Source organism: Sphingomonas arabinosi (assembly GCF_036663715.1).
Lineage (GTDB): Bacteria > Pseudomonadota > Alphaproteobacteria > Sphingomonadales > Sphingomonadaceae > Sphingomonas.
This window is the reverse complement of sequence record NZ_JAXOJN010000010.1, coordinates 1-56596: the sequence shown is the minus strand read 5'-3', so window position 1 is coordinate 56596 and position 56596 is coordinate 1. Positions and strand designations below refer to the sequence as shown.

Below are 56596 nucleotides of genomic sequence, written 5' to 3'. Positions count from 1 at the left end.
GGATCGAGCGTCGGCGGCCATGAAGGCCAGCAGGACGTGACCCGAGCAGTTCGTCGCCAACGCTATGCTGGTGCCGAGACGGACGGCAAAACCGGTCGGACCTGGGCTTTCCTGTCTGAGGATGATCAGCCCGGACGTGCCGTTGACGACGACGAGATGACAGGACTGCACCGCGATCGCGGATAGCGCCTGCATCAGGGGCGCAGCGACGTGGGCGAGTTCCTGTGCCGGCGTCGCGCGGTGGGCGGTTTCCAGCAGCTTGTAGGTCACGCGGTAGCGATCGCTGTCGGGATCCTTGTGCAGCCACCCCCGCCGGTCGAGCACAACGATCACGCGGAAGAGTTCGCTGATCGACCGGGAGAGACGGTTGGCGATTTCGCTGACCGTCAGGCCGTTCGGCTCGCGCGCGAGAAGTTCGACGATGTCGATCGCCTTTTCCAACGCGGGCGCGGAATAGACGCGTGGACCCGTACCGATCGTTTTGGGATCGGGATGGTCGGGTGTTGGCGCGGGGGGGGGCGCGGAGGGGGGTGGGGGTTCGGACGCAGATTGGGGCATGGCTGGCGCAGTCGTCATTGCAAGGCGTGTCCTTATGCCGCATCGGATCACGATCGCCATCAGTTTCATATCTGAAAGTGGCTGGCCTCCACGCAATAGGGCAGACGTTGCATGACGATCGCATCGACACTGGATTTTCGCGAGGCTGCGCGCAAACGGCTGCCGCGGTTCCTGTTCGACTATGCCGATGGCGGCTCCTATGCGGAGGCGACGCTCGCCCGCAACGTGAGCGACCTGTCGGGAATCGCGCTGCGCCAGCGAGTGTTGCGCGACGTGTCCGATCTCGATCTGTCGACGACGTTGTTCGGCCAGCATCAGGCTTTGCCGGTCGGGCTCGGGCCGGTCGGGATCGCGGGGATGTACCATCGTCGCGGCGAGACTCAGGCAGCGCGTGCGGCGCATGCCGCGGGCGTACCGTTCTGCCTGTCGACCGTGTCGCTGTGTTCGCTGGGCGAGGTGGTGAAAGCGGCGCCGACCGGGCCGACCTGGTTCCAGCTCTATGTCATCCGCGACCGCGCGTTCATGCGTGACCTGCTGGCGACGGCCAAGGCGGAAGGCGCGAAGGCGTTGGTGTTCACCGTCGACATGCCGGTGCCGGGCGCGCGCTACCGCGATCAGCATTCGGGAATGTCGGGGCCGCGCGCGCCGCTGCGGCGGATGTTGCAGGCGATGGGCCGTCCCGGCTGGGCGTGGGACGTGGGCTTGCACGGCCGACCGCACCAGCTCGGCAATCTGGAGCCGGTGCTCGGCAAGGCGAGCGGGCTGAACGATTATATGGGCTGGCTCGGCAGCAACTTCGATCCGTCGATCGCGTGGAAGGATTTGGAGTGGATCCGCGAAGGCTGGGACGGTCCGTTGATCATCAAGGGCATCCTCGACCCCGACGATGCGCGCGAGGCGGCGGCAATCGGTGCGGACGGGATCGTGGTGTCGAACCATGGCGGACGACAGCTCGACGGCGTGTTGTCGAGCGCGGCGGCGCTGCCGGCGATCGCGGAGGCGGTGAAGGGGCAGCTTACGGTGCTTGCGGACTCGGGAGTTCGGTCAGGGTTGGACGTGGTGCGGATGCTGGCTCTGGGGGCGGACGGCGTGTTGCTGGGCCGGGCATGGCTGTATGCGCTGGCGGCGCGGGGCGAGGCGGGGGTGACGCAATTGCTGACGCTAATCGAGCGCGAGATGCGCGTGGCGATGGCGCTGACGGGGGTCAGGTCGATTGCGGAGATCGACCGGGGTATTCTGGTTTGAGGCTTGGTCGTTCTAAAGCTCGCTTGAAGCTCATGCATGCCAACGAAGGCAACCACCCCGGCGTAGGCCGGGGCCCAATTGGGGGACGAAGGTAACGGGGGGCCGCGCGACGTTACGACGACCTTTCCAGTTAGGCCCCGGCCTTCGCCGGGGTGGTGGTTAGTGGCGAGGTCCTGCCAACTGTCTTTGGCCTGTGATGCTCCGTTGCTCAGTGGATCGTCGGCTGAAGGGTTTCGCCCGACAGCGTCCGCCCCGCCTTCATCGCAAACGCAAGCACCACCAGGAAACACACCGCCGGCACCAGCATCGCGGTATCGATCCCGGCGAGGTCGGAGATGTGCCCCATCAACCCGGTCAGCACGGCGCCGCCGATGATCGCCATGATGATCAGCGATGCGCCCGCGCGACGGAGCGGCCCAAGCCCGTCCATGCCGAGCGCGAAGATCGTCGGGAACTGGATCGACATGAACAGGCTCGCGAGGACAAGCGCGTACAGCCCGACCTGTCCGCCGACGAGCCCGGCCACGCCCGCCAGCACGGCACTCACCACGGCAAAGATCGCGAGCAGGCGAGGGGGCGCGATCCGGCCCATCAGCGCGGTGCCCACGAACCGCCCGATCCCGAACAGCACGACGCTGGCGAACAGGTAATCGGCGGCATCGTGCTCGGCCATGCCGGCGACGTTCGCCTGCGCATAGCGGATCGTGTAGCTCCACATCCCCACCTGCGCGCCGACGTAGAAGAACTGCGTGATCGTCGCGAAGATCAGCCGCGGGTGGCGGAACACGTCGACGAACCGCGACGGCGCGCCGACGGTTTCTTCCGCGCGGTGCTCGGGAAAGCGGATCACGGCGGCCGCGACCGCGAACAGCAGCACGACCAGCCCGATCACCAGGTACGGCGTCTGCACCGCGACGACTTCGCTGCGATAGAACGCCTCGCGCGCCGCCGGGGTCATCGCCGCTACCGTCACATCGTCGTGGACGATCTCCGACAGGATAAAATACTTGCCGATCAGCACGCCGACGACGGTGCCGACCGGGTTTGCCGCCTGCGCCCAGTTCAGCCGCTTGGCCGCAGTCTTCGGGTCGCCCAGCTCGGTCATCAACGGGTTCGCCGACGTCTCGAGGAACGCCAGCCCGCACGCGATCACGAACAGCGCCGCGAGGAAATACAGATATTCGCCGTAATGCGCGGCCGGATAGAACAGCAGCGCCCCCGCCGCATACAGCACCAGCCCGGTGACGATCGCGGTCTTGTAGCCCTTCGCCCGCGTCACCAGCGCGGCCGGCACCGCGAGCAGGAAATAGCCCATGTAGAAGGCCTGCTGGACGAAGCTCGTCTGGAAGTCCGAAAGCGTGAACGCCTTCTTGAATTGCGCGATCAGGATGTCGTTGAGGTTGTTCGCCATTCCCCAGAGGAAGAACAGCGCGACCGTCAGCACGATCGCCGGCACATATTTCCTGTCGGCGGTCGTTCCGCGCATTGATCCACTCCTGGTTATGTTTTTGTTCGTCAGTCTATCGCGCGGTCGAGATGGGTGTAGCCGCCATCGACGTAGAGCCATTGTCCGGTCGTGTGGCTCGCCCGGTCGGAGAGCAGGAAGACCACCGTGTCGGCGATCTCGCGATCCTCGGTCATGCGGTGGCCGAGCGGGATGCGCGCGACGATGCCGTCGAGTTTATCCGCCGGGTTGTCGAAGCTGTCGATCCAGCGCTGGTAGAGCGGCGTCATCACCTCGGCGGGGATCACCGCATTGACGCGGATCCCGTCGCCGCGCAGCGCCACCGCCCATTCGCGGGTCAGCGCGAGTTGCGCACCCTTGGCGGCGGCATAGGCGCTGGTATCGCCTTGCCCGGTCACCGCGGTCTTCGACGAGATGTTGACGATCGCGCCGCGGTTTTTCCGCAGATGCGGCACCGCGTGATGCGCCATCGCGAAATAATGGACGAGGTTCTGGTCGAGCGACGCGCGGAACCGGGCGGGCGTCTTGTCGAGGCCGATATTGTCGTTGGCGCCGGCATTGTTCACCAGCCCGTCGATCCGGCCATAGCGCGCGACCGCCGCCTCGACCGCCGCCGCGCACGCATCGTCGTCGGACAATTCGGTCGCGACGAACAGGTGCTCGGCCGTGAAATCCTCGGGCGCGCTCCGCGACACGATCACCGGAATTGCGCCTTCTTCGGCCAGCCCGCGGGCGATGGCGAGGCCGATGCCGGCCCCGCCACCCGTGACGATGACGACCTTGCCGTCGAGCCCGAGCTTCATCCGGCGAACCGATAGTCGATCAGCGACTGCGGCTTCATCTCAATCGAATACCCCGGCAGCGTCGGCGGCATATAGGCTGCATCGCGGATCACGCAGGGGTCGACGAAATGCTCGTGGAGATGGTCGACATATTCGATCACGCGCCCCTCCTTGGTCCCGGAGAAGCACAGATAGTCGATCATCGACAGATGCTGGACATATTCGCACAGCCCGACGCCGCCTGCATGCGGGCACACCGGCAGGTCGTACCTGGCCGCGAGCAGCAGCACCGCGAGCACCTCGTTGACGCCGCCCAGACGGCAGCTGTCGATCTGCACGACGTCGATCGCACCCGCCGCCATGAACTGTTTGAACATGATGCGGTTCTGGCACATCTCGCCGGTCGCGACCTTCACCTCGCCGATCGCATCGCGGATCGCCTGGTGGCCGAGGATATCGTCGGGGCTGGTCGGCTCCTCGATGAACCAGGGTTTGGCGAAGGCGAGCGCGTTGACCCATTCGATCGCCTGCGGAACGTCCCACACCTGGTTCGCGTCGATCATCAGTTTCCGGTCGGGGCCGAGCACATCGCGCGCGATCGTGAGGCGACGAATATCGTCCTCCAGATCGCGCCCGACCTTCAGCTTGATATAGTCGAACCCGGCATCGACCGCTTCCTGGGCCAGCCGCCGCAGCTTCTCGTCGGGATAGCCGAGCCAGCCCGCCGACGTGGTGTAGCAGGGGAAGCCGGTCGCCTCGAGATCGGCGATCCGCTCGGCCTTGCCCGCAGCGCGGTTCGTCAGCAGCGTGAGAGCATCTTCGGGGGTGATCGCGTCGGTCAGGTACCGGAAGTCGATCGTACGGACCAACTCCTCCGGCGTCATGTCGGCGACGAGGCGCCAGACCGGCTTGCCGACCGCCTTAGCCCACAAGTCCCAGATCGCGTTGACCACCGCGCCGGTCGCAAGATGGATCGCACCCTTGTCAGGTCCGATCCAGCGCAACTGGCTGTCCCCGGTCAGATGTCGCCACATCCGTCCCGGATTCTCGATGATCCAGTCGAGGTCGAGCCCGATCACGAGATGCCGCATCGCCTCGATCGCCGCGACGCAGATGTCGTTGCCGCGACCGATCGTGAAGGTCAGGCCGTGGCCTTCGAGCCCGTCCGTATCAGTGTCGAGCACCACATAGGCGGCCGAGTAATCCGGATCGGGGTTCATCGCGTCGGAGCCGTCGAGCCCCGCGCTGGTCGGAAAGCGAAGGTCGATCGTCCGGAGGCCGGTGATTTGCGTCATGCGGCGGCGATCATCGTCTGGGTCTGCTCGCCCAGGCCCTCGATACCGAGCCGTACGGTCTGGCCTGCGCGCAGGTACACCGGCGGCTTCTGGCCGAGACCGACGCCGGCTGGCGTGCCGGTCGAGATGATGTCGCCCGCCTCCAGCGTGCAGAAGTCGCTGAGATAGGAGACGATCGTCGCGACGTCGAAGATCATGTTGGCGGTGGTGCCGTCCTGATAGCGATGGCCGTCGACTTCGAGCCAGAGGTTGAGGTTTTGCGGATCGACCTTGTCGGCGGTGACGAGCCAGGGGCCGATCGGCCCGAACGTGTCGCAGCCCTTGCCCTTGTCCCACGTACCGCCGCGCTCGAGCTGGAACGCGCGCTCGGACACGTCGTGGACGACGCAATAGCCAGCGACGTGCGACAGCGCGTCGGCCTTGGCGATGTTGCGGCCGGGTGTGCCGATGACGACGCCGAGCTCGACTTCCCAGTCGGTCTTTTCCGAGCCGCGCGGGATTTCGACATCGTCGTTCGGGCCCTGGATCGCGCTGGTCCACTTGCCGAATACGACCGGCTCGGCGGGGAGCGCCATGTTGCTCTCGGCGGCGTGGTCCGAATAGTTCAGGCCGATGCAGATGAACTTGCCGGTGCGCGCGACGCACGGCCCGATCCGGGGGGCGCCCTCGACCTTGGGCAGCGTCGCCACGTCGAGCGCGGCGATCTTCGCAAGGCCTTCGGGCGACAGCACCTCGCCGGCGATGTCGCCGAGTTCCGCGGGCAGCGCGCGGATGACGCCGTCCTGGTCGAGGATGCCGGGCTTTTCCTGGCCGCGTGGGCCGTAACGCAACAGTTTCATCTGATGATCCTTAGTTGACCCAGCCGCCGTCGATCACATGGACCGCGCCGGTGGTGAAGCTCGATTCGTCGCTGGCAAGATACAGGAACAGCGCGGCGATTTCCTCGGCGCGACCGAGGCGGCCCATAGGCTGGCGCGCGACGAATGCGGCGTCGGCCTCGCTGACCGAAATGCCCTGCGACCCTGCTTGAGTGACGATGCGTTCGCGCAGAGAAGGGGTCTCGATCGTGCCGGGGCATACGCAGTTGCAGCGGATGCCGCGCCCGACGAAATCGGCGGCGATCGCCTTGGTCAGGCCGACCACCGCTGCCTTCGATGCGCCGTAAGCGTAGCGGTTGGGGATGCCCTTCACACTCGATGCGATGCTGCTCATGTTGACGATCGCACCGCCGCCGCGCGCCAGCATGCCGGGCAGGAACGCGCGGGTCATGCGGTGCATCGCGTGGACGTTGAGGTCGAACGACAGCATCCAGTCGTCGTCGCTGCCCTGAAGAATATCGCCCGCCGCGACGAAGCCGGCGACGTTGGCGAGAATGTCGATGTCGCCGATCGCGGCGGGCAGTGCGGCGATCGCGCTGGCGTCGAGCAGGTCGACGAGGAGACGTTCGACGCCTTCGATCGCCTGCAACGCATGGCCGTCGCGGTCGAGTGCGAACACGCGTGCGCCCTCGTCGCGGAAGCGTTCTGCGGTGGCGCGGCCGATGCCTTGTGCCGCCGCGGTCACTACCGCGGTCTTGCCGGACAGTCTCATTCCATCTCCTGCGCGTCGTTATGCGTTTCGTTGGTTTTATTAGTCAAAGTGACTTTTGGAAAGGGGCGGCGGCGCTATTGTCGTATGAATACGCCGTATCGAAGGAATTTCCGTGACGTATCGCATCGTGAGTGCACTCGACCTCGTCGACGACGCAGACCTGATCGCCGCCTACCGCGAACGCCACGCGCCGGGCGCGGTGCGGCCCGAGGTCGTGCGCGACATCGTCCAGCGGGGGTATCGTGAGATGGAGATCTGGCAGGTCGCCGACCGCCTCGTGATGATCGCCGAGGTCGAAGACGATTTTCCGCGCGCGGCCGACCCGGCTTTGCAGCCTGTCGTCGCGTCGTGGGAGACGGCGATGGACGTGTATCAAAAGCCGATCGACGCGACCGGACCGAAATGGGCGGTGATGGAGCGGATCTTCTCGCTCGCGGATCAGACCGCCGGCTAGTCCTTCTTCGGTCCGATGCGGTTACGGTGTGAGCGTCACGAAGCTGTCCATGACGCGCTTGCGGCCCGACTGTTCGAAATCAATCTCCAGCTTGTTGCCTTCGATCTCTGCGATCAGGCCGTAGCCGAACTTCTGGTGGAAGACGCGCATGCCTAGCGACAGGTCGTCGCGGCCCTTGTTGCCGAGGCTGATCGCGCTCGACCGGCTCTCGACGACGCGAGCGGGCTTGGCCGAGAAGGTGCTGCCCGTGCCTGCCGCGCGCTGCCAGCCTGGGCCTCGACCGGTGCCGCGTGCAACATCCGCGAAGGGGTCGGCGCGGTCGGACCAGTTGGCTTGCCAGAGGCTCGCGCCTCCGGACATCGTGGTTTCCGTATCGATATGCTCGGCAGGGAGTTCGGCGACGAAGCGTGACGGGATCGACGAGTTCCACTGGCCGTAGATGCGGCGGTTGGCGGCGTGGATGATGACCGCGAGCCGGCGTGCGCGCGTGATCGCGACATAGGCGAGGCGGCGTTCCTCTTCGAGGCTCTTCACGCCGCCTTCGTCGAGCGAGCGCTGTGACGGGAACAGGCCCTCTTCCCAGCCGACCAGGAACACGGTGTCGTATTCGAGGCCCTTCGCCGCGTGGATCGTCATGATCGTGACCTGCGGATCCTGCGCACCGCCCTCGTTGTCCATCACCAGCGACACGTGTTCGAGGAACGCGCCGAGCGAGTCGTATTCCTCCATCGCGCGGACGAGTTCGCTAAGGTTCTCAAGACGGCCGGTGGCTTCGACCGACTTTTCGGCCTGGTACATCGCGGTGTAGCCGCTCTCGTCGAGCAACTGTCGCGCAAGTTCGGCGTGCGGCAGGCTGGTCGCCATGTCGCGCCAGCGGGCGATGTCGCCGACCAATCGGCCCAGCGACTTCTTCGCCGCACCGGTCAGTTCGTCAGTGTCGAGGATGCGCGCGGCGGCGGTGGTCAGCGGCGTGCCGGTGGCGCGCGCGAGCTGGTGGATGCGCGCGACCGCCTTGTCGCCGAGGCCGCGCTTGGGGACGTTGACGATTCGTTCGAAGGCAAGGTCGTCCGCGGGTTGGTTGACGACGCGGAGGTAGGCCAGCGCATCGCGGATCTCGGCGCGTTCGTAGAAGCGGAAGCCGCCGACGATCTTGTACGGCATGCCGATCGCGATGAAGCGGTCCTCGAACTCGCGCGTCTGGTGCTGCGCGCGGACCAGAATCGCGACCTCGTCTAGGCTCTTTCCGGAGCGGCGGACGATGTCGATTTCCTCGCCGACGCGCCGCGCTTCCTCGGGACCGTCCCAGACGCCGATGACCTTCACCTTCTCGCCCACGTCGCGCTCGGTCCACAGCTGTTTCCCCAGCCGTCCGCCGTTGTTCGCGATCACGCCCGAGGCGGCGCCGAGAATGTGCGGCGTGCTGCGGTAATTCTGTTCGAGGCGGATGACCTTGGCGCCCGGAAAGTCGCGCTCGAACTTCAGGATGTTCTCGACCTGCGCGCCGCGCCACGAATAGATCGACTGGTCGTCGTCGCCGACGCAGGCGATGTTCTTGCGCTCCTGCGCGAGCAGCCGCAGCCAGAGATATTGCGACGAGTTGGTGTCCTGATACTCGTCGACCATGATGTATTTGAAGCGCTGCTGGTACAGGCTCAGCACGTCGCGGTGCGTCTTCAGGATGACGAGCATGTGGAGCAGCAGGTCGCCGAAATCGCACGCGTTCAGCGCGATCAGGCGGGCTTGGTATTGCTGGTACAGCTCACCGCCGCGGCCGTTGGCGTAGCGTTCGCTCTCGCCCGCATCGATATCGGCCGGGACGAGGCCCTTGTTCTTCCACTGGTCTATCAGCCCGGCAAGGCTGCGTGTCGGGAAGCGCTTCTCGTCGATGTCGGCGGCGAGGATGAGTTGCTTCAACAGCCGCAACTGGTCGTCGGTATCGAGGATCGTGAAGTTCGATTGCAGCCCGACGAGTTCGGCGTGGCGGCGCAGCATCTTCGCGGCGATCGCGTGGAACGTGCCGAGCCACGGCATCCCCTCGACCGCGTCGCCGACGAGGCGGCCGACGCGCTCGCGCATCTCGCGTGCGGCCTTGTTGGTGAAGGTGACGCTCAGGATCTCCGACGGCCACGCCTTCCTGGTGAAGATCAGGTGCGCGAGGCGGGCGGTCAGCGCCGCGGTCTTGCCGGTACCGGCGCCGGCTATGATGAGGACGGGACCGTCGGTGGTCAGCACCGCCTCGCGCTGCGGCGGATTGAGGCCGCGGAGATAGGGGGGCTCGGCTTGCGGCGCGGACGTTTGGGCGATCTGGTTCACCGGTGAACAGGTAGGGAACGGGGGGCGATGGGGCAAGCGAGTAACGCTTGCGCGGGGCGACGATGCGTGGAACAAGTGAGGAACATTGCAGGGGGACGGACATGCTGGCGGGACGATGTCATTGCGGAGCGATCAGCTATGTCGCGACGGGGGAACCCGAGCATCATGCGCTGTGCCATTGCAGCGATTGCCGACGGAGCGCGGGGGCGCCGATGGTGGGCTGGATCGCGTTCAAGACCGAGCAGCTGACGATCTCCGGTGATCCGGTGACGTATGAATCGTCGACGAACGGCCGGCGGCAGTTCTGCGGACGGTGTGGAACGGGGCTTTTCTACACCAACGCCGAGCATCTGCCGGGGATCATCGACGTGCAATCCTGCACGCTGGACGATCCCGAGGCGGTGGCGCCGGGCGCGCATATCCAGGTGGCCGATCGCTTGGCGTGGATGGCTGACGTGACCGCGCTGCCGGCGTTCGAGCGGTATCCCGGTATGTGATCATACGTCCGAGATAGATTTTCGACGCGTCGTCGGACCGTCGCCGAACCGTCGCGCGGGCGTCATGAAGTGCGCCTAGGGGATGCGCAGCGACGAGGTTCGTCGTCGGAGATGCCACATCCAGAAAGGCGTCCCGACGCGCTGGCGCCGTCGCCCGCAGGCCGAGCCCTGCGGACCGCAGGACCATTTGAGGAACATCATCATGAAGCTTTTCATCAGCGTCGCTTCGGCGGCGATCGTCGGCGCGTGCCTGTTTTCCACGGCTGCGTCGGCGAGTTCCGGGCGCGAGCCGGTGTCGGTACGCGTGTCGCGCGCCGGGCTCGACCTGACCAGCGACGCCGGGCGGACCGCGTTCCAGCGCCGGCTGAGATCGGCGATCGCCAGCGCCTGCCAGCCACGTAGCGGTGGGCTCGACGCGCTCGCCGATGCGCAGCGGTGCCGCAGGGAAATGACCGCGGATGCTGGCGTGAAGATGGCGGTGTTGTTTGGGCGTAGTGGGACGCAGATCGCGAGCATCGGTACGGCTCGGTGAACCAGCGCGCGGCGAACTGATCTTTCGGCGGAGTCGCTGCGACGATCCTCCCCGCAAGGGGGAGGATCGTTAGGGGTGGCGTCCCAAATCAGGGCGAACCATCGCCTGATCTATATCTGTCATAAGATTGTCATCGTAAGGGCCGACTGCACATTCCCATGGCAACCTCCACATTTGCACCCGACGCGATGACGGCTGATTCGGCCGCTACGGCGCCAGCGCTGCACACCGGTCCCAAGCTCGATCATTCGCTGCATCCGTCGGGGCGGTGGATCTTCCTTGCCGTCCTGATCGGCGGGCTGGCCTATGCCGGGTTCAGCATCGCGTTCGACACCGCACAGGTCGGCGAGAGCCTGGCTGGCGGAGCGTTCGCGTTCCTCGCGCTGGCGTTGCTGATCGCGCTCGGGTTCGAGTTCGTGAACGGGTTCCACGATACCGCCAACGCGGTCGCCACCGTCATCTATACGCACTCGATGCCCGCGCCGTTCGCGGTCGTCTGGTCGGGGTTCTTCAACTTCCTCGGCGTGATGCTGTCTTCGGGCGCGGTGGCGTATTCGATCGTCACGCTGTTGCCGGTCGACCTGATCCTGAACGTCGGCAGCGTCGGCGGGTTCGCGATGATCTTCGCGCTGCTGCTCGCGGCGATCCTGTGGAACCTGGCGACCTGGGCGGTCGGGCTGCCCAATTCGTCGAGCCATGCGCTGATCGGCTCGATCCTGGGCGTCGGGCTAGCCAACCAACTGATCAATGGCGGCGGGGCCGATGGGACGTCGGGCGTCGACATGGTCCAGGTCTGGAAAGTGCTCTCCGCGCTCGCGTTCAGCCCGATCGTCGGGTTCGTCGGCGCGCTGCTGATGCTGCTCGTGATGAAGCGGTTCCTGCGCGACAAGAAACTGTACGAGGCGCCCGAGGGCCAGACGCCGCCGCCGCGCGGCATCCGGGCGCTGCTGATCGGCACCTGCACGGCGGTCAGCTTCGCGCATGGCAGCAACGACGGACAGAAGGGCATGGGGCTGATCATGCTCATCCTGATCGGTTGCGCGCCGACTGCCTATGCGCTGAACCGGACGATGCCCGAGAGCGCGATGCCGGCGTTCGTGCAGACCGCGCAATCGGCGTCGGCGGCGTACCGCGCGCATGCCGACGGTGCGCCGGCGGATGTCGGTACGGCGCGTGCGCAGGTCACGCAGGCGCTGAAGACCAAGCACGTCGCCGACCCGGTCATCTATGGCGCGTTGGCGGCGTTGTCGGACGACGTGTCGAGCCGGATCGAGGGCTATGGGTCGCTCGGCAAGGTGCCCGCCGCGGCGACGCCGAACCTTCGTAACGACATGTACCTCGTGCTCGATACGACCAAGCTGATCGCCGAAGACAAGTCCGCGCAGAGCCGCTTTACCGCGCAGGAGATCACGACGCTCAAGAGCTACAATAGCGGGCTCGAACAGGGCACGCGGTACATCCCGACCTGGGTGAAGGTCACCGTCGCGCTGGCGCTGGGGCTGGGGACGATGGTCGGGTGGAAGCGGATCGTCGTCACCGTGGGCGAGCGGATCGGCAAGACGCACCTGACCTACGGGATGGGCGCATCGGCGGAACTGGTCGCGGCGGCGACGATCCTGTTGGCGGTCAAATACGGCATGCCGGTGTCGACCACGCACATCCTGTCTTCTGGTGTGGCGGGCGCGAGTGTTGCCAACGGGGCCGGGTTGCAGCGGCGCACGGTAATGAACATGGCGCTTGCTTGGGTGATGACGTTGCCGGTGGCGATGTTGCTGTCGGGTGGGTTGTATTGGTTGCTGCTGACGGCGGCGCATTCGCTGGGGTATTGAAACTGCTCGCGTCATCCTGACGAAAGTCAGGATCCAGAGCCACGGAAGACATCGCCTGTTACTCTGGATCCTGACTTTCGTCAGGATGACGGGGGGTAGGTTGTACAGGCCGGGTGCGCGGTGCCCGATGCCGGCACGGGGCATGGGAACCGGTTCCCCGCGTTGCGGGTTGCCGGGACCATGCGATTGCGATGCTCGATATGCGGAAACTGGGACTGGATCGCGCGCGACGACTGGTTCGAGTGTAGCCACTGCCGCCTGCTCGTTCGCGACGTGAGCGAGGTCGGTGCGGCGGCGGAGGACATCATCGCGCGGCTCGAACGCGGCATCGTCGATCTGGAGCGCGAGCCGGCCGAGCGCTGGACGCTCGACCCCGCGGGTTTGCGCAACGCGGCATGGCGGTTCGGGTTCGAGGTCGAACCGATCGAAACGACGCACGATGACGTCCGCTTTCCCCCGCATTACCGGCCCGCGCGCGCCCGCCCGATCGCGGCGACGCCGGTACCGCATGCGATCGGCCTCGGAGTCATGGCGCGGCCTGCCGACCTGAACGACATCCTGCAGATCGCAACCGATTACTGCCATGCGTTCGCCCGGATCGTGGTGCTGCTCGACGATACTGAAGACCACGCGCGCGAACTCGCCAGGCGAGTGCCGTGGATCGAGGTCCGGAGCCACCCGCTCGACGGAGATTTTGCGAGCCAGCGCAACCGGTTGCAGGACATTATGCAGACCCAATGGGTGCTGCAGATCGATACCGACGAGCGGCCGGACGCGGCACTGCTGGGTGCGCTGGGCTGGCTGGTCGCGGCGGCGGATCGCGACGGGCTGCGTTCGCTCGGGTTGCCGCGGCGCAATCTCGTCGATGGCGTGCAGTCGGCGTCCTATCCGGACATCCAGTACCGCCTCAATCGCAGCGACATCCGATTTGCTGGACGCGTGCACGAACGGCCGGTCGTGCCGTTCGTCGAGAGTTCGCTCGCGCTAGCAGGGGCGCTCGAACACCGGCTCGACGGCGAGCGGGTGCGCGAACGGACGCGGATCTACGAAGCGATGTCGACGGGCGCGGGCAGGCCGGAGGACGAGGCGTTGCTGCTGGCCCCCTTCGATTCCGTCGCGGTGCGATAGACCGCGATCGTCTGCGCCGCGAGCGTGTCGCGGGTAAACATGCCCGATGCCTTGCGGCTGGCTGCGGCATAGTGCGCGCGTAGCGCTGAGTCCTCGATCAGGCGTTGGATCTGGGTCGCGAGATCGTCCCCGGTGCAATGCTTGGCGAGCAGCCCTGCGCCACTTTCCCCGATGAACAGCCGCGCGCTCGGGTCCTCGGCGCAGGCGACGACCGGGCGGCCGAACATCATCGCCTCCTGATAGACGAGCCCGAAGCTTTCATAGCGCGACGGTGCGACGATTACGTGCGCGGCCTCCATCAGATCGTGAAGCAGCGGTTCGTCGACGCGGTGGTGGCAGCGCAGTCGCGCGCGGGCGGTCGTGGGCAATGCCTTGAGATCGTCCGCGTGTACTCCGACGATCGTCAGGCGGAAATCGCGCATCCCGGCATCGCCACGACGCGCGAGGATCCGCAGCGCCATGATCAACGCGTCGAAGCCCTTGCGATGCTCGTCGCGCCCGACGAACAGAAGCTCGATCGGTCGCCCCTCGATGCCTTCGTCCGGGTAGGTCGCCGCAGTCCCGCGCGCGACGATCTCGGGGGGCAGGCTGAGCCCGATAACCGCGTGCCGGCCGTCCGGGTTCGGCGCCATGACGCCGTATAGCGCGGCGATCTTCTCGCCGTGGAGTTGGGTGTTCGAAATGAGCGCCTTGCTGAACCGCGCGGACAGTTGCTCGGCGAGCATCGCGGCACGTCGATCGAACCGATCGCGAAGGCTTGTGACATCGGCTGCGGAGGTTGCCGCCGGGGTCGAGTTGCGCGTTACGAGCGGGGCTGGGCCGGCAAGCGCGATGGCGAGACCGGGCGCGTACCAATTGGTCGCCTCGATCACGTCGAACGGCTCGCGACGATGCTCGCGCCGCACCGCGCGACGGAATGCGAGCGGAGCGACGGCATGGCCGACAGCCGCGAGCTTGCGGACCCGTGCCGACAGCGATCCTTCGCGCAGACCACAACCGATGACCGTCACGCGCCCATCCCGGTTGGCATCCCCGCTGGCGTCTCGGCGATCCATCGTGAAGACGGTTACGTCGTGGCCGGCACCGGCCAGCGACTGCGCGATCTCACGTGCGGCACGGGTAAGACCGCTCTTCTCGGGAGGATAGGCCCATGTGAGCAGAGCGATCCTCACGCGGCGTCGATCTGCGCCGGACGCATCATGCTGATCTGCATCAATGGCGGGCTTTTAAGTATCATCTGCCCGGAACCCGGCAACCCCGCCGACGGTTCCTCGGATGAATCACAGATGAATGGGGGAAGGGTGTTCGTTCTACATATCGCGTTGCAGGGATGTTTACGCGCAACCGACGTGGAGTACGGAATTACCGCCGATACCGGGGGGCATATCCGGTATTTGCTCGATCTGGTTGCCGCCGGTGGGCGGAACCCGGCAATCGACCGGATGGAAATCGTCACCCGGGCCTTCCATCACGCAGCCTATGCCGAATGCTATGCCGAGCCGATCGAGACGATCGACGGCACTACGCGCATCGTACGCCTGCTGACGGCGTCCGACGCGTACCTGGCCAAGGAAGACCTGTGGACGGAGCATGACAGCTTGGTCGAGGCACTCGTCGCGCACATCGCCACGCTCGACCGCGCGCCCGACGTCATGCACGCGCATTATGCCGATGCAGGACTGATCGCGGCGAGGGTCTCGGCACGTACCGGCATCCCCTATGTTTTCACCGCCCACTCGCTGGGTCGGGTGAAGCGCGCGGCGTTCGATCGCGACTGTGCGGAGACCGCCGGGCTCGATCGTCGCATCGCGATCGAGGAAGAGGCGATTGCCGGCGCGGCGGCGATCATCGCCTCGTCGCGCGATGAGGCCGAAGTCCAATATGCCGATTACGATTCCTATGATCCCGGTCGGATCCGCGTGTTCGCCCCCGGTAGCGACCTAAAGCAGTTCGCGAACTGTCGCAGCGATCCGCGGGTCGATGCGCTCATCAACCGGTTCCTCGACGATCCTGCCAAGCCGGTAATCCTGGCCATCGCACGGCCGGTAACGAAGAAGAACCTTGCGGCGCTCGTCCACGCATATGGTCGATCGCCGTCCTTGCAGGCCGCGGCCAATCTCGTGATCCTCGCAGGGACGCGCGACGACAGTGCGACCCTGGAGCCCGAGATCCGGGACAATATCGCCGAGTTGCTCCAGTTGATCGACCGCTACGACCTGTACGGCAAGGTGGCCTATCCGAAGCAGCACCGGCCGGACGACATCGCCGCGGTCTACGCGCATGCCCGCGTCCGGGGGGGCGTGTTCGTCAACCCGGCATTGAACGAACCGTTCGGACTGACGTTGCTCGAAGCCGCCGCAAGCGGCCTGCCGGTGGTCGCAACCGATAGTGGCGGTCCGAACGACATCGTCGAGACTTGCGGCAACGGTATCCTCGTCGATCCGCGCTCGCCGACCGCGATCACAGATGCGATCGTCAAGATCCTCGACGATCCGGCGCTCTGGTCGCGCTATTCCGCGGCGGGGTCGGTCGCGATACGCGCCTACGACTGGGATCGTCACGTGCAACTCTATGCCGGGTTGCTCGAAGAGGTCGTCGGTGCATCGGTACCGTCGATCGCCGATCGCGATCCCGCGCTGCTTCTCGTGTCGGATATCGACGGGACCTTGATCGGTTGTGCACAAGGCGTCGGCGACTTCGCCGCGTGGCACGAGGCACAGACCGACGTCGCATTCGCTATCGCGACCGGGCGCAGTTTCCACAGCGCGATGGCGGTGCTCGGGCAGCACGATGCGCCGCGTCCCGAGATCCTGATTACCTCGGTCGGTTCGGAAATCTATTACCGGACGGTGCGCGGGGCGGTGTACGACCGCGACACCGAATGGGACGGGATCATCGCCGCGGGCTGGGACCGCGAGGCGGTTGCGGCGCTGATCGGGCAATATGCCGGACTGACGCCGCAAAGCCCGCTCGAGCAACGTCGGTTCAAGCTCAGCTATTTTGCGGACGGCGACATGGCGGCAGCGGAACGCGTTCGCGCGCTGCTCGCCGAACATGGCCATAGCTGCTCGATCATCCAGAGCCATGGCCGCTATCTCGACGTCCTGCCGCATGCCGCGTCGAAGGGCACCGCGGTCGAGCATGTCCGTCGGCGGCTTGGGCTCGAACCGCGCCAGGTGATCGTCGCGGGCGACAGCGGCAACGATATCGAGATGCTGCGATCGTCGCGGCACGCGATCATCGTCGGCAATTATTCCGATGGCCTGGCCTCGCGCGCGGACCTTGCGCATGGCTATGTCGCGGTCGGTCATCACGCGCGCGGTGTGATCGAGGGCGTGGCGTATTTCCGCGCAGCCACCGGGCATGGCGAACGGATCAAGCTGGCATCGTGAGCATCAGCGTCCTGACGCTGGTACGGGGTCGGCGCGCGCACCTCGTCAACCTCATCGCCGGGCTGAACGCATCGACGCGCAAGCCTGACGAACTGGTCGTGGCCTATATGCAGGAGGCGCCGCACGCCGACCTGCCGGCGACCGAATTCCCGGTGCGCGCAGTGTTCGTCGCGGGCGACGAGATGCCGCTGGCCGCGGCGCGTAACCGTGCGGCAGCGGCGGCCGTCGGCGAGCAGTTGATCTTTCTCGACGTCGATTGCGTACCGTCGCCGACACTGGTCGATCGGTATGCCGAAACTGCCGGATCGCCGGGTGGGATCAGGCTCGGCGAAGTGCTGTATCTCCCGGCCGAGGCATTGGAGGGCGGGATCGATTTCGCCATGCTGGACCGGATCGGCGTGCGTCACCCCGCCAAGCCACCGATCGCGACCGACGAAATCCGGCCGACACCAAGCCACGGCGAGCTTTGGGGCCTGTCGTTCGCGATCTCGGCGGCGGACTGGATGCGGGCAGGGGGGATGGACGAACGCTATGTCGGTTACGGCGGCGAGGAGACCGACTTTGCCGCACGGCTGGAGAAGGCTGGCGTGCCGATGTGGTGGGTCGGCGGTGCGCGGGCGTATCACCAGCATCATGTCGTCCATACGCCCGCGTATCAACATTTCGACGCGATCGTCCGCAACGCGCGATTGTTCCATGCGACATGGGGGCGGTGGTGCATGGATTACTGGCTCGGGCATTTCGCCGAGCGCGGTCTGATCGCGTGGGATGCGGACACGATTTCCGTGCTGCGGGGGCCGACCGCGGAAGAGGTTGCTGCGTCGAAGATGCCGCCGGAGATCTTGTTCAGCTGAGATGTGGCTTAACGCCAGGGCGGGGTTTCTACCCCGCGGCCCAGAGTGAAACCGCCAGCCCTTCCAGATAGTCCGCGGCGACCTTGGCTGCATCGGCGTCGTACAGGTCGGCGAGAGCGGCGGGGTCGAGTGCCTTCGCAGCGTCGAGAATACCGCGCCATGGCGCCAGTGCGCCGGGCCATGACGGGAGTGCGATCGCGGCGCCCAGTTCCGCCAGCCGCTCCGCCTTGCGGGTCTGCTCGCCGAAATACCGCCACTCGGGGGCGCAGACGTAAGGCCTGCCTACGCGCGCGATCTCGTGCACGGTGTTGTCGCCTGCCGATGCGATGACGACGTCGGCGGCGGCGATGTGGTCGGTGACGCCGGGGACCCAGCCGAGTTCGACGAGATTGCCGAAGTCGGTCTCATGGCCCTCGCGGTGGACCGGCCCGAGCACCAGCCACAGGGCGTCCGGCACTGCGCGCGCCGCCATCGTCAGCGGTGCGTAAGGAGTCCCTGCGCCGCCACCGCCGGTAAGCACGACGATGATTTCCTTGGTTGGATCGAGGCCGAGTTTCGCGCGTGTCTCGGCCTTGGTCGGAACGGGATCTACGGTAGTGCAAAGGCCGCCTGCGTAGCAGGTGTTGGCACGTACCCAGTCGGGGGTGTCGGCCTGTTCGAGCGCTTCGCCGAATGGGGCGAGCAGGCCGACGCTTGCCTGGTATGCGCCCAAATGACCTGGATCGAGGCGGTCGCCGTGCATGCGAATGCTGATCGCGGGTACGCTCGCGATCCGGGCGAGCAATGCGATCTCGGCCGAGACGTCGACCACGAACAGCGCCGGATCGACGTCGTCGAGGTGATCGACGATCGTCCGCATCGTCGCCCGGGTCTTCGCGACGCCGAGCGGAACGCAGTGCATCACATCGGGCGTGGCCTGCGCGAACAGGCCCGGAGTCGGCACCGGCGCGCCGATCATGTCAGGCAGCGCGGCGATCGTGATCGGTCGCTCGAACCCGTCGAACAGCGACGGCTTGGCGGTCAGGATCGTCACCGCGCGATCGGCCGGCAGTTCGCGGATGATCGCCATCGCGCGATTGGCATGCCCGCGGCCCTGATGATGGATGAAGAACGTGATCGGCTGGCTCATGCCGAACGCTCTACCGGAGCGACGCTCGAAGGCGAATGATATCGACCGGCATAGTCGGCGCTGAGCCCGAACGCCGCCTCGACCTCGGGATCGAGCCACGCGGTGATATGCTCGGCATCGGCCGGTGCGAGTTCGGGGTACGACGTGGGTACGTACGGCGCGTAACCTTGCCCCTTGTAGCTGGTGATGGGGACGAAGGTGTCGCGGTAGGCGATGCCGGTCACCGTGCCGAGCGCGGTAAGGAACGCGGCGGGATCGCGCGTGAAGGCATCGTAGCCCAGCAACGCCACGTTGTGCGCGCGATCGGTCAGGGACGACCAATGCCGCAGCTTCGCGGTACGCTTGGCGATGCAATTGGCGAAACGTTCGCCGGTCTCGGGATCGCGCTCGTGCAGCATCTCGTCGCCCTGCATCGGATGCCCCGGCTCGATATGGCCGAAATGGTCGTCCCAATAGCTGTGCCAGCGGCTGCGAATGAAGGCGTCGAACGGTTGCGCCTTGAGGTCGGGATGTGCGTGCCAGGGCTGGCGGTGCAGGCTGCGGGCCCAGTCATACGCATCGCGCGCCACGACCAGCACCAGCGTATCCTTCACGAACAGCGTCTGCGGCGGCACGAACCAGTGCTTGAACCCGAACGCCTCGGTGATCTCGGCACCCGGCATGTTCGCCTCGATCGTTCGCGTGACGATGTTGGTGCCGCTGCACCGCTGTCCATAGATCTGGATGCGCGTGATCGGCACGTCACCGCGCTTTATAATCCGGAGGCCGGGTAAAGGCCGATGCCAGTTCAACGGCTTGACGGGCGGTTTGGAAGCGATCGACATAGCGGATTGCCGCTAGCGCCGACTGGGGCTTCGTACAACCATCTCACCGTCGTACGGCCTTGGTCCTGCCGATGGAGCGACCGTCCGCATGCGGAAACATGCGGGACAAACGTCGGGTCCACGCGACCGGCATGATCGCGAACCATCACGGCTTGCCCGGCCCTGCTTCGTACGTTCCCCATGAGAACGCCTTTGCCACCACCGAGGCAGAGCGCCCGGACGGCGCGCGGATCGTCGTCGTCGACGATGATCCTGGCCTGCGCGCCTTGCTCACCGCGTTTCTCGTCGATCACGGACTTCTGGCGGAGGCGGTGGACAGCGGGGCCGCACTGCGCACGCTACTGCGACGGTCGTCCTGCGACCTGGTCGTCCTCGACATGATGATGCCGGGCGAGGACGGGCTGTCGGTGCTCCGGACGCTCGTGCGGGATGCCACCGCGCCCGCCGTCATCATGTTCTCCGCGCTGGGCAGTGAAGTGGACCGCGTCGTCGCACTCGAACTGGGCGCCGACGATTACGTGACGAAACCGTCCAGTCCGCGCGAGATCCTGGCGCGGATACGCTCGGTATTGCGACGGCGGGGCACGCGTCCAGCGACCGTGGAGGCCAGTCACGTCGCGGACGGCGCGCATTCGGGCTCGTGCGACGTTTTCGCGTTCGCGGGATGGACGCTCGATTGCCGGATGCGCGTGCTTCATGCGCCGGACGGGGCGGTCGTCCGGTTGACCGACGGCGAGTATCTTCTGCTCCACGCCTTCGTCTCCGAGCCGCAGACGGTCCATTCGCGCGACGACATGATCGCGCGGTCGGGGCGTACCGAGAGCATGGCGCGCGGACGGACCATCGACGTCAACATCAGCCGATTGCGCCGCAAGCTGCTGGCGTTCGACCCGACCGAGATCATCCGGACGGTTCGCGGCAACGGCTATGTCTTCATGCCGACGGTCGTACCGAGGTAGCCCGCGGACCGCGACGCGATTGCTGCACCGGCACGCACGCGGTAGATTCTGCGGATGCAGACATTCCCGCCCCTCGATAGACGTACCGCACCATGACCCGCGCCGTGACCCGCATCGACGCGCACCAGCATTTCTGGTCCTATGCGCCCGCGGCGTTCGATTGGATCGATCCCGGCAGCGTGCTTGCGCGGGATTTCGTCCCGGACGATCTGATGCCGTTGCTCGACGCTGCGGCGATCGACGGTTGCATCGCCGTGCAGGCATGCCAGTCCGATGCGGAGACAGACTGGCTGCTCGATCTGGCGGCGGCAAACCCGCGCATCGTCGGCGTGGTCGGCTGGATCGATCTGCGCGCCGACGACGTGGTGCAGCGGCTTCAGGCTCGCGCCGCCTCGTCCAAGCTGGTCGGTTTTCGGCACGTCGTCCAGGACGAGCCGGACGATGCATTCCTGCTGACTCCTGCCTTCGTTCGTGGGGTCCGTGCAGCCCTGGAGCAGGGCTTCAGCTACGACATTCTCGTCAAGCCGCGGCAGGCGATCCATGTCCGTCGATTTTGCGATGCCGTTGCGGCAAGCCTTTCGGAGGCTCCACGACTGATCCTGGATCACGGTGCCAAGCCGGATATCGCGCAGGGTGGCTGGCAGCCATGGGCCGACGCAGTTGCCGACATGGCGCAGGTGCCGTCGCTCTATTGCAAGATATCCGGCCTCGTGACGGAAGCGGACCACGCGACATGGACGGGGGATCAGATCGCGCGGTACCTCGATCATCTGCTCGCTTGCTTCGGTCCTGATCGCCTGATCTTCGGGTCCGATTGGCCGGTGTGCAGGCTTGCCGCCGAGTATCGCCGGGTCGTCGACCTGATCGAGGACTTCGTCACGCGCGCCTGCCCAGGTGCGCGTGACGGGATCTTCGGTGGCAATGCGGCGACAGCCTATCGTCTCTAGCGCTCCACGTCGGACCATTCGCCGCGGCCGATCCGCTCCGCGGCGTCGGCGATGGCGGAGCGGGCGGCAACGTCGTCGCGGAGTTCGGCTGGGAAACCTAGTCCGGCATCGACGAGGCGGGCAACGACATCGGCCGGCGTGCCTTCCCGTGCGGCGGCCGAGAGACGATCGCCGGCCGGGTCTACGATCGCCATATCCTCCCGTGCGCGTCGGATCAGGAAGGCGACCCATGCGCCGAGCACGGTCACGATCCCGGTCGGCATCCGCCCCGCCCGGCGGTTGGCGATCAGCGTATCGCCGAGCCGGTATGGCAGCTTTTGCGAGCCGTCCTGCGCGATCTGGTCGAGCCGGTGGATGATGACGGGATTGCGGAACCGCTGGAGCACGGCGGCGCGGTAGGCATCCAGATCGAAACCGGGAGTGCGCGGCAGCATCGGGATGACGTCGTCGCGGATCATCGCATCCACGAAGCGGGCAAGCGCTGGGTCGGCCATCGCGTCGGCTACGCTCGCGGCACCGCGCAACAGTCCGATATAAGCGAGCGTCGAATGCGCGCCGTTCAGGATCCGCAGCTTCGCCTTCTCATAACTGGCGACGTCGCTGGTGATCGTCGCACCCACCGCGGCAAGATCGGGGCCGAGCGGGGCGCCGATGTCCTCGATGACCCACTGCGCGAAGGACTCTCGCTGAACGGCGGCGAGATCTTCGAGGCCGATCGCTTCGGCGACGCTGTCGTACAGCGCGCCATCGGAGGCTGGTGTGATCGAATCGACCATCGTCGACGGGACCCGCACTTCGCCGTCGATCCAGTCGGCCAGTCCCGCATCGCGCGCCTTTGCGAACGCGACGAGTGCGGCATGAAGTTTGGCACCGTTGTTGGCGAGATTGTCGCACGGCATCGGCACGAACGGCGCTATCCCGGCGTCTCGGCGAGCGGCGAGGCCAGCGACCAGCCACCCGACGAGGCTGCGCGGTGTCCCGCCACCGGCGAGGTCCTGCGCGATGTCGGGATGCGAGAGGTCGAGCGTGCCGTCGGCTGCGAGGCAATAGCCCTTCTCCGTGACGGTCGACGTCGCCAACCGGATCGCGGGATCGCCGAGCAACGCCAGCGTCTCTGCGGCATCGTCAGGGCCCAGGAACCGGCGATGCGCGCCGATCACGCGGTTCGAGGACTCAGCGTCGCGGATCGCGAGCGTGTAGAGGCCGTCCTGCTCGGCAAGCGCTGCGACGGTCCCTTTGCTGCGCATCGACACCGCAGCGATCCCCCAGCGCGGATCATGCCCCAATACCGCGTCGATATACGCCGCCTGATGCGCGCGGTGGAACGCTCCCGGCCCGAAATGCACGATACCGACCGTCGGCAAGGGTCGGCTTCGCGGGCTTTCGATCGTCGATGGCAGCTGGTCCAGCGTCGCGTGATTAAGTCGTGTCAAAGCGTTACCCCGAAATTCCGAATTGCGATTTGCGTCCGTCGCTGCGTCCCGCACCGCGTCTGCCGACTTTGGCCTTTAGGGAACGGCCGTGTCTACGGCGTTCGCACTGACGTTCCCAGTCGCGTGGCAGGCGGGACCGATTATCTGCCCTTATGCCTGGGTCAGCGTCGGCCGGATGCGACTACTCAAGGGCAGCAAAGCCAGCGCCGTATTCCAGCGTGGTCGCGAATGCGATCGTCGACAGGCCGAGCTTGGCATGGCCGTCCGTGCGGAAAATATCCGGCGTGAGCGGGTCATCCGCGCTTACGATATGGGGACATGTTCACGCTTCGCGCGAGCCGGCACAACAACTTAGACCCGGCCATTTCTACAATGGCGGGGTGGCTCCCTGAGTAGGATTCGAACCTACGGCCACTCGATTAACAGTCGAGAGCTCTACCGCTGAGCTATCAGGGATCGTTGCCGGAGGCGGCTCTATAAACGGCCAGTCGGGCGATGCAAGCAGGTTTGTTTGAAAAAGTGAAAGTCCGGGACGAACCGCGGGTCAGGCGACGAACTGTTCCATCGTGATGCGGTCGTCGAGCGCGTGCTCGGGATCGAACAGCAATGTGAGTTCGCGGGCGCGGTCCATGCAGATGTCGACCTGGGCTACGTCGCGGATTTCGCGCTGGTCGGCGACTGCGGAGACGGGGCGCTTGCCGGGGTCGAGCACGCGGATGCGGATCCGCGCCTTGTCGGGCAGGATCGCGCCGCGCCAGCGCCGTGGGCGGAACGGGCTGATCGGCGTCAGCGCGACCATGCCCGAGCCGAGCGGCAGGATCGGGCCGTGTGCGGAGAGGTTGTACGCGGTCGAGCCGGCGGGCGTTGCGACCAGGATGCCGTCGCAGGCGAGTTCGGCAAGGACGATGCGATCGTTTACCGTCACTTCTAGGTTGGCGGTTTGGCGTGTCTCTCGCAGGAACGAGACTTCGTTGATCGCGGGCAGCGTGTGCGTGCGACCGTCGACGCCGATTGCCGTCATGCTGAGCGGGATGACCTTGAAGGGTTTTGCACGCTCCAACCGGTCCGTGAGGCCGTGGTGGCGCCATTCGTTCATCAGGAAGCCCACCGTACCCAGGTTCATCCCGAACACGGGGACGGGCGGCTTGCGGCGTTCCAGCATCGTGTGGAGCGTCTGGAGCATGAAGCCGTCGCCGCCGAGCGCGATGACGACGTCCGCGTCCTCGACGGGCACCCACTCACCCATGTCGGCGAGTTCGGCCTGGGCGGCACGAGCGGGCGGGGTGTTGGACGCGACCAGCGCCCGCCGCTCGTACAGGCTCATCCGCCGGTGACGCTCATGTGCCGCGCGACGGCGGGACCTTCGCCCTGGCCGATGCGGAAGTCGTGCGCCTTGGGCTTGGCGAACAGGCCGGCGTCGATCGCTTCGTCTAGACCGGCGGTGCCGCCCTCGCGCAACGCCGCCTTGAGATCGACCTGATCGTCATGGCCGAGGCACATGTAGAGCTTGCCCTCGGTGGTGAGACGGACACGGTTGCAGCCGTCGCAGAAATTGGCGGTCAGCGGCGAAATGAGGCCGAGCCGGGTCGTCGTGCCGTCGACGTTCCAGTAGCGTGCGGGGCCACCGGTCTTGTGCGCGTCGCGGGCCAGCGTGAATTGCTGGCCGAGGTCTTCAAACACCTTGGTCAACGGCAGGAAACGATCGGTGCGGTCCTCGTCGATCGCGCCCAAGGGCATCGTTTCGATCAGCGACAGGTCGAAGCCCTCGTCGCGGCACCAGGCGAGCATCGGTGCAATCTCGTCCTCGTTGAAGCCCTTCAACGCGACCATGTTGATCTTGATCGCTAGCCCCGCGTCCCGTGCGGCGTAAATCCCGCCAATAACCTGCGAAACGTCGCCATGGCGTGTGATGTAGCGGAAGCGTTCGGGATCGCGGCTGTCCATACTGACATTGACGCGGCGGATCCCGGCATCGACCATCGCTTCGGCATGCTGCGCAAGGCGCGTGCCGTTGGTGGTCATCGTCAGCTCTTCCAAGCCCGAACCGATGTTGTGGCCGAGGCGCTGGACCAGTTCCGCCACATCGCGACGAACCAGAGGCTCACCGCCTGACAGGCGGATCTTGGTGACGCCGCGCGCGATGAAACGCTCGGCGATGATCGCGATCTCTTCGAGGCTCAACAGCTTGCTGCGCGGCAGGAAGGTCATCTTTTCAGACATGCAGTAGCGGCAGCGCAGGTCGCAGCGGTCGGTCACCGAAATGCGCAGATACTTGATCGTGCGACCATGCGTATCGCGCAAAGGCTTTTGCTCGAGGGTTGGTGCCATCGTCATCCCCTCCGAGCTAAGACGTGACTGTCCCACTAACAAGGCCGGATCGGCTGGTATTGGATTGGCGCGCGGCGATGCGGCGGCTAGGCTCGCACCGATGGAGCGGGGTGCGACGGATATGGAAGACATGCAGATGGCAACGACGCTGTTCGCGGTATCGTTCCGTCAACATGATGAGATCGCGGAGATTTTGGCGAGCGCAGGAGCCGGTGCGGGATGGCGGGCGGCGGTTGCGAACGATGCCGACGAGTTGGAGCGACGATTCCTCGCCAGCAGTGCGGCGGTGGCGCTGATCGATGCGCGCGGTGCGCTCGACGACGGACTGTCGGCGACACGCAGGCTGGGTGGGATCGTCGCCACCAACGGTGCCGCGTTGCTGGTGCTGGTGTCACGCAGCGACGTCGAGGCGATCGGCGAATTCTTTGATGCCGGCGCGACGCAGTTCCTCGCCAGCCCCGCCAGCGATGGCGAACTCGTCCAGGCGCTGCGGTTCGCGGGGCGTTACGCCGCTCGTGCATCCAGCGGCGCGATCGATCGGCGCGCGATACCGGGCGCTTCGCCGTTCGACAGGGAGACCGGCGAAGCGCGGCGCTGGATCGTAGGGCGGATCGCCGAAGAACGTCCGGTGACGGTGGTGCTCGTCGCGCTGTCGCGGCTCGATATCGTCAACGCGGCGCATGGCCGGCCTGCGGTGGATGAACTGATCGAGGCTGCGGTGCTGCGGGCGGAGACGGTCGCGCGTGGGGCGATCGGCGTCGATGCGATGGTCGCGCGGCTCGGCGGGTCGGAGTTCGTGCTGGTGATCGAGGCGGCGGGGGCGGCGGTGACGGCCGCGATCACCGCACTCGATGCGGCGCTCGCGCGGCCGTTCGCGGTGGCGAATACGCGTGCCGTCCTTGGCTGCCGCTTCGGTGTGGCGCAGCGCCAGCCGGGCGACGATGCGGCGGCGTTGCTGCGTCGTGCGAGCGAGGCGCTGGCCGAGGCGAAGGCGAGCGACGGATCGGTGCTGCACGTCGCCCTGCCCGACGGGGTCGCGCCGATCGACGCGCTGGCGATCGACCTGCACCATGCGATCGAGCGCGACGAGATCGACCTGCGTTGGCAGCCACAGGTCGAGATCGCGAGTGGCAAAATCACCGGGGTCGAGGCCTTGGCGCGCTGGAATCACCGGACACTTGGGCCGCTAGGTGCGGATACGCTGTTCGATGCCGCCGACCGGGCCGATCTGGGCATCGCGTTGTCAGACCATATCCAGCGGCTGGTGCTGGCGCGGGCGGTTGCATGGCCGGAGGCGCTGGGAACGTTGCGCGTGTCGCTGAACCTGACGGCGGCGGATATCACGCGGCCGGGGTTCGGCGCGCTGTTCCTGGCGCGGATCGACGAGAGCGGGTTTCCGCGGGGACGGTTGACCGTCGAGATTACCGAGACCGGGCTGATCGAGGACCTTGCGGCGGCGGCGGCGTTGCTCGCGGAACTGCGCGGGGCAGGGTGCCGGGTGGCGATCGACGACTTCGGCACGGGCTATTCGAGCCTCGCCTATCTGAAGTCGCTGCCGCTGGATTACGTGAAGATCGACAAGGCGCTGGTGCGGGACATCGATGGCAGTGCGCGCGACCGCGTGGTGGTGGCCGGGGCGATCACGATGGCGCGTTCGCTGGGACTGGCGGTGATCGCCGAGGGCGTCGAGCGGCCCGCGCAGCTCGAATTGCTCGCCGCGGGCGGGTGCAGCCTGTACCAGGGCTTCCTGCTGTCCGAACCGGTGGGTGAGGCGGCGTTGCTGGAATTGATGGCGCGGGAGTGACGAACTGATGCGACGCACGATGCTACCCCTCGCGATCATGGCGATCGCCGCGCCTGCGATCGCGCAGACGCCGGCCGAGATCGCGATCCGCAAGGCGATGGAGACTAGCGCGGCGGGCTGGAACGCTGGCGACCTCGCGCGGTTCATGGACGTCTATGCCGAGGATGCCGTGTTCGTGACGCCGAAGGGGTTGCTGCGCGGCAAGGAGGCGATCTCCGCCAAATACCGGCCGAGCTTTGGCGGGACGGGCAATGCGCGCGGCAAGCTGTCGTTCGCGTTCCTGGAAATGCGGGGGCTGGATCCGGCGCATGTGATACTGTTCGCCCGCTGGACATTGACCGGACCGTCGACGAGCGAATCCGGCATGACGACGCTCGTGATCGAGCGGCGGGGCGCGGTGTGGAAGATCATTTCGGATCACAGCAGTTGACCGGATGTCCGACGAACGATTTGGGATGACGCGATGACACATGCGCTCGACCGCGCGACCGCGGCGCGATTTGCCGGGCTGACGCTGGGGCATCTGACCCGCGAATGGCCGTACAAGCTCGACCAGGTACTGGACGGGCCGAGTGACCTGGCGCTGCCCAAGACGTTGCATCCGGTGTTTCACGGCAGTTTCGACTGGCATAGCTGCGTCCATGGCTGGTGGCAGGTGATGCGGCTCGCCCGGCTGTACCCGGACATGCCGGAAGCCGCGGCGGTCGAGGCGCTGGCGGATCGGATGCTGGTGCCTGCGTTGGTCGCGGGCGAGGTGGCCTATCTCGATCGGCCGGGGACGGGCGGGTTCGAGCGGCCTTATGGCTGGGGTTGGCTGCTTGCCCTGCATGACGAACTGGCGCGGCGGCCCGACCGGCCCTGGGCGGTGGCGGTCGAACCGTTGGCGCGGGCATTTGCGGCTCGGTTTGCGGCGTATTTGCCGAAGCTCGTCTATCCGGTGCGGAGCGGGAAGCATGATTGTACCGCGTTCGCGCTCGTCCATGCGCTGCGCTGGGCGCGGACGCATGACGCGTCGTTGGCCGTGCTGATCGAGACGCGTGCGCGGGACTGGTACGGCGACGATCGGGATTGCCGGCCGTTCGAGCCAAGCGGGGAGGATTTCCTGTCGGCGACGTTGTGCGAGGCAGCGTTGATGAAGGACGTGCTGGGTGGCGATTTCGCGCCGTGGCTGGCGGCGTTCCTGCCCGACCCGTTCGGTCCGGCGACGGCTTGCCTCCGCGCGCCGGCAATCGTCAGCGACCGTTCGGACGGCCGCCTCGCGCATCTCGATGGCGTGAACCTGTCTCGCGCGTGGTGCTGGCGGACGATCGCCGACGCTTTGCCCGAACCTGAAGCTGCCCGCGCGGTCGCCAACGCGCATCTGGCCGAGGCACTGCCGCACCTCGCGGACGATTACATGGGCGAGCATTGGCTGGCGACGTTCGCACTTCTCGCGCTGGAGGCCGAGTGATCGCGGTTGGCGGGAGAGAAGGGGTTAGCAGAGCGGGCCGGGCTGCCTAAGGTCGCATCATCGAACGAAAAGAGAGTGATGATGCAAAGACGCCTGCCGTTCCTGGCCTTGCTGGCCCTTTCGACGACGACGCTGGCGCAGACGCCGGCCCCCGCTACCGATCCGAACCTGTACCTTGAGGATATCCACGGCGCGCGTGCGCTCGATACGGTGAAGCGGTGGAACACGCGGTCGCTCGCCGCGCTGGAGGCGAAGCCTGGTTATGCGCGCTATCGCCAGCGCGCGCTCGACCTGTTGCAAGCGGATCGCCAGATCGCGACGCCGGACCAGATCGTCGGCGATCAGGTGCTGAACCTGTGGCAGGACAAGACGAACGTGCGCGGCCTGTGGAGGGTCGCGTCGCTGGCGTCGTTCAGCAGCGGCAAGCCGGCGTGGCGGACGCTGATCGACGTCGACGCGCTGGGCAAGGCGGAGGGCAAGAGTTGGGTGTGGAAGGGCGCGACGTGCCGGTCGCCGTCTTACGATCGCTGCATGGTCGCGCTGTCGAACGGCGGTGGCGATGCGGTCGAGGAGCGCGAATTCGATATTCCCTCGGGCAAGTTCGTCGCGGACGGCTTCGTCGTGCCGAGCTTCAAGACCCGGCTGAACTGGGCGGGTCCTGACGCGATGTATGTCGCGACCGATTTCGGTTCCGGCAGTCTTACCAAGTCCGGCTATCCACGAACGGTGAAGCGCTGGCAGCGTGGAACGCCGCTTGCGTCCGCGACGATCGTCACGAGCGCGATGCAGGACGATGTCGGGATCGACACCGATGTCTACACCGAAGCTGACCGGCGTTACGCGGTCGTCTCGCGCAACGTCGATTTCTTCCATTCGAAGCGGAGTCACGTCGCCGACGACGGACGGCTGGTGCCGTCCCCCTTGCCCGACGATGCGGTCTTGAACACCGTGCTCGACGGTTGCCTGATCGCTACGCTAGCCTCCGACTGGCGCGGAATCCCGAGCGGCTCGGTGGTGGCGTACGGCATCGCCGACGTGCTGGCGGGGCGTGCACCGACGATCGAGCGCGTGTTGGTGCCGACCAAGACGCAGGCGGTAGAGCAGGTCGATTCGAGCAGGTCGGTGCTGTGGGTCAAGATGCTCGACGATGTCTCGGGGCGGCTGGTGTCGCTGACGCGCGGCGCGGACGGCGTCTGGACGCAGCGGGTCGCGGCTCTGCCTTCATCGTCGACGATCCACCTCGATGCGACTGCGGCGAAGGACGACGTTGCGTTTGCGATGGTCGAGAGTTTCCTCAGCCCGCCCGCGCTGTATGCCGTCCGCCCCGATGCAAAGCCGGTCGCGGTCGACACTTTGCCCGCGCGGTTCGATGCGTCGACGATGCAAGTCGAACAGCGGTTCGCGACCTCGAAGGACGGCACGAAGATCCCGTATTTCCTGGTGCGCAAGAAGGGCACGACCGGGCCGGTGCCTGCTCTCGTCCACGCCTATGGCGGCTTCCGCAACGCGCAGACGCCGACCTACCTCGTCGATCAGCCCTATCGGTCGGGTCCGGCGGGACTGTTCTGGGTGGAGGAGGGCAACGCGTTCGTGCTCGCCAACATTCGCGGCGGCGGCGAGTACGGGCCAAGCTGGCACCAGATGCCACTGCGCGAGAACCGGCAGAAGGCGTATGACGATCTGCATGCGGTCGGTGACGACTTGGTGCGGACCGGCGTCAGCGCCAAGCGGAAGATCGCGGTGTCGGGACGGTCGAACGGCGGCCTGCTGGTCGGCGTGGCGATGGAGCAGCGCCCGGACCTTTACGGTGCGATCGTGATGGGATCACCGCTGCTCGACATGCAGCGTTACTCGCATCTGTCGGCGGGGGCGTCGTGGATCGGGGAATATGGCGACCCGGACAAGCCCGCGGACTGGGCGTTCATTGCGCGATACTCGCCATATCAGAATTTGAAGCGCGGCGTGGGATACCCGACGCCGTTCATTTATACCTCGACCGAGGACGATCGCGTCCATCCCGGTCATGCGAGAAAATTCGCGGCGCGGTTGGAGGCTTATGGCGACCCGTTCTTCTATTACGAGAACCCCGAAGGCGGCCATGCGGCGGGTGCCGACAAGATCGAGGATGCAAAGCGCGCCGCGCTCGTCACGGTGTATTTGAACACGCAGCTCGGCACCGGTGCCATCCGCTGAATGTCGCGTACCGAAATGCGGTACGAATGGGCCGGTGCGTTAGCACCGGCCCGAACGATCAGTTGCTGTCCGAATCGTCGTCGTCGCCGTCGATCGCGAGATACAGCGCGCCGCCTACGGCGACTGCTGCGAGTGCGACTACGATGAGGCCACCGTCAGCAAAGTTGTTCTTCTTGACGGTCGCCGTGCCTGCGCGAGCCGACTTCGCAACCGACAGGCTGCTGACCGAGCTGGTCTGTGCGGCGGTAGCGGCGACAGGTGCGGCGACGAGCGCCAGGCCGGCCGAAGCCATGGCCAAAGATTTGATAAACATTAAGCATCTCCCGTAGCTACGACGAGGATCGTCGCAATCCACGTAAATGCCTGTACCTGACACTTTGTTCAGAAACATCGAAAATCTACCGACTATCGATCATTTAGCGCAATTCGCTGTCTAAAGCACGTCAAGTCGCTGTCACGCGAGTTCGTTTACAGAATCTTAACTACACATCCGTTCGCGGATGGATGTTAAGTGTCATTAAACATTGAGGAATTCAGCCGTGCGCACTTCGGTGCAACCGATCTCGTTCTCGCAGTATCGGGGAAGGGTTGGTGGGCCCGGCAGGAATCGAACCCGCAACCTAGCCGTTATGAGCGGCCAGCTCTAACCGTTGAGCTACAGGCCCCACCGGCGCCTGCGTTAGCGCAAGCGGACATCCCGCAAAAGAGCGCACAAGCAAAAGGGCAAAGAAAAAGGGCGCTCCCGAAGGAACGCCCTTTCCGACACTAAATCCTATCGAGCGTAGAAACGCCCGACAGATTTTAGTTCATGTTGTCGGTCTTCTCGTCGGCAGCGTCACGGACGTTATCGGCAGCTGCGTTCATGTTGTCAGCAGCGTTCTCGAGCACGTCGGTAGCGACTGCGTTCGAGGTGTTGTCCGCCATGGCGTCCATGTTGTCAGCCTGCATTTCCATGTTGTCAGCCAGCATGTCCGCGTTGTTCTCAACTGCGGCGGCTTCTGGCGACTTGCTGCAGGCTGCGACGGACATCAGGCCGGCGGCAGCAGCGATCAGAACGATCTTCTTCATTCGAATGCTCCCAAGCATAGTTTCACTCGCGGCCGACCCGATTGCCGTCGCGAAGTCCCGTCAAATAGCGGACCCCGGCGGGCGGTCAATCCGCTAAATCATCCGCCCGCAAGGTTTGCGGCAGAACGATGACAGATCGGTTGCCGCAACTCGTCACTTATGAGGCACAATCGAGCCGATTTCTTCGGGTGCATTGGCTACTGTAGCGATCATCGCGGTCCAAGCTGCGACGTTCTGGCGAAGCTGTTCGGGGTCGATCAGATCCAGCGTATCCTCCGGCGTGTGGTGGTAATCGAAGTAGCGCAGGCCCGATTGGTTGAGGTCGATCCCGGCTACCCCCGTGGCGATAATTGGGCCGACATCGGTGCCGCCGTGCGGAACATCGGCACCGCGGATGATCCCGAGTGGCGCGAGCGCGACGGCGAGACGGTCCTCGATAGGCTTGGCCGCGGCGGGCAGGCTGCTTTCGAACCGCCAGACGCGATCGGCGCCGAAGTCCGATTCGGCGGCGGTCGCGTGACGCTCGCCGGCATGCGCCTTGGCGTAGGCGGTTCCGCCGAACCCGCCGCTCTCCTCGTCACCGAACCAGACGACGCGGATCGTCCGGCGTGGGCGCTGGCCGCTGTCCATGACGAGCTTGGCGGCGGCCGCGGTGATCGCGATGCCCGCGCCGTCGTCGATCGCGCCGGTGCCGAGATCCCAGCTGTCGAGATGGCCACCGACCAGCACGATGCCCGCCTTGGGGTCGGTGCCCGGAACCTCGGCGACGACGTTGCCCGATTCCTGCATCCCGGCCTGCTTGTCTTCGAGCACCAGCTTCAGCGTCACCGGCTTGCCGAGCTTAACCAGCCGCTCGACATGTTCAGCGTCCGCGACCGACAGCGCCGCGGCGGGGATCGGCGTCACGCCCGCCTCGAAATTGGTGTTGCCCGCGTGCGGCCCGCGGCCGTGATCGGTGCCGATCGACCGGATCACGATCGCCGCCGCGCCCTTCTTGGCGGCGACGTTCGGTCCGACGAAGCGCGCGGTGCCCTGCGATCCATAGCTCGATCCGTCCTGGGTCGGCTGCATCGCGTTCGACACGAAAGCGATCTTGCCCTTCAGGCTGCCGTCGGCGGCGAGCGCCAGGTCGTTGTATGTCGGGAAATACACGATCGGCAGGGTCAGCCCTCCCGGCGGCGTCGCGCCGGAATTGCCGAGGCCGACCAGATGCAGCTTCTGCGCATAGGGCGCGACCAGTTCCCCGCTCTCGGTGCCGCGTGACCAGACCGGCAGCTGGTATGTTTCGATCCGCACGTTCTTGAACCCCAGCGCCTTTAGCTTCGCCACCGACCAGGCGCGCGCCCGCGGTGCCGCCTCGGTGCCGGTCATGCGTGGGCCGACCTCGGTCGTGATCCCCTCGACGATCTTGTACGCGGTGTCGTCGGTCAGCGCCTTGTCACGGAGTGCAGCGACCTTTGCATCCGCCGCAGTCGGCGGGGCGGCGGTGCGCTGCGCCGACAGAGGGGAGGTGAGGGCGGAGGCGGCCAGCGCCGCGAGCAGGGTGCGTTTCATCATGAGCGCAGCGTATGTCGGCGCTCCCCGTTTGCCAACGGCTCGCCGCATCGCTATCTGCGCACGTCAAATCCCGCCCTTATTCAGAACGGAGCTCGGCACCCACATGGCCGTCCAGTATACCTACGTCATGAAGGGTCTGTCGAAGACCTTCCCCGGTGCCAACAAGCCCGTTCTCAACAACATACACCTGCAGTTCATTCCCTCGGCGAAGATCGCGATCATCGGTCCGAACGGCTCGGGCAAGTCGACGCTGATGAAGATCATGGCCGGCATGGATCCCGATTTCACCGGCGAGGCCTGGGCGGCGGAAGGCGTAAACGTCGGCTATCTGGCGCAGGAGCCTCAGCTCGATCCCACCAAGGACGTGATGGGCAACGTCAAGGACGGCGTGCGGCCCGTCGCGGACCTGGTCGACCGGTTCAACGCAATCTCGGCCGAGATGGGCGACCCGAAGGACGACACCGACTTCGACGCGCTGATGGAAGAGATGGGCGAGCTTCAGGCCAAGATCGACGCGGTCGACGGCTGGGCGCTCGACAGCCAGCTCGAACAGGCGATGGAGGCCTTGCGCTGCCCGCCGGGCGATGCGTCGGTCGTGAACCTCTCGGGCGGCGAGAAGCGCCGCGTCGCGCTCTGCAAGCTGCTGCTGGAAAAGCCGCAGATCCTGCTGCTCGATGAGCCGACCAACCATCTCGATGCCGAAAGCGTGTCGTGGCTGGAGAACTACCTCAAGGAATATACCGGCAACGTCATCCTCGTGACGCATGACCGCTACTTCCTCGACAACGTCGTCAACTGGGTGCTCGAGCTCGACCGCGGGCGCTACTACACCTACGAGAGCAACTATTCGGGCTATCTGGAGAAGAAGGCACAGCGCCTCAGCCAGGAAGAGCGCGAAGAGGCCGGCAAGCAGAAGGCGATCGCCGACGAGCTGGCCTGGATGCGCCAGACCCCCAAGGCCCGCCAGACCAAGTCGAAGGCACGTATCCGCGCGTTCGACGAGCTGATGGAGAAGCAGGAGAACCGCGTCGCCGGCAAGGCCGCGATCCTGATCCAGCTGCCGGCACGTCTCGGCGGCAAGGTGATCGAGGCGAAGGGCCTGACCAAGTCGTATGGCGACAAGCTGCTGTTCGACGGTCTCGACTTCACGCTGCCGCCGGGCGGCATCGTCGGCGTGATCGGCCCCAACGGCGCTGGCAAGTCGACGCTGTTCAAGCTCATCACCGGCCAGGAAACGCCGGACGAGGGCACGATCGAGGTCGGCTCGACCGTCAAGCTCGGTTACGTCGACCAGAGCCGCGACGATCTCGATCCGAACAAGAACGTCTGGCAGGAAATCTCCGACGAGCTCGAGATCTTCCGCTTCGGCAAGCAGGAGATGGGCACGCGGGCGTATGTCGGCGCGTTCAACTTCCGTGGGCCGGACCAGCAGAAGAAGGTCGGCCAGCTGTCGGGCGGTGAGCGCAACCGCGTGCACATGGCCAAGATGCTCAAGGAGGGTGGCAACGTCCTCCTGCTCGATGAGCCGACCAACGATCTCGACGTCGAGACGCTCCGTGCGCTCGAAGAGGCGCTGGAGACGTTCGCGGGTTGCGCGGTGGTCATCAGCCATGACCGCTTCTTCCTCGATCGCCTCGCGACGCACATTCTGGCGTTCGAGGGCGACAGCCATGTCGAGTGGTTCGAGGGCAACTACGCATCGTACGAGGAGGACAAGCGTCGCCGCATGGGCGATGCCGCAGATCGGCCCACGCGTCTGGCGTACAAGAAGCTGACGCGCTGATCGACAAGATCCCGCCGCGAGCCCGGATTGCCGGGCTGCGGCGGACTTGGGGCGGACAGGCATTCACGAGCTTCAACCGTCATCCTGACGAAAGTCAGGACCTAGGGTTACGGAGAACAGCGTCAAGCAACTCTGGATCCTGACTTTCGTCAGGATGACGGATAGGGTGATCAGAATTACGGATGCGGGGCGGTGCGGGATGGCACCGTGCGCGAAGATATCGCGCAATCGCACGAGTACCCGCAGGCCGCCCTGCAACCGCCATGTTGATCCTCTAGCTAGGGCCGGCAGGACAGACCCGTAATTCCGACGAACGGAGCAGGCGTGACAGTTATCGAGCAATCTCCGGGTGGAGATGCCCCTCCGGGCGCCGGCGAGCTTCAGTATCGTCTTCGCCAGCAGTCTATCCTGGCCGATTTCGGGATCGAGGCTCTGCGCGCGCGGGATCTGGATCCCATGCTCCAGCGCGCTACCGAATTATGCGCCGAAGGCATGCGGTCGAAATATTGCAAGTTCCTGGAATATCGTCCCGAGCAGGACAGTTTGCTCGTTCGTGCGGGGACGGGTTGGGCGCCCGGCGTGGTTGGATCGACCGAGATGCGTACCGATCTCGCGTCGCCGGCGGGCTTTGCGCTGGAGACCGGCGAGGCGGTGATCTCGAACCATCTGGAGAACGAGGACCGGTTTCGGACGCCCGCGTTCATGGCCGAGCACAACATCCGCCGGGCGATCAACGTGTTGGTCGAAACGTCGGGCAAACGCTTCGGCGTACTCGAGGTCGACAGCCCCGACGAAGGCAAGTTCGAACCGGCCGACCTGTCGTTCATGCAGGGCTTCGCCAATCTGATCGGCGTTGCCATCGAGCGGCAGCATGCCGAGCAGCGACTGAGCGATGCGATGGAGCATCAGGAACTGCTCACGCGGGAAGCGAGCCACCGCGTGAAGAACAGCCTCGCGCTGGTATCGGCGATGCTCAACCTGCAGATGCAGGAGGACGACGATCCGCGGATCACGCGGCTGCTCGGCGACGCACAGGCGCGGATCACGGCGATCGCGCAGACCCACGACCAGTTGTGGCGCGGCGAGCAGGTCGGGATCGTGGCGCTGAACGACCTGGTGTGCGGGATCGCCACAGGGCTGGCCGAGCAGGCGCCGAACCACCGGATCGAGTGCGACATCGACGCGATCCTGATTAGCGCGGACACCGCTATCCCGGTCGGGTTGCTGGTCACCGAGCTCGTCACCAACGCGATCAAATATGCATATGACGACGCGGGCGGCGCGATTGCCGTGACGATCCGCAGTGCGGAGGGGCGGATCGTGCTGACCGTCTCGGATACGGGCGCGGGGTTGCCGGCGGACTTCGATCTGAAGACGGCGTCGCGCAAGAGCCTGGGGATGCGGATGATCGGGAGCCTCGCGCGGCAGTTGCGCGGGACGGTGACGATCGAGAATGCTGAAGTCGGGACATGTGCGACGCTCGACGTGCCCGATCCGCGGGTCGACGCTCAGCCCGAGTGACTGTTCTCCTGCGAACGCAGGAGTCCAGGGTCAGGCGCGTTTCGTTCGGTATCCTGGACTCCTGCTTTCGCAGGAGAACGATGGCTTAAGCTGCTACCGCATCCGCCTTGGTCGCCATCCAGGCTTCGGCCTTGGCGAGTGCGGGGGCGTCGTCGACGTCTATCCAGTCTATGTCGCTGCAATCCACGATGCGGGCCAGGCCTTGCGCGGCGAGTAGGCGGACGCCTTCGGTAAGCGAAGGGCTGGCCAGCGTCGCCAGTGCGTCCGCGAGCGCAGGGCCGATCGCGAAAACGCCGGTGTCGTAGCAGTCGTGCGGTTCGAGGCCCTTGCCGATAGCGATGATGCGGTCGCCTTCGGTGGCGACGCAGGTGACGTCCTCAGGGTCGACCCAGTCATGGCCGAGCCTTCGATCGATGCCGAGACGGAGACCGCCGCCAGCGCCGGCCTTGGCCATGCGGGCGTAGAGGTCTGGGCTGACGAGGTGATCGCACATTGCGAGGATCGCTTCGCTACCGGCCAGCGCATCGCGCGCCGCCAGCACCGACACGCCGTTAGGTTCGCGGTGATCGGCTAGCACCGTCTCGACCTTCAGCGGCCAGCGACGGCTCCCGAGATACGCTTCGATCGCCTCGCGCCCGTAGCTCACCGTCACGATCGCGCGTGCGAAACCAGCTTCCGCCAGTCCTTCGAGCGCATGTGCGATCAACGGCCGCCCCGCGACCGCGCAGAGCGGCTTGTACGGGGCGGAGGTGCGAAGGCGGCTGCCTTCCCCGGCGGCGAGGATGACAGCCGTCTCGATCATGTCAGGCAGCCTTGATGAACCGCTCGACTTCGATCTGTGCGAGATCGTCGGTCATCTGCGTGCGCGGGTGCTTGCAGAAATAGGCCGAGGCAGGATCGATCACGCCGGCGATGCCGCGATCCTTGGCGATCTTGGCGCAACGGATCATGTCGATCGCGACGCCGGCCGAGTTGGGGCTGTCCTCGACCGAAAGACGCAGCTCGATGTTCATCGGCACGCCGCCGAACAGCTGGCCTTCCATGCGCAGGAAGCAGACCTTGTTGTCGTTCTGCCAGGGGACATAGTCCGACGGACCGATATGGACGTTATCGTCGTCCATCCGCTCGGCCGCGACCGACTGGACCGCCTCGGTCTTCGAGATCTTCTTCGACTCGAGACGGCGATGGTTCGACATGTTGAGGAAGTCGGTGTTGCCGCCGGTGTTGAGCTGGTAGGTACGATCCAGCTTCACGCCGCGCTTCGCGAACAGGTCGGTCAGTACGCGGTGGACGATCGTCGCGCCGAGCTGCGCCTTGATATCGTCGCCGATGATCGCGACGCCCGCGTCTTCGAACTTCTTCGCCCAGACCGGGTTCGAGGCGATGAAGACGGGGATGTTGTTGACGAACGCCACGCCCGCTTCGATCGCGCACTCGGCGTAGAATTCGGTAGCTTCCTGCGAACCGACCGGCAGGTAGTTCATCAGCACGTCGGCGCCCGAGGCCTTGAGGTCGGCGATGACCTCTTCACGCGTCGGCTCGGCGGCGTCGGAGACCAGGAAGGTACGGTCGTCCTTGAAGTCGGCCATGTGGTCGGCGACGCCGTCCAGCTTCTTGCCCATCTTCACGATCGTACCGGTGTTGCCGACGTTCGGTGCGAACACCGCGGTGCAGTTCGGCTTGGCGAAGATCGCCTCGGCGACGTCCTTGCCGACCTTGCGACGATCGACGTCCCAGGCCGCGACGACCTTGATGTCGCTCGGCTTGTAGCCACCCATGTCGAAATGCATCAGGCCAACCTGGTCGTTTGCCCCCTCGCGATAATGCTCGAGGCCCTGGACGAGCGAGCTCGCGCAGTTGCCGATGCCGACCACGGCGATCCGAATGCTATTCATTACTGACCCTGTTCCTTACGAAAGATGCATGCGCGACGCGGTCTTCGGTCGCGTTGCGGAAGTGCGGACGAAAGCCCGTTCGACACGACGGTGCCAGACGAGCCCGACGATGGCGACGAGCGTCAAAGCGACGATCTCGAACCACCAGAAGATGCGTGGGTTGCCCGCGAAGCAGGCGACGAAGATCGCCCATACTCGCACATTCGCGGTAAGCAAGGCCATGAAGCGCAATGGCGCGACGGCCCGGGCCCCATAGAGCGCGCCGAGCGCGACCGGGTCGCTCGACTGGCCGAGCGTGCGCTCGAACGGCATGGCGATGCGGTCGATGCTGCTCGCGACGCCGTCGTAGAAGCGGACGAGCGCGTTGCCGGTGGGCACGGGCGGCGCTTCGAGTGCCACGCCCTTGATGCGACGATGGAAGCGCGCGCGCTCGCCTTCGTACATGTTCGACTGCACCGCGTGCGCGCCACCGGCCGCAAAGGCGAGGATCCAACCCTCGGGCGTGTCGATCGTGATCGCCAGCGAGGTGTAGATCAGCGCGAACACGCCGTGATCGCACAACCCATCGAGCATCCGCCCAAGCGGGCTCGCGGTCTTGGTGGCGCGGGCCACCATGCCGTCGAGTCCGTCGGCGATCAGCCAGCCGATCGACAGTACCAGTCCGACCAGCGCGAGCGCCCCGTTTCCCCACTGGGTATAAGCGAGCGCGGCTCCTCCACCGAGGCAAAGCCCGGCGATCGACACCGAATTCGCTGAAATCCCACGCGCCAATGCAAGCGGCAAAAGCGCACGGCCTGCCGGGTGAATCAGCCAAAGATTGGAAGGGATCTCGATCCGGCGATCGCGCGATCCATCCGGTGGAGCCACTGTCATAGGATTTTCATAATGCGCCCGGCACGCGGTTTATGCAAGATGGCGCGGCGAACCCTATGGAACGCTTGACCGCAATTCTTCGATCCAGATCGTTGCAATTCCGTCCGAAGGTGCGCGCCAATCCCCGCGAGGCGACAGCGCACCGCCCGCCGATACCTTCGGCCCATTGGGCATTGCCGATCGCTTGAACTGGCTGGTCGTAAAGAACCGGAACAGGAATTTTTCAAGCCAATGCCGGATCGTTGGCAGGTCGTAGGCGACGCGCGCGTCCGCTGGCAGATCCTCCGGCCATGCGCCGACGCTCGAATCGCGCCACGCGTGCCAGGCGAGGAACGCGATTTTAGACGGAGCCAGGCCGTGGCGGATCACGTAGTGCGCGAAGAAGTCGTTGAGCGCATACGGCCCGATCATCGACTCGGTGCTCTGCAACGCGCCGTCCGCATCCGCCGGGACGAGTTCGGGCGAAATCTCCTGCGCGAGGATCGTCGAGAGGATCGCGTCGGTCGCCGCGTCATACTGGTCGGTGCGGATGCACCAGCGGATCAGGAACTGGATCAGCGTCTTCGGCACGCCGGTGTTCACCGCGTAATGGCTCATCTGGTCGCCGACGCCGTAGGTGCACCAGCCGAGCGCCATCTCGCTGAGGTCCCCCGTGCCGAGCACGATACCGCGCCGCTGGTTGGCAAGGCGGAACAGGTAATCGGTGCGCAGCCCCGCCTGCACGTTCTCGAAGGTGATGTCGTAGACGGGTTCGCCTTCGCTGAAGGGGTGGCCGATGTCTTCGAGCATGCGTGTCGCAGCGGGGCGAATGTCGATCTCTTCGGCGGTGATGCCGAGTGCGCGCATCAGCGCCCAGGCGTTGGCCTTGGTGCCTTCGCCGGTTGCGAAACCGGGCATGGTGAAGCCTAGTATGTTCGTCCTGGGACGTCCGAGCCGGTCCATCGCCTTGGCCGCGACGATCAGCGCGTGGGTCGAGTCGAGGCCACCCGATACGCCGATCACGATCGTTTCGGCTTTTGCGGAGACGAGCCGTTTCGACAGCGCCTCCACCTGGATGTTGAAAGCTTCGTAGCAATCGTCGTCACGCCGCGTCGGGTCGTTCGGGACGAACGGGAAGCGGCGGATGGCGCGCTCCAGTCCGCTGTCCGCGAGCACGGGTTCGTGATCGAACGCGATCCGTCGGAAACGCGTCTCGGGATTGCCGCCGAACACTACCGCATCGTTGAACGTGCCGTTGCGCAGGCGGTCCTGCGTGATGCGCTCGCAGTCGACGTCGGCGATCACCAGTTCCGGCTCGGTCGAGAACCGTTCCGACTCCGCGATCTGCTCGCCGAGTTCGTGGATCAGCCCCTGGCCGTCCCACGCGACCTCGGTCGTGCTCTCGCCGGGGCCTGCGGCGGAATAGACATAGGCGCACATCGCGCGCGAGGACTGCGACGCCGCCAGCATCGCCCGCTCGCGTGCCTTGCCGATGACGATGTTCGAGGCGGACAGGTTGCAGCAGATCAGCGCACCCGCGAGCGCGCCCGCGGTCGAGGGCGGGGTGGGCGCCCAGTAATCCTCGCAGATCTCGGCGTGGAAGACGAAGCCGGGCAGGTCGCGCGCGGCGAAGATCAGGTCGGTCCCAAACGGCACGTCCTTGCCGCCAAGCTCGATCGTCAGTCCGGTCATTCCCATGCCGCTGGCGAACCAGCGCTTCTCGTAGAACTCGCGGTAGTTGGGCAGGAACGTCTTCGGTACCACGCCGAGAACTTCGCCCCGAGCGATCGCCAGCGCACAATTATACAGCCGCCCGTTCCGCACCAGCGCCGCCCCCACCAGCAACACCGGCCGCAAGGTCGCGCTCGCCTCGACGACCGTCGCGATCGCGGCCAGCGTCGCACGTTGCTGCGCGGTCTGGAGATGCAGATCGTCGATCGCATAGGACGTAAGGTTCAGCTCCGGGAACACGACGAGGTCGACGCCCTTTGCATCCGCCTCCCGCACGAGGGCGATCGTCGCCTCAGCGTTTGCGGCGGTATCCCCTACCGAAGCGCGCGGCGTAGCGGCGGCAACCCGGATTAGCCCGTGACTATGGATCGCGTAGAATGGATGCGTCATTCCCCAACGATAAACGCCTGTGCAGTGACACGCTACCGGCTTGATCCAGGTGGGCGGTGGCACGGTGCGCTGTCCTGTGAGAGGATAGGCGCATGACCACCCGATGGATCCAGCCCCTCACGCTCCTGCTCGTCAGCCTGCTGTATTGGCAGTTCGTCAGCCAATTTTCAGGCGCGAAGGAGCCCTGGGATGCGGATGGCTATTGGCGGATCTGGTATCCCGGGTCGCTGGTGTTATCGGCGCTATCGGGTTTCATGTTGCAGCGGCGGGGCTGGCTGGGCGGCATGATCGTGACGTTTGCCCAGCTGCCCGTCATGTGGGTCAACGCGGGCACAGGCGGGCTGTTGATGGCCGGTGCGACGATCCTGTGCATGCTGGCCGTGCCCGCCGTCGCCGTTTCCATGATCGGTGGCCGGCTCGCACGGTCTCGCACTGGTGGTGGGAAGACGGACGGCGCGGTATGACGCCGGTCGGTTCGAACCGCTGGCGAGCTTTGCGCCACGCGGTGACAGGGAGGCGATTTTGACGATCACGATGTTCGGCATCAAGAATTGCGACACGATGAAGAAGGCGCGCGCGTGGCTGGACGAACACGGCGTTGTGTATGCGTTCCACGACTACAAGACCGCCGGGATCGATACGGCACACCTGAACGACTGGATCAGTCGGGTCGGTTGGGAGGTGCTTCTCAACCGCGCCGGCACAACGTTCCGGAAACTGCCCGAGGCGGATCGGGCTGATCTCGATGCGGAGAAGGCCACCGCGCTGATGCTGGCGCAGCCTTCGATGATCAAGCGCCCGGTCCTCGATACCGGCGAGACGCTGCTGGTCGGGTTCAAGCCCGAGGCGTATGAAGCGACGGGGCTGGGGCGCGCCTGAAGGAGACTGACATGCCTGTCGCTACATGGAATGGCCACGAGATCGCACGATCGGACGATACCGTCGTCGTCGAGGGCAATCACTATTTCCCCGCGGACAGCGTCGACCCGGCTCTGCTGGAGGATAGCGCGACGCACTCTAACTGCCCGTGGAAGGGCGTGGCGAGCTACAAGACGCTCGTCGTCGACGGGAAGCGCAACATCGATGCGGTCTGGTATTATCCGGACCCGAAGTTGGCGGCGTCCGAGATCGAGGGCCGGTATGCCTTCTGGAAGGGCGTGACGGTCGGGTAAGGACTGTTCAACCCTCCCCCGCTAGGGGGAGGTGTCGCCGAAGGGGACGGAGGGGGAGGACACGGAACAGGCGTGACCCTTTCCTCCTCCTCCGTCTGGCAAGTGCCAGCCACCTTCCCCTGGCGGGGGAGGATTGAGAGCTTACCTCAGATCGCGCCCGAGAACGTGTCGCACTGCTGCGGATCGCCGCTGTCGAGCCCGCGCTTCAACCACGCCTGACGCTGCGCCGATGTCCCATGCGTGAAGCTGTCCGGCACCACACGCCCCTGCGATTCCTTCTGCAACGTGTCGTCGCCGATCGCCTGCGCGGCCGTCATGCCCTCCTGGATATCGCCAGCCTCGAGCCGCGACCGGTTCGCAGCAGCCCACACGCCCGCATAGCAATCCGCCTGCAATTCGAGCCGTACCGACAGCGCATTGCCTTCGGTCTCGCTCGCCTGGCGCTGCGCCTGCTGAACCTGCGCGTTGGTGCCGAGCAGCTTCTGGATATGATGACCGAACTCGTGCGCGATCACGTAATCCTGCGCGAAATCGCCGTCAGCCTTGAAGCGGGTCGACAGCTCGTTGAAGAAGCTCGTGTCGAGATAGATGCCCTGATCGGTCGGGCAATAGAACGGCCCCATCGCCGACTGCGCCGCGCCGCAACCCGAGCGGCCATTGCCATCGAAGAACACCAGCTTGGGCGCCTCGAAGCGCTGGCCGGCCTTCTGGAAAATGGCCTCCCAGGTATTGTCCGCAGAGCTGAACGCGTTGCAGGCGGCCTTGCTTTCGGGCGTTAAATTGCAACTCGATGCGGTATCGGTGCCTGAGCGTGGCGCTCCGCTTTGCGTGGTCGGCGCCGACGTTTGCCCGCCACCGAGCAGCCCGCCGAGCCCGCCCATGCCGCCGAACACTGCCATCAGGATCAGCACCACGACGATCCCGCCGCACCCAAAGCGGCTGCCGATCATCGGCAACAGCCCCATCAGCAGGCCGCCACCACCGCCGCCGAAACCGCCTCCACCGCCGCCCGAGCCGCGCTGGTCCTCGACGTTGATGTTCGGATCGTAATCGTCGAGCCGCATGAATATGCCCCTTTTCGTTTCTTCTCGGGAACGAAATGCGCAAGGTGGCGCTAGAGTTGCACGGCGGTCGAATCCGCTGGGTAAAGGGATTGGGGGAGTGCGCATGTTCCTGAAGGGCAAGACCGCGGTCATCACCGGATCCACCTCGGGGATCGGCCTCGCCTACGCCAAGGCGTTCGCGGCGGAGGGCGCCGCGGTGGTACTCAACGGCTTCGGCGACGCGAACGCGATCGAGCGGGAACGCGCCGCCCTGGCGCAGGCCAGCGGAGCCGCCGCGCTCTACGATCCCGCCGACATGACGAAGCCCGACGAGATCGCCGCGATGGTCGAGCGGGCCGGCGCCGAGACCGGCAGCGTCGATATCGTCGTCAACAACGCGGGTATCCAGCACGTCGCGGGGATCGCCGACTTTCCGATCGACAAGTTCGACGCGATCATCGCGATCAACCTCTCCTCGGCGTGGCATATGATGCGCGCCGCAGTGCCGCACATGCGCGCGAAGGGCTGGGGCCGGATCATCTCGACCGCGTCGGCGCACTCGCTGGTCGCGAGCCCCAACAAGTCCGCTTACGTCATGGCCAAGCACGCGATCGCCGGGCTTACCAAGACGATCGCGCTGGAGACCGCGACCGACGGCATCACCGTCAACTGCATCTCGCCGGGCTATGTCTGGACCCCGCTGGTCGAGAACCAGATCCCGGACACGATGGCGGCGCGGGGGATGACACGCGATCAGGTGATGCACGACGTGCTGCTCGCCGCGCAACCGACCAAGGAATTCGTCACGCCCGAACAGGTCGCGGCCTTCGCGCTATTCTTGTGTCGCGACGAGGCCAAGGCGATCACCGGCGCGAACCTGTCGATGGACGGCGGCTGGACCGCGGCGTGACCGACATGGTCGTCAGTGTCGCCGAAATATGATTGTCATACAGCATGTTAGAAGGTTATCTTCGGTGATGGGCATGCGATCGACGACGAAGCGGACATCGCTGGCGACGGCCTGCATCGTCCTGGCGGGCTGCGGCTCGAGTTCGGTGCACGCGGCTACCGCAGGCATCGCGGCACCGTCCCCGATAGACCCCGACCGGGATGGCGACTGGCGACGAGTGGCGACACCGGCGGACCGTGCGCGGTTGCGTGGCTGGCGTGGGGCTTGGATGGACGCGCTGGCGCAGGTCGATCGACGGGAAATCGCGCGCGAACCGGCTCTGTTCGATCCGGACCATGCGCTTGCCGACGCTCTGCCCCCCGCCGGCGCGTATCGATGCCGGACATTCAAGCTCGGCGCGCGTGGCGGGATCGGGCCGACCTACTCGGCCTCTGCGTGGTTCGCCTGCCGGATCGACTCGAACGGCGGCACCGACGTCGTCAGCCTGGTCAAGATCGACGGGTCGCAGCGTCCGGTCGGTACCGTATTCGCCGACACGGATTCGCGCGCGATATTCCTGGGCACAATGGAACTGGGCGATGAGAAGCGCCCGATGCGCTATGGTCGCGACGTCAATCGCGACATGGCCGGTCTGATCGAACGCATCGGCCCGCAGCGGTGGCGCGTAGTCCTGCCGTATCCGCGGTTCGAATCCGTTCTGGACGTCGTCGAGTTGGTGCCCGCGTCTTAACGCGCGGGGGCGGGCGTAACGGTCGGCATCGTTACGCTCGCCGTGGCACCGACCGAAATCGTGCCGGTGGACCGAATGGGCGTAATGGGCGCGAGGGTGGCGAGATAGGCCTTCCCGCGCAGACCGACGGACGTCACGCGGCCGGTATTCTCCGCCAGTACGGCTTTCAGATACGACCGCGGTTTCTTCATAAGCTTCGGTTGGTCGATACCCGTGAGCCCGACGATCCGCGCCGCTTCCTTCACGAAGGTCACGCAATTGTGATCCGACAGGCGATAGACGCTGTCCGGCTTGCCCTCGCTCCAGGCGTCGACCAACCGCAGCACCGCCTCATACTGCGCGTCGCTCATGACGACCGAGAATTGCGCGTCGCTGCCGGCGACATACCCGGGCTTGGCGATATCGAGCTTGCCCGCAACCGGGCCCATCAACAGCGCCGGCGAGACCGATTTGGCGGTAAATCCGACATTCGTGTCCACCGGCGGACCGCCCGCATCGGGAATGCCGCGCAACGTAAAGAACGCATGCGGGAAACTGTTGCCGAGCTCGTGGCTCCAGAACGTGATCGTCACCGCGGCCTGTGCGGGGAGCACCGAACCGACATAAAAGACGAGCAGGGCGATCAGCCGGAGCAACGGTTTCATACTCGGATGCTATCGTGCAAACTCAAGCGCTACCAGTGGCTTGCATATAATTCAGATCATGCGTGGTTTCGATTGGGAGCGCCGTTCTCGTCGTGACGAGGCTCGATGACCAGCACCGCGTTTTCGCGCTTCTCCGGGCGGATATATATCGACGACAGCGTCGGCACCGCGGCGCGCAGCTCGGTCTCCATTGCTTCGATCATCGTTTCGCCTTCGCCCATCGTGACGGCGTCGTCGAAGTCCGCGCTAATTGCAGCGAAGATGCTGTCGGGCGCGGCGTGGACCGTGCGGACGTGATTGACCGAGACGATCGCGGGATGCGCCGCAACGATCCGTTGGATCGTGGCGATCACGGCCGGGTCGGCGCGCTCGCCGATCAGCAAGCCCTTCGATTCGCGCGCCAACAACACGGCGACCAAGGCGAGGATCAGCCCGATCGCGATCGATGCGGCGCCGTCGATGCGCGGATCGTCGAAAGCATGGCTCGCCCAGATGCCGATGCCGGCGATGACGAGACCCGCCAGCGCCGCGGAATCCTCGAACAACACGATGAAGCCGGCGGGATCCTTCGACCGGTGGATCGCCGACCACCAGCCCATGTCGCCCTTGGTCTTCGAAAATTCGCGCACCGCGATCGTCCAGCTACTCCCCTCCAGTGCGAACGATATGGCGAGCACGATGTAGTTGATCGTCGGGCTGGTCAGCGGCTCGGGTGCCTGGATGTGGCGCCACCCCTCGTAGATCGAGATGCCTGCGCCGATCGCGAAGATCAGGATCGCGACGACGAACGCCCAGAAATACAGTTCTCGGCCATAGCCGAACGGGTGCGCCTCATCGGCCGGGCGCTTTGCCTTGCGCTGGCCGTAGAGCAACAGCACCTGATTGCCGCTGTCGACGACCGAGTGGAACCCTTCGGTCAGCATCGACGACGATCCGGTCATGCCGGCGGCGACGAACTTCGCCACGCCGATCCCGAGATTGGCGGCGAGGGCGCCGTACAGGACGATATCGTCCTTGATGCGAGCGATCAGTGAGGTAGCCATTCCGCCGTCCTACACGAGGGGATGCGGTTGAGAAGGGGCGGAATTTCGACGCGAGTTTCCCTTCCCCCCTCCCTGGAAGGGAGGGGCCGGGGGTGGGTAGGTCACCGCGTTAATCGAACCGGCATGACACGAGCGGGCCAACCCACCCCCAACCCCTCCCTTTCAGGGAGGGGGGAAGTCAGAAGAAACAGGAATATCCGCCGATGGACGAACCACCGGCGGATACCCTTCCTCCCCAGGAAACTCTTGAACGGGTTTAGCCGAGGCGACCGAGCCGGTGGTAAAGCGCGCTCATCCGCATCAGCCGAGCGTCGTCGATGGACGTCTTGCTGATCATCTCGCCAAGCACTTCCTTCATCAGCGCGAAATCGTTGGTCGAGAAGACGGCGCGGGCGCGGGGTTGTTCGGTGGTCGTCTGCATGGCTTGCCTCCTTCATGAACTGTCTCTCCCTTTACAGCTTTCATCTGCGTGGAGAGGCGATGCCCAGCTGATACCGGCGCACATGCCTCCGGGAGAATGGCGAACAGCGCCAACTCGGCGTCGGACTGTCGGCGATCCTTGATAATCGGTTGTCCGTCTGTAAAGATCATGACAGGAGATTGGGCGATGGCAGACCGTAAATTGCTCGCAGGACACGCCATCAGGCGCTTGCGCAGGAGCGCCGGGCTCACGCAGGCGGCGATGTCCGAGATCCTGTCCATCAGTCCCAGCTATCTCAATCTGGTCGAGCGCAATCAGCGACCGATCTCCGCGACGTTGTTGATCAAGCTGGCCGAGAGCTTCGACTTCGATCCGCGAGCGCTTGCGGCGGGCGAACCGGGCGGCGGTGCGGATGCGATCCGCAGACGGCTGGCGGATCCGATGTTCGCCGATCTCGAGATCGATCGCACGGAGGTCGAGGAATGGCTCGCCAGCGCGCCCGGTGGAGCCGCGGCGTTCGCGCGCGTGTTCGATCGGATCGGTGGGGGCACGGCAGTCGAAAGCGGTGACGATCCGGTAACGCTCGTCCGGCGCGAAATCGAACGCTGGCGCAACCATTTCGCCGATCTCGATGCGGCGGCCGAGGCGCTGGCGGACGAGCTGCGGCTGGGTGCGGTCGACCTGTACGGCGCGATCGCTGAGCGATTGCGCGCGAAACACGGCCTGACGATCCGCGTACTGCCGGCGGACGTGCTGCCGGACATGCTGCGCCGGCTCGACCTTCACGCGCGCCAGTTGCAGCTGAGCGAGATGCTCGACCCTGCCTCGCGGACGTTCGCGGTCGCCTTTCAACTCGGCCAGATCGAGGCGAAGGCGGAGATCGATGCGCTCGCGAAGGGCGCAGGCTTCACCGATCGCGCCGCCGAGCGGCTCTACCGCCGCCACCTCCTCGGCTATTTCGCCGCCGCGCTGATGATGCCGTACGCCCGGTTCCTGCGCGGGTGCGAGACGACCGGCTACGATATCGAGCTGCTGCAACGCCGGTTCGGTGCAGGCTTCGAACAGGTCGCGCACCGACTGACGACGTTGCAGCGGGTCGGCGCGCGCGGCCTCCCGTTCTTCATGATCCGGATCGACCGCGCGGGGCAGGCTTCGAAGCGCTATCCCGGCGCCAGCGGTGCGGCGCTGGTCGAGGCGGATGGGCGCTGCCCCCTGTGGCGGCTGCATCACGCATTCGACCGGCCGGGAAGCCTCATGGTCCAGCTCGTCGAACTGGAGGACGGCGCGCGCTGGCTGACGATGGCGCGGACGGTGACGCCGCAGGGCAGTCGCTTCGGCGCGGTCCATGCCGAATTTGCAATCGGCCTCGGCGTGGCGGCATCGCAAGCCGGCGTGCTGGCGGCGGCGAGCGGTTTCGATCTGGCGGGGAGGGCCATGCCGATCGGGCTGGGTTGCCGTGCCTGCTTCCGCAACGACTGTCCGCAACGCTCGATCGCGCCCGCGGGCCGGGCATTGCTGATCAACGAACGGGAAAGGCGCACATCGGCGCTTACGTTCGCGGGGGACTAGGGACCGCACGACCCTAGATCGATCCTCCCCGGCGGGAGGGTCGAGAGGTCAGGCGCCCGCGTCGGTGAGCGCGGCCAGTTGGTCCTCGGTCAGCTCCAGCGTCATCGCCGGCAACAGGTCTTCGATCTGCTTTACGCTGGTGGCGCTGGCGATCGGCGCGGTGATGCCGGGTTGGGCGAGCAACCATGCCAACGCGACTTGCGCGTGGGTCGCGCCGGTCGCTTCCACGACCGAATCCATCGCGTCGAGGACCGCCTTGCCGGTGCCTTCGAGCAATTCGCCCATCCGACCGCCCCGGATGCTTTGACCCAGGTCTTCCTTGGTACGATATTTGCCAGTGAGGAACCCCGACGCGAGCCCGTAATACGGCAGCACGCCGATATTCTCGACGACGCAATAATCCTGCAATTCGCCTTCGAACTTGGTGCGGCTGACCAGATTATATTCGGGCTGGAGCACGTGATAGCGAGGCAAGTCGGACGTCTTGGCGGCCTCGACCGCGGACTTCAGGCGGGCGGCGTGGAAGTTGGACGCGCCGATGACGCGGACCTTCCCCGCGTCGACCAGTTTGCCGAACGCTTCGAGCACGGCCTCCTGTGGCTGCGACTCATCGTCCTGGTGCGCGTAATAAAGGTCGATCCGATCGGTACCGAGACGCTTGAGCGAGGCTTCGGCGGCCGCCGTGATGCGTGCGGGGGCGAGCTTCTCGCCGCCTTCGCCGGGCAGCATGCCGACCTTGGTCGCGATCAGCACGTCGTCGCGCTTGCCGCTGGCCTTCAGCCATTCGCCGATCATGCTCTCAGATTCGCCGCCCTCATGGCCGTCCACCCATGCCGAATATGCATCGGCGGTGTCGATCATTGTGCCGCCGCCGGCGACGAACGCGTCGAGCACAGCAAAGCTTGCCGCACGGTCGGCGGTCCAGCCGAACACGTTGCCGCCGAGGACGAGGGGGGCGATCTTCAGATCGGTCGAGCCGAGGCGGCGGAGAGTCATCGGGTCTGATCGCTTTGGTTCGAGGAAGTTACGGTATCGTCGGGCGCGGTGGCGACCGCGTTCAGATCGACGCTGTTGGCGTCTAGCATCGCAGCGGCTTCGTTCAACTGGTGCGCTTCGTCTGCCGTGACGGCACCGGGTTCGGTGGCTGGCGAGCAGCCTGCGAGCGTAGAAATAGAAAACAACGCCCCCATCATCGCACCGTCACGCCAGCGAAAGCTGGTATCTTCCCGTAAAGGTCGTCGTGACCCGAACCGGCAGGTCTCAGCATGCACAAGGGTGACGGTGGAGTGGGGGCGCCCTGGCAAGGTTTAGTCCTTGATCGCATTGCCGGCGCGGGTCAGCGCGTTGCCGGTGGCGTCGGCGGCCCGGTCGGCACCGTTGTTGATCGACGCGCCCGCGCGGTCTGCACCGGCTTCGATCCGGTCGCCGGCGCGGTCGGTCTTGGCATCGAGATTGTCGGTCGAGTTGTCGAGGCGGGCAGCGGCGTTGTCGAGCGAACGCTCGGCCGAACCGAGCGCGCGATCGCTGGCGGCGCTGACGTCGTCGACGGCATTGGCGGTGGTCGCGCTTGCGTCGGCAGCGATGGCGTTGGCGGCCTGTGCGGTCTCGTCCTGCGCATTGTTGCTGCAGGCGGCGAGGGCGGCGGTCAGGGCCAGGGCGGGGATCAGGAACTTCTTCATACGTATCTACTCCCGTAAACGTCGTCTTGTGGACCAGCAAAATCCCAGCCCATAGCGCAATCGAACGCGGACAAGGCGTTTCCGATCCGTCACGATCGTCGCGGATGCGACAAGCCGCTCCGGCTCGCACCTGATGTCGAAGACGCTCACGCTCGCGTTGACCTCATATAAAGAATTCTTTATATGATCGGTCATGACGATGGCGCTCGAAATCTTCCGTGCATTGGCGGACGCGACCCGGTTGCGGATTCTGGCGCTGTTGCGGCGTATGGAGCTGTCGGTCGGCGAACTCGCGCAGGTGCTCGGGCAGAGCCAGCCACGCGTTTCGCGGCATGTGAAGATCCTGTGCGATGCCGGGCTTGCCGAACGTCGCAAGGAAGGCAGCTGGGTGTTCGTCGCGCTTGGTGCGCCCGACGTGGTCGAACCGGTCGCGGCGGCGCTGGATGTCTGGGCGAAGGCCGAACCGGATCATTGGGCGGTGGCGGATGCGGCACGGCTTGCCGCGGTGCGCGCGGACCGCGCGGCAAGCGCGGCGGCGTGGTTCGAAGGGCATGCCGACGAGTGGGACGCGATCCGGTCGCTGCACGTCGCCGATAGCGAGGTCGAGGCGGCGATGGCACTCGTGCTGGGCGACGCTCCGGTCGGGACGCTGATCGATATCGGTACGGGCACCGGGCGGATGCTCGAACTGTTCGGCGGGCGGGCTACGGTCGCGCTCGGGATCGATCGCAGTTCGGAGATGCTGCGGCTTGCGCGCGCCAAGCTCCACGACATGACGCATGCGGAATTGCGCCAGGCGGACCTGTATGCGCTGCCGATGGCGGATGCCGCGGCGGATGTCGCGATCCTGCACCACGTCCTGCATTTTGCGCAGCAGCCCGGCGCGGCGGTGAGCGAAGCGGCGCGGGTGCTGGCGCCCGGCGGGCGGCTGTTGATCGCGGACTTTGCAAGCCACGACCGCGAGGAGCTGCGGATACGCGATGCGCATACGCGGCTCGGCTTCGCGGACGAGCAGATGGCGGCATGGTTCGACGCGGCGGGCTTGCAGACCGCGCGGGTAGAGACGCTCGAGGGCGGTGAGTTGACGGTGAAATTATGGCTCGGCCGGAAGATCGGCACGAGCTTGCGTGAGGTGAAGGCGGCATGACGAACATTTCGATCCCCCAACTGGCCGAAGCGCGCCGTGCGCTTGAAGAACCACTGTTCGCGGATCTCGCGGGCGACGTCGGTATCAGCTTCGAATTCTTCCCGCCCAAAAGCGAGAAGATGGAGACGCAGCTCTGGGACGCGATCCGCACGCTGGAGCCGCTCGGTCCCGATTTCGTGTCGGTAACGTACGGCGCTGGCGGTTCCACGCGCGAGCGGACCCACGCGACGGTCGCGCGGATCCAGCGCGAGACGTCGATGAACGCCGCCGCGCATCTCACTTGTGTCGAGGCGACCAAAGCCGAGATCGATCAGGTCGCGGAGGAATATTGGGCGGCGGGTGTGCGCCATATCGTCGCGCTGCGCGGCGACATGCCGACGCTCGGCCAGCCGTATCAGGCGCATCCGGGCGGGTATGAGAATGCGGCGGCCTTGGTCGCCGGTTTGCGGAAGCTGCACCCGTTCGAGATTTCGGTCGCGGCGTATCCGGAATGCCATCCGGAATCGGGCGGGCACGACGCGGATATCGACAATCTGAAGCGCAAGATCGATGCCGGTGCGAGCCGCGCTATCACGCAGTTCTTCTTTTCGCCCGAAGCGTATTTCCGGTTTCGCGACCGGGTCGCGGCGGCGGGGATCACGGCGCAGATCCTGCCGGGCATCCTGCCGGTATCGAACGTCGCGCAGACGCGGAAATTCGCGGGGCTGTGCGGCGCGGAGATCCCGGCGTGGATGGACCGGCTGTTCGAGGGGCTCGACGATCATCCGTCGGCTCGGCAGCTCGTCGCGGCGACGATCGCGGCCGAGATGTGTCGGCGGCTCTATGCGGGCGGCGTGAAGGATTTCCACTTCTACACGCTCAACCGCGCGGAGCTGGCCTATGCGATCTGCCACATGCTCGGTGTTCGCGCGAAACCCAGCGAAAAGGTCGCCGCGGCCTAACTTCTGCTCCCCTCCCGTAAGCGGGAGGGGCCGGGGGTGGGCTCGCGCTCTCCTCCAACGTTACCGCCCGAGGATATCGGGCGCCCACCCCCAGCCCCTCCCGCTTGCGGGAGGGGGGAGTGAAAACGATGACACCACGTGAACGATTCAACGCGGAAGCCGCCAAGCGCATCCTGATCACCGACGGCGCGTTCGGCACCGAGATCCAGAACTGGAAGCTCGACGAGGCGGCCTATGCGGGCACTCTCGGCCTGAGCTATGACCAGAAGGGCAACAACGACATCCTGGCGATCACCAAGCCGGAAGTGCCCGAGACGATCACGCGCGAGTATCTGGAAGCTGGCTCGGATATCGTCTCGACCAACACGTTCAGCGCGAACGTCATCTCGCAGGCGGATTACGGCGCGGAACATCTGGTGCGCGAGATCAACGTCGAGTCCGCGCGGATCGCACGTGCACTCGCGACCGAATACGAAGCGAAGGACGGCCGTCCGCGGTTCGTCGCCGGCGCGATCGGGCCGACCAACAAGACACTGTCGCTGTCGCCCGACGTCAACGATCCGGGCTTTCGCGAGATCGACTTCGATTATCTCAAGGGCGTGTACCGCGAGCAGATCGATGCGCTGCTGGAAGGCGGCGAGGGGGTCGGCGTCGACTTCATCCTGATCGAGACGGTGTTCGATACGCTCAACGCCAAGGCGGGGATAATGGCGGCGATCGAGGCGGGCGACGCGCTCGGCCGCGACGTGCCGATCATGATGTCGATGACGTTGACCGATCTGTCTGGGCGCAACCTGTCGGGGCACACGGTCGAAGCGTTCTGGCATGCGGTGCGGCATGCCAAGCCGATCACGATCGGGCTCAACTGCTCGTTCGGCGCGGAGCAACTGCGGCCGCATGTGAAGACGCTGTCGGCGATCGCGGATACGCTGATCATGATCTATCCGAATGCAGGGCTGCCCAACGAACTCGGCGAGTATGACGAGCAGCCGGAGACGACGGCGGGGCTGGTCGGCGAGTGGGCGGTGGCCAAGCAGGTTAACGTGCTCGGCGGGTGCTGCGGGTCGACGCCGGCGCATATCAAGGCGATGGCCGACGGTGTGCGCGGGCTTGAGCCGCGGGTTGTGGCCCGACCGGAAGTGCAGACCAAGCTCGCCGGGCTAGAACCGTTCACGATGGCGGCCTGACGTCTTTCCCCTCCCGCTTGCGGGAGGGGGCAGGGGGTGGGCTCGCGCTCTCCTCCAACGATAAGGCCCGCGGATGGCGGGCGCCCACCCCCCGACCCCCTCCCGCAAGCGGGAGGGGGGGAAGAACCAGACAGATGACCACTTCCTCCTCCTCCTTCGTCAATATCGGCGAACGCACCAACGTCACCGGCTCGGCGCGCTTCAAGAAGCTGATCATGGCGGGCGATTACCCCGCCGCGGTCGAGGTCGCGCGCCAGCAGGTCGAGAGCGGTGCGCAGGTGCTCGACGTCAACATGGACGAGGGGCTGCTCGACGCCCACCACGCGATGACGACGTTCCTGAAACTGATCGCCGCCGAACCCGACATCGCGCGCATCCCGTTCATGGTCGACAGCTCGAAATGGAGCGTGATCGAGGCCGGGCTGAAGTGCGTCAGCGGCAAGCCGATCGTCAATTCGATCAGCATGAAGGAGGGTGAGGAGCAGTTCCTCGCGCAGGCCAAGAAGTGCATGGCGTACGGCGCGGCGGTGGTCGTGATGGCGTTCGACGAGGTCGGGCAGGCGGACACCAAGGACCGCAAGGTCGAGATCTGCGAGCGCGCCTATCAGCTGCTCGTCGGGATCGGCTTCCCGCCGGAGGACATCATCTTCGATCCCAACGTCTTCGCGGTCGCGACGGGGATCGAGGAGCACAACAACTACGGCGTCGACTTCATCGAGGCGTGCAAGGAAATCAAGGCGCGCTGCCCGCATGTCCATATCTCGGGGGGCCTGTCGAACTTCAGCTTCTCGTTCCGCGGCAACGAGCCGGTCCGCCGCGCGATGCACAGCGTGTTCCTCTACTACGCGATCCCCGCGGGCATGGACATGGCGATCGTCAACGCCGGCCAGCTCGACATCTATGACGACATCGATCCCGAGCTGCGCAAGGCGGTCGAGGACGTCGTGCTCAACACCGATCCCGAAGCCGGCGATCGACTGGTCGCGCTCGCCGAGCGCTATCGCGGCACCGACGTCGTCGCCGAGAAGGCGGCGGCGGAGTGGCGCTCGCTGGGCGTGAACAAGCGGCTCGAATATGCGCTGGTGAAGGGCATCGACCTGCACGTCGTCGAGGATACCGAGGAAGCGCGGCAGATCATCGCCGACGCTGGTGGCCGTCCGATCGAGGTGATCGAAGGGCCGCTGATGGACGGCATGAACGTGGTCGGCGACCTGTTCGGCTCCGGGAAAATGTTCCTGCCCCAGGTCGTGAAGTCAGCGCGCGTGATGAAGAAGGCGGTCGCGCATCTGCTGCCGTATATCGAGGCGGCCAAGGAGCCCGGTGCGCGCGGCAAGGGCAAGATCATCATGGCGACCGTCAAAGGCGACGTGCATGACATCGGCAAGAACATCGTCGGCGTCGTGCTCCAGTGCAACGGCTTCGACGTGGTCGATCTCGGCGTGATGGTGCCGTGGTCGAAGATCCTCGAAGCCGCGAACGAGAACGATGCGGACATGATCGGGCTGTCGGGCTTGATCACGCCGTCGCTCGACGAGATGGTGACGGTCGCCGAGGAGATGAAGCGCGCGGGGATGACGATGCCGCTGCTGATCGGCGGCGCGACGACGTCGAAGGTGCACACCGCGCTGCGGATCGCGCCGGCCTATGACGGTCCGGTGGTGCACGTTCTAGATGCGAGCCGCGCCGTGGGTGTGGCGTCGACCTTGGTGTCGGACACGATCCGCGACGAGTTCGTGACCAAGACCGCCGACGAGTATGAGGCGGTGCGGATTTCGCGCGCGAACAAGGGGCAGAGCGAGTTGCTGCCCCTGGCAACCGCACGGGAGCGCAAGTTCGTGGCGGACTTTTCGCTGAAGCCTGCCGCACCGGCCAAGCCCGGCGTGCACGTGTTCGCGGACTGGGATCTGTCGGACCTGCGCGACTATATCGACTGGACGCCGTTCTTCCGCGCGTGGGAACTGGCGGGCAATTTCCCGGCGATCCTGACGGACGAGGTCGTGGGGGAAAGTGCGAGTGCGCTGTACGCGGATGCGCAGGCGATGCTCGATACGATCGTCGCGGAGAAGTGGCTGACCCCGCGCGGCGTTGCGGGACTGTGGCCGGCACGCCGCGAGGGCGATGACGTGGTGGTTACTGCTCCCTCTCCCCTGCGGGGAGAGGGCGGGGGTGAGGGGCAGCCAAACAGTGCTGCGCCCGGAACAGGGGCCCCCCCCCCCCCCCCCACCCCCCCGCGGGGGGGGGCCGCAAAAAGTAGGGGCCCCCCCCCCACCCCCCCCCAAACCCCACCCCGCCGGCCCCCCCCCAACAGGGAG

General features: G+C 65.7%; 53 protein-coding genes and 2 tRNA genes (1 of these 55 cut by a window edge). 26 read left to right on the top strand and 29 right to left on the bottom strand.

What is annotated here, in order from left to right:
- Nucleotides 1-441, bottom strand: the 5' portion of a protein-coding gene (locus U1708_RS15475; RefSeq protein WP_332746709.1) for an IclR family transcriptional regulator. The gene continues 324 nt to the left of window position 1, outside the view; the window shows 441 of its 765 coding nt (coding positions 1-441); it begins with the start codon at nt 439-441; its stop codon lies beyond the left edge, outside the window.
- A 228-nt stretch (nt 442-669) separates the two neighbouring features.
- Between U1708_RS15475 and lldD the strand changes: the two genes are divergently transcribed.
- Nucleotides 670-1803, top strand: coding sequence for an FMN-dependent L-lactate dehydrogenase LldD (gene lldD, locus U1708_RS15470; protein ID WP_332746708.1), 1134 nt, complete (start codon nt 670-672; stop codon nt 1801-1803).
- A 208-nt stretch (nt 1804-2011) separates the two neighbouring features.
- On the opposite strand, the gene fucP is transcribed toward lldD, so the two are convergent.
- From fucP to U1708_RS15445, 5 genes are read right to left on the bottom strand one after another with little or no spacing between them, the layout of a single operon-like run.
- Nucleotides 2012-3289, bottom strand: a complete 1278-nt coding sequence (gene fucP, locus U1708_RS15465; protein WP_332746707.1) for an L-fucose:H+ symporter permease — start codon at nt 3287-3289, stop codon at nt 2012-2014.
- A 29-nt stretch (nt 3290-3318) separates the two neighbouring features.
- On the bottom strand, nt 3319-4071 hold the full coding sequence (locus tag U1708_RS15460) for an L-fucose dehydrogenase (RefSeq protein WP_332746706.1): 753 nt from the start codon (nt 4069-4071) through the stop codon (nt 3319-3321).
- The gene (locus U1708_RS15455; RefSeq protein ID WP_332746705.1) at nt 4068-5345 is read right to left on the bottom strand and encodes an L-fuconate dehydratase; all 1278 of its coding nucleotides are present in this window, start codon (nt 5343-5345) and stop codon (nt 4068-4070) included. The genes U1708_RS15460 and U1708_RS15455 overlap by 4 nt, the downstream gene beginning before the upstream one ends.
- The gene (locus U1708_RS15450) at nt 5342-6184 is read right to left on the bottom strand and encodes a fumarylacetoacetate hydrolase family protein (RefSeq protein WP_332746704.1); all 843 of its coding nucleotides are present in this window, start codon (nt 6182-6184) and stop codon (nt 5342-5344) included. The genes U1708_RS15455 and U1708_RS15450 overlap by 4 nt, the downstream gene beginning before the upstream one ends.
- 10 nt (nt 6185-6194) lie before the next feature.
- Nucleotides 6195-6935 (bottom strand): SDR family oxidoreductase, encoded by a 741-nt coding sequence (locus U1708_RS15445; RefSeq protein ID WP_332746703.1) that lies wholly within the window; start codon nt 6933-6935, stop codon nt 6195-6197.
- A 112-nt stretch (nt 6936-7047) separates the two neighbouring features.
- Between U1708_RS15445 and U1708_RS15440 the strand changes: the two genes are divergently transcribed.
- Nucleotides 7048-7389, top strand: coding sequence for an L-rhamnose mutarotase (locus U1708_RS15440; protein ID WP_332746702.1), 342 nt, complete (start codon nt 7048-7050; stop codon nt 7387-7389).
- Nucleotides 7390-7410: 21 nt separating this feature from the next.
- Here U1708_RS15440 and U1708_RS15435 read toward each other — a convergent pair whose 3' ends face one another.
- Nucleotides 7411-9693, bottom strand: a complete 2283-nt coding sequence (locus U1708_RS15435; RefSeq protein ID WP_332746783.1) for an ATP-dependent helicase — start codon at nt 9691-9693, stop codon at nt 7411-7413.
- 110 nt (nt 9694-9803) lie between these two features.
- Here U1708_RS15435 and U1708_RS15430 point away from each other — a divergent pair, with 110 nt between their 5' ends.
- From U1708_RS15430 to U1708_RS15415, 4 genes are all read left to right on the top strand, one after another.
- The gene (locus U1708_RS15430) at nt 9804-10199 is read left to right on the top strand and encodes a GFA family protein (protein ID WP_332746701.1); all 396 of its coding nucleotides are present in this window, start codon (nt 9804-9806) and stop codon (nt 10197-10199) included.
- Nucleotides 10200-10401: 202 nt separating this feature from the next.
- Nucleotides 10402-10731, top strand: a complete 330-nt coding sequence (locus U1708_RS15425) for a UrcA family protein (RefSeq protein WP_332746700.1) — start codon at nt 10402-10404, stop codon at nt 10729-10731.
- A gap of 188 nt (nt 10732-10919) precedes the next feature.
- Nucleotides 10920-12560, top strand: coding sequence for an inorganic phosphate transporter (locus U1708_RS15420; RefSeq protein WP_332746699.1), 1641 nt, complete (start codon nt 10920-10922; stop codon nt 12558-12560).
- Nucleotides 12561-12740: 180 nt separating this feature from the next.
- Complete coding sequence (locus U1708_RS15415) at nt 12741-13688, top strand: glycosyltransferase family protein (protein WP_332746698.1); 948 nt, start codon at nt 12741-12743, stop codon at nt 13686-13688.
- Here the strand turns inward: U1708_RS15415 and U1708_RS15410 are convergent.
- A complete protein-coding gene (locus tag U1708_RS15410; protein ID WP_332746697.1) occupies nt 13604-14860 on the bottom strand; it encodes a glycosyltransferase family 4 protein in 1257 nt (418 codons plus the stop codon). The genes U1708_RS15415 and U1708_RS15410 overlap by 85 nt on opposite strands.
- Before the next feature lie 177 nt (nt 14861-15037).
- On the opposite strand from U1708_RS15410, the gene U1708_RS15405 reads away from it, so the two are divergent.
- Together U1708_RS15405 and U1708_RS15400 are read left to right on the top strand one after the other, a co-directional pair.
- Complete coding sequence (locus U1708_RS15405; protein ID WP_332746696.1) at nt 15038-17080, top strand: HAD-IIB family hydrolase; 2043 nt, start codon at nt 15038-15040, stop codon at nt 17078-17080.
- A complete protein-coding gene (locus U1708_RS15400) occupies nt 17077-17934 on the top strand; it encodes a glycosyltransferase family 2 protein (protein ID WP_332746695.1) in 858 nt (285 codons plus the stop codon). The genes U1708_RS15405 and U1708_RS15400 overlap by 4 nt, the downstream gene beginning before the upstream one ends.
- 28 nt (nt 17935-17962) lie before the next feature.
- Here U1708_RS15400 and U1708_RS15395 read toward each other — a convergent pair whose 3' ends face one another.
- Nucleotides 17963-19063 (bottom strand): glycosyltransferase, encoded by a 1101-nt coding sequence (locus tag U1708_RS15395; protein WP_332746694.1) that lies wholly within the window; start codon nt 19061-19063, stop codon nt 17963-17965.
- Nucleotides 19060-19803: a hypothetical protein gene (locus U1708_RS15390; protein WP_307084313.1), complete on the bottom strand. Its 744-nt coding sequence runs from the start codon at nt 19801-19803 to the stop codon at nt 19060-19062. The genes U1708_RS15395 and U1708_RS15390 overlap by 4 nt, the downstream gene beginning before the upstream one ends.
- Before the next feature lie 182 nt (nt 19804-19985).
- Between U1708_RS15390 and U1708_RS15385 the strand changes: the two genes are divergently transcribed.
- Nucleotides 19986-20846, top strand: a complete 861-nt coding sequence (locus tag U1708_RS15385) for a response regulator (RefSeq protein WP_332746693.1) — start codon at nt 19986-19988, stop codon at nt 20844-20846.
- Nucleotides 20847-20938: 92 nt separating this feature from the next.
- On the top strand, nt 20939-21793 hold the full coding sequence (locus U1708_RS15380) for an amidohydrolase family protein (protein ID WP_332746691.1): 855 nt from the start codon (nt 20939-20941) through the stop codon (nt 21791-21793).
- Here the strand turns inward: U1708_RS15380 and U1708_RS15375 are convergent.
- The 4 genes from U1708_RS15375 to moaA all read right to left on the bottom strand — a co-directional run bounded on the left by U1708_RS15375 (nt 21790) and on the right by moaA (nt 25560).
- Complete coding sequence (locus tag U1708_RS15375; protein ID WP_332746690.1) at nt 21790-23226, bottom strand: mannitol dehydrogenase family protein; 1437 nt, start codon at nt 23224-23226, stop codon at nt 21790-21792. The genes U1708_RS15380 and U1708_RS15375 overlap by 4 nt on opposite strands.
- 381 nt (nt 23227-23607) lie before the next feature.
- Nucleotides 23608-23682, bottom strand: a tRNA-Asn gene (locus U1708_RS15370).
- Between the two features lie 88 nt (nt 23683-23770).
- Entirely contained in the window at nt 23771-24550 is a 780-nt protein-coding gene (locus tag U1708_RS15365; protein ID WP_332746689.1) for an NAD kinase, read from the bottom strand.
- Nucleotides 24547-25560, bottom strand: a complete 1014-nt coding sequence (gene moaA / locus U1708_RS15360) for a GTP 3',8-cyclase MoaA (RefSeq protein WP_443030061.1) — start codon at nt 25558-25560, stop codon at nt 24547-24549. Before moaA ends, U1708_RS15365 begins: the two co-directional genes overlap by 4 nt.
- Before the next feature lie 124 nt (nt 25561-25684).
- Here moaA and U1708_RS15355 point away from each other — a divergent pair, with 124 nt between their 5' ends.
- From U1708_RS15355 to U1708_RS15340, 4 genes are all read left to right on the top strand, one after another.
- Nucleotides 25685-27358 (top strand): EAL domain-containing protein, encoded by a 1674-nt coding sequence (locus tag U1708_RS15355; RefSeq protein WP_332746687.1) that lies wholly within the window; start codon nt 25685-25687, stop codon nt 27356-27358.
- A gap of 7 nt (nt 27359-27365) precedes the next feature.
- The gene (locus tag U1708_RS15350) at nt 27366-27788 is read left to right on the top strand and encodes a YybH family protein (protein ID WP_332746686.1); all 423 of its coding nucleotides are present in this window, start codon (nt 27366-27368) and stop codon (nt 27786-27788) included.
- Between the two features lie 33 nt (nt 27789-27821).
- Complete coding sequence (locus tag U1708_RS15345; protein ID WP_332746685.1) at nt 27822-28808, top strand: DUF2891 domain-containing protein; 987 nt, start codon at nt 27822-27824, stop codon at nt 28806-28808.
- Between the two features lie 78 nt (nt 28809-28886).
- Nucleotides 28887-31001, top strand: coding sequence for a prolyl oligopeptidase family serine peptidase (locus tag U1708_RS15340; RefSeq protein ID WP_332746684.1), 2115 nt, complete (start codon nt 28887-28889; stop codon nt 30999-31001).
- Nucleotides 31002-31059: 58 nt separating this feature from the next.
- On the opposite strand, the gene U1708_RS15335 is transcribed toward U1708_RS15340, so the two are convergent.
- The 4 genes from U1708_RS15335 to U1708_RS15320 form a co-directional block, all read right to left on the bottom strand.
- A complete protein-coding gene (locus U1708_RS15335) occupies nt 31060-31314 on the bottom strand; it encodes a hypothetical protein (RefSeq protein WP_307084335.1) in 255 nt (84 codons plus the stop codon).
- Nucleotides 31315-31590: 276 nt separating this feature from the next.
- Nucleotides 31591-31666, bottom strand: a tRNA-Ile gene (locus U1708_RS15330).
- Between the two features lie 136 nt (nt 31667-31802).
- Entirely contained in the window at nt 31803-32069 is a 267-nt protein-coding gene (locus tag U1708_RS15325) for a hypothetical protein (protein ID WP_031393308.1), read from the bottom strand.
- Nucleotides 32070-32222: 153 nt separating this feature from the next.
- Nucleotides 32223-33623: a M20/M25/M40 family metallo-hydrolase gene (locus U1708_RS15320; protein WP_332746782.1), complete on the bottom strand. Its 1401-nt coding sequence runs from the start codon at nt 33621-33623 to the stop codon at nt 32223-32225.
- A gap of 106 nt (nt 33624-33729) precedes the next feature.
- Here U1708_RS15320 and ettA point away from each other — a divergent pair, with 106 nt between their 5' ends.
- Nucleotides 33730-35409 carry an energy-dependent translational throttle protein EttA gene (ettA, locus tag U1708_RS15315; RefSeq protein WP_307084344.1) on the top strand — a complete coding sequence of 560 codons (1680 nt, stop codon included), beginning with the start codon at nt 33730-33732 and terminating at the stop codon, nt 35407-35409.
- Nucleotides 35410-35733: 324 nt separating this feature from the next.
- Nucleotides 35734-36930 carry a sensor histidine kinase gene (locus U1708_RS15310; RefSeq protein ID WP_332746683.1) on the top strand — a complete coding sequence of 399 codons (1197 nt, stop codon included), beginning with the start codon at nt 35734-35736 and terminating at the stop codon, nt 36928-36930.
- A gap of 85 nt (nt 36931-37015) precedes the next feature.
- Here the strand turns inward: U1708_RS15310 and U1708_RS15305 are convergent, their stop codons facing one another.
- Genes U1708_RS15305 through U1708_RS15290 form a run of 4 tightly spaced genes read right to left on the bottom strand, consistent with a single transcriptional unit; the run spans nt 37016 to nt 41798 of the window.
- The gene (locus U1708_RS15305; RefSeq protein ID WP_332746682.1) at nt 37016-37732 is read right to left on the bottom strand and encodes an NTP transferase domain-containing protein; all 717 of its coding nucleotides are present in this window, start codon (nt 37730-37732) and stop codon (nt 37016-37018) included.
- A gap of 1 nt (nt 37733) precedes the next feature.
- Nucleotides 37734-38825 carry an inositol-3-phosphate synthase gene (locus tag U1708_RS15300; RefSeq protein ID WP_307084350.1) on the bottom strand — a complete coding sequence of 364 codons (1092 nt, stop codon included), beginning with the start codon at nt 38823-38825 and terminating at the stop codon, nt 37734-37736.
- Between the two features lie 15 nt (nt 38826-38840).
- Nucleotides 38841-39698 (bottom strand): CDP-alcohol phosphatidyltransferase family protein, encoded by an 858-nt coding sequence (locus U1708_RS15295; protein WP_332746681.1) that lies wholly within the window; start codon nt 39696-39698, stop codon nt 38841-38843.
- Between the two features lie 54 nt (nt 39699-39752).
- Entirely contained in the window at nt 39753-41798 is a 2046-nt protein-coding gene (locus U1708_RS15290; protein ID WP_332746680.1) for an NAD(+) synthase, read from the bottom strand.
- 92 nt (nt 41799-41890) lie between these two features.
- On the opposite strand from U1708_RS15290, the gene U1708_RS15285 reads away from it, so the two are divergent.
- The 3 genes from U1708_RS15285 to U1708_RS15275 are packed head-to-tail and all read left to right on the top strand — an operon-like array spanning nt 41891 to nt 42970.
- Complete coding sequence (locus U1708_RS15285; protein ID WP_332746679.1) at nt 41891-42262, top strand: hypothetical protein; 372 nt, start codon at nt 41891-41893, stop codon at nt 42260-42262.
- A gap of 58 nt (nt 42263-42320) precedes the next feature.
- Complete coding sequence (locus U1708_RS15280; RefSeq protein ID WP_332746678.1) at nt 42321-42677, top strand: ArsC family reductase; 357 nt, start codon at nt 42321-42323, stop codon at nt 42675-42677.
- A gap of 11 nt (nt 42678-42688) precedes the next feature.
- On the top strand, nt 42689-42970 hold the full coding sequence (locus U1708_RS15275) for a DUF427 domain-containing protein (protein ID WP_332746677.1): 282 nt from the start codon (nt 42689-42691) through the stop codon (nt 42968-42970).
- A gap of 146 nt (nt 42971-43116) precedes the next feature.
- On the opposite strand, the gene ypfJ is transcribed toward U1708_RS15275, so the two are convergent.
- The gene (ypfJ, locus tag U1708_RS15270; RefSeq protein ID WP_332746676.1) at nt 43117-44034 is read right to left on the bottom strand and encodes a KPN_02809 family neutral zinc metallopeptidase; all 918 of its coding nucleotides are present in this window, start codon (nt 44032-44034) and stop codon (nt 43117-43119) included.
- A gap of 103 nt (nt 44035-44137) precedes the next feature.
- On the opposite strand from ypfJ, the gene U1708_RS15265 reads away from it, so the two are divergent.
- Nucleotides 44138-44923 (top strand): 3-hydroxybutyrate dehydrogenase, encoded by a 786-nt coding sequence (locus U1708_RS15265; RefSeq protein ID WP_332746675.1) that lies wholly within the window; start codon nt 44138-44140, stop codon nt 44921-44923.
- Nucleotides 44924-44996: 73 nt separating this feature from the next.
- A complete protein-coding gene (locus tag U1708_RS15260; RefSeq protein WP_332746674.1) occupies nt 44997-45653 on the top strand; it encodes a DUF4893 domain-containing protein in 657 nt (218 codons plus the stop codon).
- Here the strand turns inward: U1708_RS15260 and U1708_RS15255 are convergent.
- The 3 genes from U1708_RS15255 to U1708_RS15245 form a co-directional block, all read right to left on the bottom strand.
- Nucleotides 45650-46297 (bottom strand): hypothetical protein, encoded by a 648-nt coding sequence (locus U1708_RS15255; RefSeq protein WP_332746673.1) that lies wholly within the window; start codon nt 46295-46297, stop codon nt 45650-45652. The two genes, U1708_RS15260 and U1708_RS15255, sit on opposite strands and share 4 nt — an antisense overlap.
- Before the next feature lie 56 nt (nt 46298-46353).
- Nucleotides 46354-47340, bottom strand: a complete 987-nt coding sequence (locus tag U1708_RS15250) for a cation diffusion facilitator family transporter (protein ID WP_332746672.1) — start codon at nt 47338-47340, stop codon at nt 46354-46356.
- Nucleotides 47341-47596: 256 nt separating this feature from the next.
- Nucleotides 47597-47761 carry a hypothetical protein gene (locus U1708_RS15245; RefSeq protein WP_167398800.1) on the bottom strand — a complete coding sequence of 55 codons (165 nt, stop codon included), beginning with the start codon at nt 47759-47761 and terminating at the stop codon, nt 47597-47599.
- 186 nt (nt 47762-47947) lie between these two features.
- Here U1708_RS15245 and U1708_RS15240 point away from each other — a divergent pair, with 186 nt between their 5' ends.
- A complete protein-coding gene (locus U1708_RS15240; protein WP_332746671.1) occupies nt 47948-49330 on the top strand; it encodes a helix-turn-helix domain-containing protein in 1383 nt (460 codons plus the stop codon).
- Nucleotides 49331-49378: 48 nt separating this feature from the next.
- Here U1708_RS15240 and U1708_RS15235 read toward each other — a convergent pair whose 3' ends face one another.
- From U1708_RS15235 to U1708_RS15225, 3 genes are all read right to left on the bottom strand, one after another.
- Complete coding sequence (locus U1708_RS15235; RefSeq protein ID WP_332746670.1) at nt 49379-50326, bottom strand: aldo/keto reductase; 948 nt, start codon at nt 50324-50326, stop codon at nt 49379-49381.
- Entirely contained in the window at nt 50323-50511 is a 189-nt protein-coding gene (locus tag U1708_RS15230) for a hypothetical protein (RefSeq protein WP_332746669.1), read from the bottom strand. The genes U1708_RS15235 and U1708_RS15230 overlap by 4 nt, the downstream gene beginning before the upstream one ends.
- 126 nt (nt 50512-50637) lie before the next feature.
- The gene (locus U1708_RS15225; RefSeq protein ID WP_332746668.1) at nt 50638-51009 is read right to left on the bottom strand and encodes a hypothetical protein; all 372 of its coding nucleotides are present in this window, start codon (nt 51007-51009) and stop codon (nt 50638-50640) included.
- A 193-nt stretch (nt 51010-51202) separates the two neighbouring features.
- On the opposite strand from U1708_RS15225, the gene U1708_RS15220 reads away from it, so the two are divergent.
- From U1708_RS15220 to U1708_RS15205, 4 genes are all read left to right on the top strand, one after another.
- Nucleotides 51203-52156, top strand: a complete 954-nt coding sequence (locus tag U1708_RS15220; RefSeq protein ID WP_332746667.1) for an ArsR/SmtB family transcription factor — start codon at nt 51203-51205, stop codon at nt 52154-52156.
- Entirely contained in the window at nt 52153-53097 is a 945-nt protein-coding gene (metF, locus tag U1708_RS15215) for a methylenetetrahydrofolate reductase (RefSeq protein WP_332746666.1), read from the top strand. Before U1708_RS15220 ends, metF begins: the two co-directional genes overlap by 4 nt.
- A 128-nt stretch (nt 53098-53225) precedes the next feature.
- Complete coding sequence (locus U1708_RS15210; RefSeq protein ID WP_332746665.1) at nt 53226-54284, top strand: homocysteine S-methyltransferase family protein; 1059 nt, start codon at nt 53226-53228, stop codon at nt 54282-54284.
- Between the two features lie 134 nt (nt 54285-54418).
- Nucleotides 54419-56596, top strand: a 2178-nt coding sequence (locus U1708_RS15205) for a dihydropteroate synthase (RefSeq protein ID WP_332746664.1), incomplete at its 3' end; no start/stop codon positions are given.

Excerpts from the sequence above, each read along its gene's own strand:
- lldD (WP_332746708.1), top strand. The coding sequence starts at position 670 with ATGACGATCGCATCGACACTGGATTTTCGCGAGGCTGCGCGCAAACGG.
- fucP (WP_332746707.1), bottom strand. The coding sequence starts at position 3,289 with ATGCGCGGAACGACCGCCGACAGGAAATATGTGCCGGCGATCGTGCTG.
- U1708_RS15460 (WP_332746706.1), bottom strand. The coding sequence starts at position 4,071 with ATGAAGCTCGGGCTCGACGGCAAGGTCGTCATCGTCACGGGTGGCGGG.
- U1708_RS15455 (WP_332746705.1), bottom strand. The coding sequence starts at position 5,345 with ATGACGCAAATCACCGGCCTCCGGACGATCGACCTTCGCTTTCCGACC.
- U1708_RS15450 (WP_332746704.1), bottom strand. The coding sequence starts at position 6,184 with ATGAAACTGTTGCGTTACGGCCCACGCGGCCAGGAAAAGCCCGGCATC.
- U1708_RS15445 (WP_332746703.1), bottom strand. The coding sequence starts at position 6,935 with ATGAGACTGTCCGGCAAGACCGCGGTAGTGACCGCGGCGGCACAAGGC.
- U1708_RS15430 (WP_332746701.1), top strand. The coding sequence starts at position 9,804 with ATGCTGGCGGGACGATGTCATTGCGGAGCGATCAGCTATGTCGCGACG.
- U1708_RS15425 (WP_332746700.1), top strand. The coding sequence starts at position 10,402 with ATGAAGCTTTTCATCAGCGTCGCTTCGGCGGCGATCGTCGGCGCGTGC.
- U1708_RS15420 (WP_332746699.1), top strand. The coding sequence starts at position 10,920 with ATGACGGCTGATTCGGCCGCTACGGCGCCAGCGCTGCACACCGGTCCC.
- U1708_RS15415 (WP_332746698.1), top strand. The coding sequence starts at position 12,741 with ATGCGATTGCGATGCTCGATATGCGGAAACTGGGACTGGATCGCGCGC.
- U1708_RS15395 (WP_332746694.1), bottom strand. The coding sequence starts at position 19,063 with ATGAGCCAGCCGATCACGTTCTTCATCCATCATCAGGGCCGCGGGCAT.
- U1708_RS15385 (WP_332746693.1), top strand. The coding sequence starts at position 19,986 with ATGCGGGACAAACGTCGGGTCCACGCGACCGGCATGATCGCGAACCAT.
- U1708_RS15380 (WP_332746691.1), top strand. The coding sequence starts at position 20,939 with ATGACCCGCGCCGTGACCCGCATCGACGCGCACCAGCATTTCTGGTCC.
- U1708_RS15365 (WP_332746689.1), bottom strand. The coding sequence starts at position 24,550 with ATGAGCCTGTACGAGCGGCGGGCGCTGGTCGCGTCCAACACCCCGCCC.
- moaA (WP_443030061.1), bottom strand. The coding sequence starts at position 25,560 with ATGACGATGGCACCAACCCTCGAGCAAAAGCCTTTGCGCGATACGCAT.
- U1708_RS15355 (WP_332746687.1), top strand. The coding sequence starts at position 25,685 with ATGCAGATGGCAACGACGCTGTTCGCGGTATCGTTCCGTCAACATGAT.
- U1708_RS15350 (WP_332746686.1), top strand. The coding sequence starts at position 27,366 with ATGCGACGCACGATGCTACCCCTCGCGATCATGGCGATCGCCGCGCCT.
- U1708_RS15345 (WP_332746685.1), top strand. The coding sequence starts at position 27,822 with ATGACACATGCGCTCGACCGCGCGACCGCGGCGCGATTTGCCGGGCTG.
- U1708_RS15340 (WP_332746684.1), top strand. The coding sequence starts at position 28,887 with ATGATGCAAAGACGCCTGCCGTTCCTGGCCTTGCTGGCCCTTTCGACG.
- U1708_RS15335 (WP_307084335.1), bottom strand. The coding sequence starts at position 31,314 with ATGTTTATCAAATCTTTGGCCATGGCTTCGGCCGGCCTGGCGCTCGTC.
- U1708_RS15325 (WP_031393308.1), bottom strand. The coding sequence starts at position 32,069 with ATGAAGAAGATCGTTCTGATCGCTGCTGCCGCCGGCCTGATGTCCGTC.
- U1708_RS15320 (WP_332746782.1), bottom strand. The coding sequence starts at position 33,623 with ATGAAACGCACCCTGCTCGCGGCGCTGGCCGCCTCCGCCCTCACCTCC.
- ettA (WP_307084344.1), top strand. The coding sequence starts at position 33,730 with ATGGCCGTCCAGTATACCTACGTCATGAAGGGTCTGTCGAAGACCTTC.
- U1708_RS15305 (WP_332746682.1), bottom strand. The coding sequence starts at position 37,732 with ATGATCGAGACGGCTGTCATCCTCGCCGCCGGGGAAGGCAGCCGCCTT.
- U1708_RS15300 (WP_307084350.1), bottom strand. The coding sequence starts at position 38,825 with ATGAATAGCATTCGGATCGCCGTGGTCGGCATCGGCAACTGCGCGAGC.
- U1708_RS15295 (WP_332746681.1), bottom strand. The coding sequence starts at position 39,698 with ATGACAGTGGCTCCACCGGATGGATCGCGCGATCGCCGGATCGAGATC.
- U1708_RS15290 (WP_332746680.1), bottom strand. The coding sequence starts at position 41,798 with ATGACGCATCCATTCTACGCGATCCATAGTCACGGGCTAATCCGGGTT.
- U1708_RS15285 (WP_332746679.1), top strand. The coding sequence starts at position 41,891 with ATGACCACCCGATGGATCCAGCCCCTCACGCTCCTGCTCGTCAGCCTG.
- U1708_RS15275 (WP_332746677.1), top strand. The coding sequence starts at position 42,689 with ATGCCTGTCGCTACATGGAATGGCCACGAGATCGCACGATCGGACGAT.
- ypfJ (WP_332746676.1), bottom strand. The coding sequence starts at position 44,034 with ATGCGGCTCGACGATTACGATCCGAACATCAACGTCGAGGACCAGCGC.
- U1708_RS15265 (WP_332746675.1), top strand. The coding sequence starts at position 44,138 with ATGTTCCTGAAGGGCAAGACCGCGGTCATCACCGGATCCACCTCGGGG.
- U1708_RS15260 (WP_332746674.1), top strand. The coding sequence starts at position 44,997 with ATGCGATCGACGACGAAGCGGACATCGCTGGCGACGGCCTGCATCGTC.
- U1708_RS15255 (WP_332746673.1), bottom strand. The coding sequence starts at position 46,297 with ATGAAACCGTTGCTCCGGCTGATCGCCCTGCTCGTCTTTTATGTCGGT.
- U1708_RS15250 (WP_332746672.1), bottom strand. The coding sequence starts at position 47,340 with ATGGCTACCTCACTGATCGCTCGCATCAAGGACGATATCGTCCTGTAC.
- U1708_RS15245 (WP_167398800.1), bottom strand. The coding sequence starts at position 47,761 with ATGCAGACGACCACCGAACAACCCCGCGCCCGCGCCGTCTTCTCGACC.
- U1708_RS15240 (WP_332746671.1), top strand. The coding sequence starts at position 47,948 with ATGGCAGACCGTAAATTGCTCGCAGGACACGCCATCAGGCGCTTGCGC.
- U1708_RS15235 (WP_332746670.1), bottom strand. The coding sequence starts at position 50,326 with ATGACTCTCCGCCGCCTCGGCTCGACCGATCTGAAGATCGCCCCCCTC.
- U1708_RS15225 (WP_332746668.1), bottom strand. The coding sequence starts at position 51,009 with ATGAAGAAGTTCCTGATCCCCGCCCTGGCCCTGACCGCCGCCCTCGCC.
- U1708_RS15220 (WP_332746667.1), top strand. The coding sequence starts at position 51,203 with ATGACGATGGCGCTCGAAATCTTCCGTGCATTGGCGGACGCGACCCGG.
- metF (WP_332746666.1), top strand. The coding sequence starts at position 52,153 with ATGACGAACATTTCGATCCCCCAACTGGCCGAAGCGCGCCGTGCGCTT.
- U1708_RS15210 (WP_332746665.1), top strand. The coding sequence starts at position 53,226 with ATGACACCACGTGAACGATTCAACGCGGAAGCCGCCAAGCGCATCCTG.